Genomic DNA, 55,652 nt, shown 5'->3' with positions numbered 1-55,652 from the left:
CTTGAGCAACTCGAAACTCTCTGGCGCAAGGATGACGCGGCGCAGCTTGATCCGCGCACGGCCCCTGCGATCGCGACCTCGGCGGGGCGAATTGCAGCAGCGGCGGCAGGCGAGGCGGCGGTTTACGGGGTCAATACCGGATTTGGCAAACTCGCCTCGGTGCGCATCGCGACCGATGACACGGCGACGCTGCAACGGAACCTGATCTTGTCGCATTGCTGTGGCGTCGGGGAGCCGCTGTCGGAGTGCACCACGCGGCTGATGATGGCGCTCAAGTTGCTCAGTCTCGGGCGCGGGGCCTCGGGCGTGCGTCCCGAAATCGTAGCGTTGATCGAAAGCATGCTGGCGCAAGGCGTGACCCCCGTCGTGCCCGAGCAAGGCAGCGTTGGGGCCTCGGGCGATCTTGCGCCGCTGGCCCATATGGCGGCGGTGATGATCGGCGCGGGCGAGGCGACTTTCAACGATCAGCGCATACCCGGCGCAGACGCGCTGGCCGCTGCCGGGCTTAGCCCCGTGACACTGGGCGCGAAAGAAGGGCTCGCCCTGATCAACGGCACGCAATTCTCGACCGCTCTGGCGCTGGTCGGGTTCTTTCGCGCAATGACCTGCCTGCGCACAGCAATTGTCACCGGAGCGATGTCGACCGATGCGATCATGGGCTCGACCGCGCCCACCCATCCAGAAATCCACAGCCTGCGTGGCCATCGCGGCCAGATCGACGTGGCCGCCGCGATGCGCGAGTTGCTGGAGGGCAGTGCGATCCGCGAAAGCCACCTAGAGGGCGATGCCCGCGTGCAAGACCCTTATTGCATTCGCTGCCAGCCCCAAGTCACGGGGGCCGCGCTTGATCTGCTGCGCTTCGCGGGTCAGACCCTGATTACCGAAGCCAATGCCGTCACCGACAACCCGCTTGTGCTGTCGGATGGCACCATCGTCTCGGGCGGGAATTTCCATGCCGAGCCGGTCGCCTTTGCCGCCGATCAGATCGCGCTGGCCGTGGCCGAAATCGGCGCGATTGCGCAGCGCCGTGTTGCGCTGATGGTCGATCCTGCGCTCAGCTTTGGCCTGCCGCCGTTCTTGACGCCACAGCCGGGGCTCAATAGCGGGCTGATGATTGCCGAGGTCACCACCGCCGCATTGATGAGCGAAAACAAGCATCTCGCCGCGCCCTGCTCGGTCGACAGCACACCCACCAGCGCCAATCAGGAAGACCATGTCAGCATGGCCGCCCATGGCGCGCGGCGGCTGGGGCTGATGACGCGCAACCTCTCGGTGATCCTAGGTGTCGAGGCGATCTGCAGTGCGCAGGGAATCGAGTTCCGCGCACCGTTGAACACCTCGGCCCCGCTTGCGCGGGTGATTGAGGCGCTGCGGGTTCATGTCGCAACGATGGGGACGGATCGCTACCTCGCGCCCGATCTGGAGAGGGCGCAAGCCTTGGTCGAAGACGGGACGCTTGTCACTGCCGCCGGGCTGGAGATCGCGCCATGAGCCAAAACGCCCCTGCCCCCGTCGAGATCGAACAAGGCGACAGCCCGATCATTCTGGGCCTGCCCCATACCGGCACTTGGTTGCCGGAAAGCGTGCGCAATGACCTCAATGATCGCGGTCGCGAGCTGGCCGATACCGATTGGAATATTCACCACCTTTACGCGGGCCTGCTGCCGGGCGCGACCACCGTGCGCGCCACGTTTCATCGCTATGTGATCGACGCCAATCGCGGCCCTGAAAATGACAGCCTCTATCCCGGTCAGAACACGACGGGGCTGGTGCCGCTGACCGACTTCGACGGCACGCCGATCTGGCGCGCCGAACCCGACGCCGCCGAGATCGAGATGCGCCTCGCGCAGTTCCACGCGCCCTATCACGCCGCTCTGCGCGCCGAAATCGCGCGGGTGCGGGCGCGTCACGGCGTGGCGATCCTCTATGATTGTCACTCGATCCGCTCGCATATTCCCTTCCTGTTCGACGGCAAGCTGCCCGATTTCAATATCGGCACGGCGAATGGCACCAGTTGCGCCCCCCAGATCGAGACCACGACCGCCGCGATCTGCGCGCGCGCGCAAGGGTTCGATCATGTCGTGAACGGGCGGTTCAAAGGCGGCTGGACCACGCGCCATTACGGCCAGCCCAACGAAGGCGTGCATGCGATCCAGATGGAGCTGGCGCAATCGACCCATCTTACCGTTGAAGCCCCGCCTTGGGAGATCAACGCCGACAAGGCCGCACGCCTGCGCCCGCATCTGGGCGAAATCCTGCGCGCGCTGGAAAGCCTCGCCCCGGAGCTGCGCGCATGAGGCCGCTCGAAGGTCTGCGCATTCTTGATCTGACCCGCGTACTGTCGGGGCCGTTCGCCACCGCGTTGCTGGCCGATCTGGGGGCGAAGATCATCAAACTCGAACCGCCCCAAGGGGATGATTACCGCCATATCGGCCCGTTTCGAGACGGGGAATCGGCGCTATTTACGCTGACCAATCGCGGCAAAAGCTCGATCGTGATCGACCTTAAATCCGCAGAGGGTCAGGCGCTTGCGCGTCAACTCGCTGGCCAATGCGATGTCGTGGTCGAGAATTTCCGCCCCGGCGTGGCGGCCCGGCTGGGTCTTGGCGCAGACGCCTTGCGCGCTGACAATCCGGGCCTTGTCTATTGCGCGATCTCTGGCTTTGGCCAAGAGGGCCCGGCCGCGCAACTACCCGCCTATGATCTTGTCGCCCAAGCGATGTCGGGTTGGATGGATGCGACGGGCGAAGACGGCGGCGGGCCGCTGAAAGTTGGCGAAGCCTTGGGCGATGTCGCGGCGGGGCTTTATGCCGTGATCGCGATTCTGGCGGCTCTGGTCGGACGCGGGAAAACCGGGCAAGGGGCGGCACTGGATGTCGCGATGCTTGACTGCCTTGTGGCGATGCTGCCCACCAGCCACGCGATCCACCTTTATTCCGACAGTCCCGTGGCGCGTGTCGGCAATCGCCATCCGCTGTCCACGCCGTTCGGGGCCTTTCGCACCGCCGATGGTCACGCGATCATCGCCGTGCTGGGCGCGCGCCAGTTCGCGGCCTTGTGCCATGTGATCGGTGCGCCCGACGCTGCGGACGATCCGCGCTTTGCCAGTGACGAGTGTCGCACGCAAAACGAACCTGCGCTGCGCACGCTGATCGAGGGCTGGAGCAGGACGCAGCCGACGCAAGCCGTCGTGGCCGCGCTCGCAGAGGCCCGCGTGCCGACCGCGCCAATCCTGACCCTCGCCCAGCAACTCGCCTCCGATCACGCCGCCGCCCGCGCGCTGGTTAGCGATCTGCCCCATCACCGGCTGGGGAAATCCCCGGTCGTCGGTCAGCCCATCCGCTTTGATGGCAAGGCGCTGCTGGCAGAGACCGGCGCCCCCGCGCTTGGCGGCGCGACCCGCGACATCCTGCAAGAGGCCGGGTTAAGCGGCGCGCAAATCACGCAGCTCATCGCAGCCGGCGTTATCAAGGACCCCACGCCATGAGCGATTTCGATCATCTTCTCAGCCCCGAAGAGCGCCAGTTCCTTGATATGCTCGACCGCTTTAGCGCCGACGTGCTTGTCCCGCAGGCCGCCGCCACCGATGCGTCCGGCGCCTTCGTGCATGCCCAACTCGCCGCGCTGGCCGAGACGGGTATGATGGGGGCCAACCTGCCCGAGCGTTGGGGCGGGGCCGATATTTCCGCCCATGCGCTGTTTGAGGCGGTGGCGTGCGTCGCGGGGGGCTGCGGCTCGACCGTCTCGGCGCTGACGGCGCATTACTTGGCGACCGATAGCCTGCTGATCGGGGCCGATGATGACTTGCGCGAACGGTTTCTGCCTGCTGCTGCCGAGGGCCGGATGCTGGGCGCGTTCGGGTTGACCGAGCCCAATGCGGGCTCGGACCCCGCCGACATGCGCACCAAGGCCACGCGCGAAGGTGCGGATTGGCGCATCAAGGGCAAGAAGTGTTTCATCTCGAATGGCGGCGTGGCCGATTTCATCGTGACTTACTGCGTCACCGACCCAGAGGCAGGCCATCGCGGCATCTCGGCTTTCGTGATCGAAAAAGGCACGCCGGGCCTTGTGCCGGGGCGGGTCGAGCAGACGATGGGGCTGCGCGGCGGCCATGTCTGGGAGCTTGATATCGACGTCGTGGTGCCCGATGCAAACCGTGTCGGCGCGCAGGGCTCCGGGTTTCGCACCGCGATGAAGGTGCTCGATAACGGGCGCACCGAAGTGGCCGCAATGGCCGTGGGGATTGCCCGCGCCGCGCTAAGCGCCGCGCGCGCCTGGGCCAAGTCGCGCATCATCGGCGGCGAACCGTTGTCCAACCGTCAGGGCATCCAGTGGATGCTGGCGGATATGGCAACCGAACTGTCCGCCGCTGAACTGCTCGGCCATGAAGCCGCGCGCCAGCGCCAAGCCGGGCAGCGTTTCACCACCGCCGCCTCGAAAGCCAAGCTGTTTGCCTCCGAAGCTGCCGGGCGCATCGCCGATAACGCGCTGCAAATCCATGGCGGCTACGGCTTTACGCAGGACTTCCCGCTGGAACGTCACCTTCGCGATCTGCGCATCATGCGCATCTACGAGGGCTCCTCTGAAATTCAACGCAACATCATCGCGGGCCGCCTGCTCGCCTGACATGCTGAAAGGACCGATTTGATGACCAACCCGCGTCACAATACCCGCGACATCTACCCCGCGACCGGCACCGAGATCACCGCCAAAAGCTGGCTGACCGAAGCGCCGCTGCGCATGTTGATGAACAACCTCCACCCCGATGTGGCCGAGAACCCGCATGAGCTGGTGGTCTATGGCGGCATCGGACGCGCGGCGCGCACTTGGGAAGATTTCGACCTGATCTGTGACTCGCTGCGCAAGCTTGAATCCGACCAGACGCTGCTGGTGCAATCGGGCAAGCCAGTGGGTATTTTCCAGACCCACGCGGATGCGCCGCGTGTGCTGATCGCCAATTCCAACCTCGTGCCGCATTGGGCGACTTGGGACCATTTCAACGAGCTCGATAAGAAGGGTCTGGCGATGTATGGCCAGATGACCGCGGGCTCGTGGATTTATATCGGCGCGCAGGGCATCGTTCAGGGCACCTATGAAACCTTCGCCGAAGCCGGGCGTCAGCATTACGAGGGCGATCTGACAGGGCGCTGGATTCTGACCGGGGGGCTTGGCGGCATGGGCGGTGCGCAGCCGCTGGCCGCGGTGATGGCGGGCGCATGCTGTCTGGCTGTGGAATGCGACGAAACCCGCGCCGATTTCCGTATCCGCACGCGCTATTGCGATGAAAAAACTCATTCTCTGGACGAGGCGCTGGCGATGATCGGGCGTTGGACGGCGGCGGGCGAGGCAAAATCGGTCGCGCTGATCGGCAATGCCGCCGACATCTTCCCCGAAATCCTGCGCCGGATGCAGGCGGGCGAAGCGCTGCCCAATGGGCGCCCCGACATGGTGACCGACCAGACCTCGGCGCATGATCCCTTCCATGGCTATCTGCCCAAGGGCTGGACCGTTGCGCAATGGCGCGCCGAGCAAGAGAGCAACTCCGCCGGGGTCGCTGCCGCCGCCCGCGCCTCGATGCGCGATCATGTTGAGGCGATGGTGGGCTTTTGGAATGCGGGCGTGCCCACGCTCGATTATGGCAACAACATCCGCCAGATGGCGCAGGAAGAGGGGTTGGAAAACGCGTTTGCTTTCCCCGGTTTCGTGCCCGCCTATATCCGCCCACTGTTCTGCCGCGGCGTTGGCCCGTTCCGCTGGGCGGCGCTGTCGGGCGATCCCGAAGACATCTACAAGACCGACCAGCGGATGAAGGAAATCTTCCCCGAGAACGTGCAATTGCATCGTTGGCTTGACATGGCACGCGAGCGCATCGCCTTTCAGGGGCTGCCCGCTCGGATCATGTGGATCGGGCTTGGCGAGCGCCACAAGGCGGGTCTGGCAATCAACGAGATGGTGCGCAATGGCGAGCTGAAAGCCCCCGTCGTGATCGGGCGCGATCACCTTGCTAGCGGCTCGGTTGCCCCTCCCCACCGTGAGACCGCGGGCGTGACGTGCGGCCCGGGGGCGGTGTCGGACTGGCCCTTGCTGAACGCGCTGCTCAATACCGCTTCGGGCGCAACTTGGGTGTCGCTGCATCACGGCGGCGGCGTCGGGATGGGATTCTCGCAGCATTCGGGCATGGTGATCTGTTGCGATGGCACCGAAGATGCCGACCGTCGCCTCAAGCGGGTGCTGTGGAACGACCCGGCCACCGGCGTGATGCGCCATGCCGATGCGGGCTATGAGATCGCGCGCGATTGCGCAATCGAACATGGTCTCGATCTGCCGGGCATCCTGAAATGAAGAAACTCCGCCGCAGCGATCTGACGGCCACGCCCTGGAAGAACGGGGGCGGTCTGACTTGGGAGATCGCCGCCTTTCCCGAAGGGGCGGGCTTTGACGATATAGTGTGGCGGCTGAGCATGGCCGAGGTCGCAAGCGACGGCGCGTTCTCGGAATTTGCGGGCATTGATCGCACGTTGACGGTTCTGTCGGGGGCTGGGATGACGCTGAGCTTCGCGCAGGGCGGATCGGTGACACTTGATGCCAGCGCACCGCCCCTGTCCTTTCCGGGCGAGGCGGCCCTCAATGCGCGTCTGACCGACGGGCCGATACTGGATTTCAACATTATGACCCGGCGCGGCGCCTGCGTGCACCGGGTCGAGATGCTGGCCGCTGGCCAAGCCGTGCCCAGCGACACCATTGCCCTTGTGACACGCACGCATCCCGTCAAGATCGGAGATTTCATATTGCACCCGGACGAGGTTTTACTGCCTGATCCGCAAGACGATCTGACAGGTAACCTTCGTGCCGATGGCCCGATGATTTCCGTGAGTGTGAGGGCCCTGACATGAACTTTTCTGGTGCCCGGTCACCCGGTGCCAGTTCAACTATCCGGTGCCCATCGGGGCGCAGCGCCGGAGCCCCAAAGCCCCACCAACAGGAGAGAAGACATGATGTTTTCCACGACACTGAAATCCGCCCTTTTCGGTCTGGGCGCGCTGGCCATCACCGCGTCGGGTGCGCTGGCCGATGACCTGGCCGACATCAAGGCCGCTGGCAAGATCGTCGCTGCGACCGAGATGCATTACGCGCCTTTCGACATGCTCGAGAACGGCAATTACGTTGGCTTTGACCGGGATCTGTTTGATGAGATCGCCAAGGAAATGGGCGTCGCCCCGGTCTATGAAGACCTGCCCTGGACCTCGATTCTGCCCGGTCTTGAAGTGAAGAAATTCGACTTCGTGCTCGCCCCGGTGACGATGACGGCCGAACGCGCCGATCGCTACAGCTTTACCCTGCCGATCGCGGATGCGACCGTGACTTTCGTGCAGCGCAAGGGTGGCAAGATGACAAAGCCCGAGGATGCCAAGGGCCTGACCGTTGGCGTGCAAAAAGGCACGGCCCAGCAAAAGCAGCTTGATGCCTACAGCGCCAAGATCGGCGGCTTCACCATCAAGGAATACGGCACCAATGACGAGGCCTATGCCGATCTGATGACCGGACGGCTTGACGCGGTTGCAGGCTCTGCGCCGCTACTCAACTACCTTGCCAAGAAGCGCCCCGACGATTTCGCCGTCGTGAACCCGCCCTTCGGCACGCCGACCTATTTCGGCTATGTCGCCCGCAAGGGTGAGGGTGACACATTGGTCGCGGCGGTGAATGACGCCCTCAAGAAGATCGAGGCGGATGGCCGGATGAAGACCCTGCAAGAGAAATGGTTCGGTGCGGCAACCGCTTTGCCCCAGATGATGCCCAAACTCTAAGACAGCTTGCGCGGGCCGAAGCCATTCCGGCCCGCGCCATTTTCTCGTCCACAATCAGGGTGTGGCCATGTTCTCATTCCAGACGATCATAGACAATTTGCCAGTGTTGATCGGCTCGGCGCGCTATACGCTGCTGATCTCGGTGCTTGGCTGTCTTGAAGGGCTCATCCTTGGGGCCGTTATCTGTGCCGCAGCCCTCTCGCATAAAATATGGCTGCGCCGGGCCGCAGCACTTTATGTCAGCTTCTTTCGCGGCGTGCCGCTGCTGATCCAGCTGCTTGTAGCCTACTACCTGCTGCCGGTGATCGGGCTGAATGTGCCGGCCCTTGTCGCGGCGGTCCTGACCGTGGGATTTTGTGCCGCGGCCTATCTGTCAGAAGTGCTGCGCGGCTCGCTCAACGCAATTCCCAAAGGTCAGGCCGAAGCCGCCGCCGCGATCGGAATGGTGCCGCTGGATGTCTGGGTGCGGATTCTGCTACCACAGGCGCTCAAGATCGGCTTACCCGCCATCGTCAATGAGCTGATCTTGCTGGTGAAGGCCAGCTCGCTGGTCACCGTGGTCGGCATTGTCGAGATCACGCGGATGAGCCAATCCATCGCCGCTGCAACCTTTCGCCCCCTCGAAATCTACCTCGCGGCTGCGTTCATCTACCTCGCGATCAACCTTGTCATCGCGCAGGTCGGGCGCGTTCTTGAACGGAGGCTCGCCGTCTGATGCTGGAGACGCTGCACCGCTACGGCCCTGATTTGCTGACCGGGTTCGGATTGACCATTTTCAGTTGGCTGCTGGGCACGGCTTTCGGTTTTGTGCTGGGCTTTTTGATCGAAATCGCACGCCGGTTTGGCCCCCGCGCGCTTGGCTATCCGATCCGCGCCTATGTGGAGTTCATTCGCGGCACGCCCTTTCTAGTTCAGTTGTTCGTGCTTTATTACGGCGGGCCGCTGATCGGGCTGCGGCTGGATGCGCTGCCTGCGGGCATCCTTGGATTGACGATCTACGGCAGCGCCTATTTCACCGAGATCCTGCGCGCGGGCTTTGATGCGGTGCCACTGGGCCAGATCGAGGCCGCGCGCGCGATTGGCTTTCGCAACTCCACCATCGTTTCGCGCATAATGGTGCCGGTGATGATGGTCTCGGCCCTTCCGGCGCTGGTAAATTTCGCGATCATCCTGACCAAGGAAACCGTCATCCTGTCGATGATCACCGTCCCCGAGATCATGTTCCAGACCCAGACGATGATGAGCGAAACCTTCGCCTTCGTCACCCCGATCCTGATCCTTGCGCTGTTCTTCTGGGGCTTCGTCGAGGCGATCTCGCGGATCGGACGTCGTCTTGAACGCCGTTTCACCCATTACCTAATTGATCGGAGCTGAAAGATGACCCATCAGCCAGCGGCACCCGCAGCCGCCTATCTGCGTAACGTCAACAAATTCTACGGCCCGTTTCAGGCCCTCAAAGACGTTTCGCTCGACATCCCACCGGGCAAGGTGACCTGTCTGATCGGCCCATCCGGGTCGGGTAAATCCACGCTTTTGCGCTGTATCAATGTGCTTGAGGACTATGACAGCGGCGAGGTGCGCATCGATGATCAGTTGATCGGCTATGAGACGCCCGGTGGCAAACGTATGGCGCCGCGCCGCCTGCGCGAAATGCGCCGCGAGATCGGGATGGTGTTTCAGCAGTTCAACCTCTGGCCCCATATGACCGCGTTACAGAACGTCGCCGAAGGGCTGGAGCGCGTGCGCGGTCTGTCGCGCGCGCAAGCCGAAACACGCGCGCGCGAGGCGCTTGCCAAGGTCGGGCTGGGCGACAAGGAAGGCAACCATCCCAGCCACCTGTCGGGCGGGCAGCAACAGCGTGTGGCCATCGCACGCGCCATCGCGATGGAGCCGCGCATCATGCTGTTTGACGAGCCGACAAGCGCACTTGACCCCGAACTCGTGGGTGAGGTTCTGGGCGTGATGAAACAGCTTGCCGCCGAAGGCATGACGATGGTCGTGGTCACCCATGAGATGGGGTTTGCCGCCCATGTCGCGGACCGAGTCGTGTTCATGGAACGCGGTGAGATCGTCGCCGTTGGCTCGCCGCGTGACGTGTTCGATGCCCCCTCCGACCCGCGTCTCGCAAGCTTTCTGCAAGGCTATCGCGAACGCAATTCGCTTGATTTCTAAGAAGGGCTTCGTCGATTTCATGTGACGGGGGGCCGCATTGCAGCCCCTTTCGCGCGATAGGCACGGGCCCTACGCGATGCGCAAATAAGCAGGGCTTATTTCGGGACCAGCCGATAAAGCTGCCCGTCATCACTATCCTCAATGATCCAGACCTGCCCTTGGGCACCGACCGCCACGTCGCGCACCCGCATCCCCAGATCCCAGCGCACCAGTTGATCCGACCCATCGCCCGCCACCAGCGCAAGCCCCTGCCCCGCCAGACCGCCGATCAGCATATCGCCATCCCATGGCGGAAAATCTTGTCCCTCGTAAATCGCCAGACCCGCCGGTGCGATCACAGGCGACCACCAGAGTTTCGGCGCAGCCAGATCGGGGCGCGTATCGTGATCGGGGATTGGCAGGCCGGAATAATGCCGCCCGTTTGACACCAGCGGCCAGCCATAGTTGAGACCCGGTTTGATCTCGTTCAACTCATCGCCACCGCGCGGGCCCATCTCGTGCTCCCACAGCGTACCGTCGGGGCTGAAGGCGAGGCCGTAGGCATTGCGATGGCCCTCGGACCACGTCTGCGCGCGCACACCGCCCGCATCATACTGCGGATTGCCGGGGGCGGCTTTGCCCTCGCGGGTGAGGCGCAGAATTTTGCCGCGCGGATTTTCGGGGTCTTGCGCGGTGTCGGGCTGCATCCGGTCTCCGACGCTGAGATAGAGCATTCCATCAGGCCCAAAGGCGATGATCCCGCCGGGCTGACCGCGCCCGCCGGGGGGCTGCTGCCAAAGCGTCTTGATCCCCTCCAGCCGATCCGCGCGCAGCGTGCCGCGCGCCAGAACCAGCGCGTTTTGCAGTGAGACATAGGTGAAATAGACCGCCTGCGTTTGCGCGAAATCGGGTGCGATGGCGACATCGAGCATCCCGTTCTGGCCGCTATACTGCACCTTCGGCAGCCCTTTAAGTTCGCTCATGCCACCTTGGCCTACACGCCACATCCGGCCCGCTTTGCCGCTCACCAGCACATCGCCCCCCGGCAGCGGCGCAATCGCCCACGGGTTTTGCAGGCGCGCGACCGCTTGCAGCGCAAAGGGAGCATCGCGGCTGGCGGGTTTTTCGCCCACATTCTGCGCGAGTAGCGGCTGGCCAAGCCCAAGAGCAAGGATTACGGCGGTCAAACAAGTTCGCATATGGCACCTCCTGAGTATAAAGAGATGGGGGCGCGCAGCGCCGTGAACCACCCCAAGGCACCAAATTTCGCGCTGCTCAAACGGGTTGCGAATCCGCGCGCCTACCCCTATATCCCCCCGTGAGAGGTTGGCGCGGGCGAGCGCCTCGCCAACCCGGTCAGATCCGGAAGGAAGCAGCCGCAACGAGCCCCGCTTGGGTCGCTGTCCAGCCTCTCACCCTTTCCCTGCTTCATCATGACACTTGCGAGCCAAGGCAGCGCGCGGATAGTTTCGCGCCAAAGGGAGAGACATATGAAGCGTTTCGTTCTGGCCTTGCTGGCCCTGCTGCCGCTGCCGCTGGCGGCGCAAACCCTGCACAGCACCGAAGTAGCCCCCGGCACTTACGCCATTCAGGGCCCGTTCGGGCAGCGTGACGCCGAGAACCTTGGTAATAACGCGACGTTTGGGTTGATCGTGACCGATGCCGGCGCGGTGCTGGTGGATGCGGGGGCCTCGTTCAAAGGGGCGCAGGCGCTGGATGAGGTCATCAAAACGCTGACCGATCAGCCGGTGACATATGTCATCAATACCGGCGGGCAGGATCATCGCTGGCTGGGCAATAGCTATTGGCAGGCGCAGGGCGCGCAGGTGATCGCCTCGGATGATGCGGTGGCCGATCAGAAGGCGCGCGGCTCAATGGAATTGACGGTGCTTGACGCGCTGATGGGCAAGGCGGCGCTGGCGGGAACCACGCCCGCCTATGCCGATATCAGCTTTGGCGAACACCACAGCTTGACCCTTGGCGGGCGCGAGATCGAGATCACCCACCCCGGCCCCGCTCACACCCCGGGCGACAGCTATGTCTGGCTACCCGCGCAATCTGTGATGTTCACCGGCGATATTGTTTTTGTCGGGCGCATTCTGGGCGTGTTGGACATGTCATCGTCAAAGGGCTGGGTTGCGGCCTTTGATGACATGGCCGCCCATAACCCCAAGGTGGTCGTGCCCGGTCACGGCCCCGCCACCGAACTGGCCACCGCGCGCCATGATACCTACGATTACCTAACCAACCTGCGCACCGAGATGGCCAGCTATATCGAGGGCGGCGGCGAGATCATCGGCTCGGTCGAGGTGGATCAATCCGCGTTCAGCTATCTGCAAGATTTCGACATGCTGGCCAAACGCAACGCGCAGGCCGTGTTTTCGCAGATGGAATGGGAATGACCCGGCTGGACCTCACACGCGGTGGCGCATAGTCTAACGCCCAAACCACAGGCCGGAGCCCCGATGAGCGAAACTCAATACCAGGTCCTCGCGCGCAAATACCGCCCCGCGACCTTTGCCGATCTGATCGGTCAGGAACCGATGGTGCGCACGCTGAAAAACGCGTTTGCTGCGGATCGCATCGCGCAGGCCTTTATCATGACGGGCATTCGCGGCACCGGCAAAACCACCACCGCGCGCATCATCGCCAAGGGGCTGAACTGCATCGGCCCGGATGGCAAGGGCACCCCGACGACCGAGCCCTGCGATCAATGCGAGAATTGCATTGCCATCGCCGAGGGGCGTCATGTCGATGTGATGGAGATGGACGCCGCCTCGCGCACCGGGGTTGGCGATATTCGTGAAATCATCGAGTCGGTGCATTACCGGGCAGCCTCGGCGCGCTACAAAGTCTATATCATCGACGAAGTGCACATGCTGTCGACAAGCGCCTTCAACGCGCTTTTGAAGACGCTCGAAGAACCGCCCGCGCATGTGAAATTCATCTTTGCCACGACCGAAATTCGCAAGGTGCCCGTGACGGTTCTGTCACGCTGCCAGCGCTTTGATTTGCGCCGGATCGAGCCCGAGGTGATGATGGATCACCTGCGCAAAATCGCCGAGCTTGAAAGCGCGCAGATCGCGCAAGACGCATTGGCGTTGATTACGCGCGCGGCCGAAGGGTCGGTGCGCGATGCGATGTCGCTGCTCGATCAGGCGATTGCGCATGGCGCGGGCGAGACCACCGCCGAGCAGGTGCGCGCGATGCTGGGGCTGGCCGATCGCGGCCGGGTGCTCGATCTGTTTGACATGATCTTGCACGGTCAAGCTGCCGAGGCGCTGACCGAACTATCCGCGCAATATGCCGATGGCGCTGACCCGATGGCGATCCTGCGCGACTTGGCCGAAATCACCCATTGGGTGTCGGTGATCAAGGTCACGCCCGAAGCCGCCGAAGACCCGACCGTGCCCCCGGACGAGCGCAAGCGCGGGCAGGAAATGGCCGGCGCAATCCCGATGCGGGTGCTGACGCGGCTATGGCAGATGTTGCTGAAATCCATCGAGGAAGTCGCGGGCGCGCCCAACACGATGATGGCAACCGAGATGGCACTGATCCGCATGACGCATGTCTCCGATCTGCCCGATCCCGACACGCTGATCCGCAAGATCCAGCAAGGCCCCGGGGCGAACACCCAAGCCGCCGGGCGCGGGGCTGCGCCCTCGACCAGCCCGGTGCATGGCGCAACCCTGCGGGCCCGGCGCGCGGGCGGTGGGGCAGTAGCTGTGGCGCAGGCAAGCCCGGCTGAGGCCCCCGACGCGCTGGCGCGCTTTGCCAGCTTTGACGATGTGGTCGATTTGATCGCGCGGATGCGCGACATGACGCTGCTGCTCGAAGTCGAAAGCAACCTGCGCCTCGTGCAGTACCGCCCCGGCCGGATCGAGTTTCAACCGACCGAGCGCGCCTCACGCGATCTCGCCGCGACCTTGGCCGCACGGCTTCAAGGTTGGACGGGCGAACGCTGGGGCGTCTCGGTGGTGTCTGAGGGGGGGGCGGATACCATCGCCGAGGTGAAAACCGCGCAGATGGATCAGGCCAAGGCCGAGGCGATGCATAACCCGCTGGTCGCCGCGATCTTTGAGGTTTTCCCGCAGGCCAAATTTGACGAGATCACCGATGCCGCAGCCCTCAACGCCGAAATCGCCACCGAGGCCCTGCCCGAGGTTGATGACGAATGGGACCCGTTCGAAGATAGCTAAGCCCGGCGAGACCTTGTTCACAGCCCTGCCCATGCGTATCTGAGACAAAACGATCTAACAGGAGACAGCGATGTTCAAGGGACTGGGCGCGATGGGCGATATGGCCAAAATGATGAAGGCCGCCAAGGAAATGCAGGAAAAGATGGCGCAGCTGCAATCCGAGCTGAATTCCATCGTCGTTATCGGCGAGGCCGGTGCCGGTCTGGTGCAGGCACGCGCCACCGCCAAGGGCGAGCTGACGGGGCTGTCGATCGATCCCTCGATCCTGCAAGCTTCGGAAAAGGAAGTCGTCGAAGACCTGATCCTTGCGGCGATCAAAGACACCCAAGCCAAGGCCAAAGAGCGCGAGAGCGAAGAGCAACGCCGCCTGCTGCGCGAGATGGGCCTGCCCGAAAATATGGAACTTCCCGGTTGATCGGACGGCGCACCCCATGACCCAAGGGCGCGACGACATCGAGGGGCTGATCGCGCTGATGGCGCGGCTGCCCGGCCTTGGGCCGCGCTCGGCACGCCGCGCGGTGCTGCACCTGATCTCCAAGCGCGCGCAACTGATGGCCCCGCTGGCCGAAGTGATGGCCGATGTCGCACGCAACGCCCGCGAATGTGCGCGCTGCGGCAATATTTCGGGCCAACCGGTCTGCGCGATCTGCGAGGACGAGCGCCGCGCCATCGGCGAACTTTGCGTGATCGAGGATGTTGCTGATCTCTGGGCAATGGAGCGCGGCCACGCCTTCAAGGGACGCTACCATGTGCTGGGCGGCACCCTGTCTGCGCTCGATGCCATCGGCCCCGAAGAGCTACGCATCCCCGACCTGATCGCGCGCATTCAATTCGAGGGAATCCGCGAAGTCATCCTTGCACTCAACGCCACTGTCGAGGGTCAAACCACCGCCCATTACATCGCCGAGGCGCTCGAACCGATGGGGGTGGCCGTCACCAGCCTCGCGCAAGGCGTGCCCATCGGGGGCGAGCTGGACTACCTTGACGATGGCACGATTCAGGCCGCATTGCGCGCCCGCAAAGCGTTCTGATCGCCCCCTTTCATCTAGCCCTAAATACTCCCGCCGGAGGCCCCGCCTGCCAAGCGCGAGCGCGCCCGTGTGATGCTCCGCCCCATTGAACCTGCGCGCGGGCCTCGCTATCAGGGAGGCATCCCGAAACGAGATGCGAGACCGCCACCGATGATCCGCCTCTATCATGTTGCGCTATCCCCCTATTGCCGCAAGGTTCGCCTGACGCTGGCTGAAAAGAAGCTTGAGGTCGAACTGGTCGAAGAACGCTATTGGGAGCAGCAGGCCGATTTCCTGCGCCGCAACCCGGCGGGCAAAGTGCCGGTGCTCAAGATGGACGGCATGGTGATGGCCGAAAGTCAGGCGATCTGCGAATATATCGACGAGCGCTACCCCGAGGCCCCTTTAATGCCGCGCGATGCGACCGGGCGCTACGAGGTGCGCCGTCTGTGCGCGTGGTTTGACGATAAATTCAACGCCGAAGTGACCAGCAAGGTGATGGGCGAACGGGTCTGGAAAAAGGTCCGCAAAGAGGGCTATCCCGACAGTAAGGCTGTGAAATCTGGCCTCTCGGCGATCAAATTTCACCTCGATTACATGGGCTGGCTGCTCGATCAGCGCCGCTGGCTCGCGGGCGATGTGATGACGCTGGCCGATTTCGCCGCCGCCGCGCATCTGAGCTGTCTCGATTACATCTCGGATGTGGACTGGAACCGATCCGAGGCGGTGAAGGATTGGTACGCGAAGATCAAATCGCGCCCGGCCTTCCGCTCGCTTCTGGCCGATCAACTGTCGGGCATGCCGCCCGCGCCGCAATATGGCGAGCTGGATTTCTAAGACGCTCAGGCTGGGGGCGCTGCCCCCAGACCCCCGGGATATTTTCATCAAGAGGAAGAGGCCGTGGAGGATTTGAAATCACGGCTGGTGGCCAAAGCGCTTGAGGAAGGGTTTTCCAAGGCGCGCGTGACGCGGCCCGATGCGATCCCGCAGGCGGCGGCGCGGCTTGAGGCGTTTGTCGGCGCAGGGATGCACGGCCAGATGGGCTGGATGGAGGAACGGCGCGCGTGGCGGGGCGATCCGGCGGCGCTGTGGCCGCAGGCGCGCTCGGTTCTGATGTTGGCCGAGAGCTATACGCCTGACTATGACCCGCTGGCGCTGTTAAAGCGGCGCGATCAGGGCGTAATTTCCGCCTATGCGCAGGGGCGCGATTATCATGATCTGGTGAAGAAGCGGCTGAAACGGGTCGGGCGCTGGTTGCTCGAACAAGCGCCCGAGGGGGAGATCAAGGTGTTCGTCGATACCGCGCCGGTGATGGAGAAACCGCTGGCGCAGGCGGCGGGATTGGGTTGGCAGGGCAAGCACACCAATCTGTTGGCGCGCGATCTGGGCAACTGGTTTTTCCTCGGCGCGATTTTCACCACACTGGCGTTGGCACCTGATGCGCCCGAGATCGAGCATTGCGGCAATTGCACCGCCTGTCTGGATATCTGCCCGACGCAAGCCTTTCCCGCGCCCTTCCAGCTCGATGCGCGGCGCTGCATTTCCTATCTCACGATTGAACATAGCGGGCCGATTGATCTGGAATTGCGCGCCAAGATGGGCAACCGGATTTATGGCTGCGACGATTGTCTTGCCGCCTGCCCGTGGAACAAGTTCGCGGCCACCGCGCGTGAGGCGCGCTATCATGGCGGGGTCGGCGCGCCTCCCTTGGCCGAATTGGCGGCGCTGGATGACGCCGCCTTTCGCGCGCGGTTTTCCGGCTCGCCGATCAAGCGAATCGGGCGCGATCGGTTCTTACGCAATGTGCTATATGCGATTGGAAATTCTCACGATCGCACCTTGGCTGGTGCCGCGCGCGCGCATCTCAGTGACACCAATCCCACTGTGGCCGAGGCCGCGTCTTGGGCGCTGTCCCAGCTTGGGGACTAAATTGCGCGCGGGCTCTGGCATTGGCGGGCGCATCTGATAAGGCAGCAGATATGAGCAGCCCCGCCATTTCCACACCGTCACCGTTCTTGGGCATCACCTTGAAACTGGGAACAGTGATCGCGTTTGTCATCATGCAGGCGATCATCAAGGCGGTCTCAGACACGATCCCGCCCGGTGAAGCGGTGTTTTTCCGCTCGGCCTTCGGGATGGTGCCGCTGCTTGTCTGGCTGGCGTGGCGGCATGAATTGCGCGGTGGTCTGCGCGTGAGAAAACCGATCAATCATGTGATGCGCGGGGTGATTGGCACCACGGCAATGGCGCTGAGTTTCGCCTCTCTCGCCTATCTGCCGCTGCCCGAAGCCACGGCTTTGGGCTATGCCGCGCCCTTGTTGACAGTGGTGTTTGCCGCGCTGTTCTTGCGCGAAACGGTGCGGCTGTTTCGGTTTTCTGCCGTGGGTTTGGGGCTTGCGGGGGTGTTGGTCGTGCTGTGGCCGCGGCTGGGCGGATCGGGTCCGGCCCAAGGGGTCGAGGCATTTGGCGCAGCACTTGCGCTAGCGGGGGCCACCTGTGCCGCGCTGGCACAAATCCAGATTCGCCGGATGGTGGGAACCGAACGCACCTCGGCCATCGTGTTTTGGTTCTCGATCACCGCCACCCTGTTATCGCTTGCCTCGATCCCGTTTGGCTGGGTGTTGCCGACCCCGCGCGAGGCGATCTTGTTGATCGTGGCGGGGCTGATCGGCGGCACGGGGCAGATCATGCTGACCTCGGCCTACCGCTTTGCCGATGCGTCGCTGATTGCGCCGTTCGATTACGCCTCGATGTTGTTTGCGCTGGCGATTGGCTATGCGATTTTCAACGAGGTACCGACTGCGTGGACCCTAAGCGGCGCCGGACTGGTGATCAGCGCGGGCATTTTGATTATCTGGCGCGAGCGGCAATTGGGGCTGGAGCGGCGGCGCGCGCGCAAGGCGGGCACGCCGCAAGCCTGAGGGCGCAGATGTGAGCGTCTTGATCTAACGCATGCCGACTCGGTCAAAGTCTGTTATAATGAGGCTTCCAGCAATGATTAGAGGAGCCAAAGCGATGTCGCGTCACGTTATTGACCACGCAAAACCGGCCTCGGAGAGCGCCCGTTTACAGCGTTTTCTCACTTTGCAGCGCAAGGAAGGCGTCCATCCCGCCGTGCAAGATTTGTCCAAGCGCTCGCATGGGGAATCGGGTGCGCGCGTTACGCAATTTCTGCGCATCGAGCGGCACGAAGAGGTCTAGGCCGATCTATGATTTGAATATCAAAAGGGCGCACCTAATGGCGCGCCCTTTGTCATTTCAGGTGCACAGACATCAGCTGCGCACGAGTTTCTCGTAGGTTTCGGAAATGTCGCGCGTCAACGCGCCCACCTCAAAGTGGAAGTCCCCGATCTGACCCACGGGCGTCACCTCGGCGGCGGTGCCGGTGAGCCAGCACTGCTCGAACCCGGCCAGTTCGGACGGCTCGATGCGGCGCTCATGCACGGTGATGCCCTTATCCTTGAGCAGGCCGATCACGGTCTGCCGGGTGATCCCGTTGAGGAAGCAATCGGCCAGTGGCGTGTGAACCTCGCCATCCTTGACGAAGAAGATATTGGCCCCCGTCGCCTCGGCCACATAGCCGCGATAATCCATGAACAGCGCGTCCGAGCAGCCCTTATCCTCGGCGATATGCTTGGACATGGTGCAGATCATGTAAAGACCCGCCGCCTTGGCTTCGACCGGGATGGTGCGCGGATCGGGGCGACGCCATTTCGCGATGTCCAGCTTGGCGCCCTTGGTTTTGGCATCTCCGTAATAGTTGCCCCATTCCCAACCAGCCACGGCCATCCGCACCGGGTTGCGTCGCGCCGAGACACCCATGTCATCGCCCGCGCCCCGCCATGCCACGACACGCACATAGGCATCGGTCCAGCCATTGGCCTTGAGCATCGCGTATTTCGCCTCTTCGATCTCATCGACCGAATAGGGGATCGTCATGTCCAGCAGTTGACCCGACTTGAGCAGACGCTCGGAATGCAGACGCGATTTGAAGATCGTGCCGTTGTAACAGCGCTCGCCTTCGAATACCGAGGACGCGTAATGCAGCGCGTGGGTCAGAATATGGACATTGGCGTCACGCCACTCCACCATCTTCCCGTCCATCCAGATCTTGCCGTCGCGATCATCATAGGCCCCGGCCATTTCACCCTCCTTGGCGTTACACCGATTTACGAATGTTGCGCAAGTTAGGTCCGATATGGGCATTTTCTTGCGCAGAAACTGTCGTTCGCTAGCAGTTGAGTCTTGGATAGTCAACAAGACTGACTTAAAGTCACGAAAAAGAGTAGAGGGATAGATGGCCGATAGTGGAAGCCCTGGGGGCGAGACGCTCCTGTTTCTCACCGACGAGCAGTTGCGGCGCGGGACCGAGGCGATGTTTTTTGCCTATCGCGCCTTTACCGCCGATCCTGATCGTCTGCTCGAAGAGCATGGCTATGGCCGCGCCCATCACCGCGCGCTGCATTTCATCAATCGACAATCGGGGCTGACAGTGACCACTCTGCTGGCGGTGCTGGGCGTGACCAAGCAGTCGCTGAACCGGGTGTTGCGCACGTTGATCGAGGATGGTCTGGTGGAAAGCCGGGTGGGGCGGCGCGACAAGCGCGAGCGCCAGTTATATTTAACCGAGGCTGGTCACACATTGGAACGGGCCCTCTCTGAGGCACAGCGCGGCCGGATGCGCAGCGCCTATCGCATGGCAGGGCCGCAGGCAGTGGCGGGGTTTCGACAGGTTCTTGAGGCGATGATGGGGTCTGATCTGCAGCGCCTCTACCAACAGATGAAGGAAGAGTGATGCCCTATCAGGCCGACCCGCATCTGTTGATCATCGACGATGATGAACGCATCCGATTATTGCTGAAGAGCTTTTTGCAGCGCAACGGATTTCTGGTGACGGCAGCGCGCGATGCGGCCCATGCGCGGCGGCTGTTGGCGGGGCTCGATTTCAACCTGATCGTGATGGATGTGATGATGCCGGGCGAAGATGGGCTGAGCCTGACGCGCGATTTGCGCAAGTCGATTTCGACGCCGATCTTGCTGCTGACAGCGCGGGGCGACACGCGCGAGCGCATCGAGGGCCTTGAGGCGGGGGCCGATGACTATCTCGCCAAGCCGTTTGAGCCCAAGGAACTGCTGTTGCGCATCAATGCGATCCTGCGCCGGGTTCCCCAAGAGGCGGAAACCGGGCCGAAATTCCTGTCGCTCGGGGCGCTGAAATACGACCACGACCGGGGCGAGCTGTGGGATGGCGAGGCCCCGGTGCGCCTGACCGCGACCGAAGTGCAACTGATGAAGATCTTCGCCACCCATGCGGGCGAGGTAATCTCGCGTAGCGCCCTGATCGAAGAGCTGGGCCGCGACCGCACCGCGCATGACGAGGGTGGCGGCGACCGCGCGGTGGATGTCCAAATCACCCGCCTGCGCCGCAAGATCGAACGCGACCCGCGCGAGCCACGCTATCTGCAAACAGTGCGCGGACTTGGCTACATGCTGGCACCGGATTGAGTTATCCACAGATCACGCGCACTCACGCAGGCTCACGATTATTGATTCGCTCTGAACACGCTAAGGGTTTGATCTGTGGCCCAAGCTTGGGTGCGTGGGCGGGCACGCCGATCACTTTTTCCCGTCCAGACTGGATTAACCCTGCGTGAAAGGCTGCTTAGCCGCAATTCGCACCCCCTCGGGGTGAATGCGTTCTGGACTGACGATTCCGTGATTGATATGAGAGCAAGCATGTTTGGGCACACAACACTGTGTGCCCCGGCACGTCACTATCGGTCCGACACCGCGGGCCCCGGAAGGAGAGACAACGTGTCCAACCCAGAAAATCACGCAGGCACCCGGAGGGATTTCCTCTATTACGCGACCGCCGGCACTGGCGCAGTCGTCACTGGCGCCGCCGTCTGGCCGCTGGTCAATCAGATGAACGCCTCGGCGGACGTCAAAGCGATGTCGTCGATCTATGTCGACGTCTCGGGTGTCGAGACGGGCACGCAGCTGACAGTGAAATGGCGCGGCAAGCCGGTCTTCGTGCGCCGCCGCAGCCAGGAAGAGATCGACATGGCGCGCGCCGTGCCGCTGGACGAGCTGGTCGACATTTCGGCTGAGAACGCCAACAAGCCGGGCGCAGAGGCGACCGATGAAAACCGCACGCTGGACGAGGCGGGCGAATGGTTGGTGATGATCGGCGTTTGCACCCATCTCGGCTGCGTTCCGATCGGTAACATGTCGGGCGATTTCGGCGGCTGGTTCTGCCCCTGTCACGGGTCGCATTACGACTCGGCCGGGCGCATCCGCAAAGGCCCCGCACCGCGCAACCTTGATATCCCGGTGGCTCAGTTCACCGATGACACCACGATCCTGTTGGGCTGAGGAGACCTAAAATGTCGGGCATTCCCCACGACCATTACGAGCCCAAGACGGGCATCGAAAAATGGGTGCATTCGCGCCTTCCCATTGTCGGGTTGATTTATGACACGATCATGATCCCCACGCCGAAAAACCTGAACTGGTGGTGGATCTGGGGCATCGTCCTGGCATTCTGCCTTGTGCTGCAGATCATCACCGGCATCGTTCTGGCGATGCATTACACGCCCCATGTCGATCTGGCCTTCGCCAGCGTCGAGCATATTATGCGCGACGTGAATGGCGGCTACATGCTGCGCTACATTCACGCCAACGGCGCCTCGCTGTTCTTCTTTGCCGTTTATATCCACATCTTCCGTGGTCTCTATTACGGGTCCTACAAAGCCCCGCGTGAGATCACATGGATCGTCGGCATGATCATCTACCTGTGCATGATGGGCACCGCGTTCATGGGCTATGTGCTGCCTTGGGGGCAGATGTCGTTCTGGGGCGCGACCGTGATCACCGGCCTGTTTGGCGCCATTCCCGGTATCGGGCCAAGCATTCAGGCTTGGCTGCTGGGCGGACCGGCGGTTGATAACGCGACGCTCAACCGTTTCTTCTCGTTGCACTACCTGCTGCCCTTCGTGATCGCGGCGCTGGTGATCGTGCATATCTGGGCCTTCCACACCACGGGCAACAACAACCCGACCGGCGTGGATGTGCGCAAAACCTCGAAGGCCGAGGCCGAGAAAGACACCCTGCCCTTCTGGCCCTATTTCGTCATCAAAGACCTTTTCGCCTTGGCGGTGATCTTGATGATCTTTGCGGCGGTCGTGGGCTTTATGCCGAACTTCCTTGGCCACCCTGACAACTACACCGAGGCCAACCCGTTGGTCACGCCGGTCCATATCGTGCCGGAATGGTATTTCCTGCCGTTCTACGCGATCTTGCGCGCGTTCACCTCGGATGTGTGGGCGGTGATGTTCGTGCATTGGATCACCTTCGGGATCGTGGACGCCAAGTTCTTTGGGGTGCTGGCGATGTTTGGCGCGATCATCGTGATGGCGCTGGCACCGTGGCTGGACACCTCAAAGATGCGCTCGGGCAGCTATCGTCCGATGTTCAAATGGTGGTTCTGGCTGCTGGCAATCGACTTCGTCGTGCTGATGTGGGTGGGCGCGATGCCGACCGACGGGATCTACCCCTATATCTCGCTGATCGGGGCGACCTATTGGTTCGTGTATTTCCTGATCATCCTGCCGCTGTTGGGCCTGATCGAAAAGCCGACCGCAATGCCCGCGACGATTGAAGACGATTTCAATCATCACTACGGCATCAAACAAACTCCGGCTGAGTGAGTCAGGAAGAGGGACGCAACATGAAAAACTTTCTGATCTCTGCAATCTCAGCCCTATCGATCGGCGCGGCGGGTCTTGTCGCCGCTCCGGCGCTGGCTGCCGAGGGTGGCAGCCATGTCGAAAACGTAGCCTTCTCGTTTGAGGGCCCGTTTGGGACCTATGACCAGCAGCAGCTACGCCGCGGGTTTCAGGTTTACCGTGAGGTCTGCTCGGCCTGTCACGGGCTGAAATACGTCGCCTACCGCACGTTGGCGGATGCCGATGGCTTGGGCATGAACCCCGCTTGGGTGCGCGCCTATGCCGCCGAGCATACTGTAATCGACAAAGAAACCGGCGAGGAGCGCCCCGCCAAGGAAACCGACCATTTCCCGACCGTGACGGGCGAGGGCATGGGCCCGGATCTGTCGATGATGGCCAAGGCCCGCGCGGGCTTTCACGGCCCCTACGGTCTGGGCATCAACCAATTCCTCAAAGGCATGGGCGGGCCGGAATACATCTATTCCGTGCTGACGGGCTATAACGGCGAAGAAAAGGAAGAGGCCGGGTCGTATTTCTATGGCAACCACACCTTCGCAGGTGGCTGGATCGCGATGCCTCCGCCGCTGTCCGATGAGTTGATCGAATACGAAGACGGCACCCCCGCAACGGTGCATCAGATGGCCGAAGACGCCTCTGCCTTCCTGATGTGGTCGGCAGAACCCAAGCTGATGGCGCGCAAGCGCTGGGGCTTTGTGGCGGTGCTGTTGCTTCTCGTGCTGAGCTCGCTGCTTTATCTGACCAACAAAAAGCTGTGGGCGCCGCATAAGGGCAAACATGTCGATCTTTGATCGCAGCTAAACCAAAGCCAGAACGCCCCCTCCATCCCGAGGGGGCGTTTTCCATTTGACCATTGCGCAGGCCCAAGCAACGGTTGTCAGAGTGCTGGCGCGCGCTACCTCGCACCGCATACCCACGAGGAGAAACAATGCCCATTCTGTCCGAATTCCCCCACGCCACTCCCGCCCATCGCGCGCCCCGTCTGTGTGTGTTGATCGACGCCGATAATGTGCCCGCCTCTTATGCCGAGGCGATCTTTGAAGAGATCGCATCGCTGGGCGAGGCCTCGGTGCGCCGGATCTATGGCGATTGGTCGGCGCAGCGGTTGGCGGGTTGGGCCAAGCGCGTGGCCGAATTGGGTCTGGTCGCCGATCAGCAGTTCTCCAATACCAAGGGCAAGAATGCCTCTGACATCGGGCTTGTGATTGCGGCGATGGATTTCCTGCATTCCGACCTGTTCGACGGGTTCGTGCTGGTCTCGTCGGATAGCGATTTCACCCGGCTTGCAGCGCGCATCCGCGAACAGGGGCTTGATGTCTATGGCATCGGTGAGCAGAAAACCCCCGAAGCCTTTCGCAAGGCCTGCAAACGGTTCATCTATGTCGAGAACCTTGGAACGGCCGAGACCAGCGCCCCCGCCAAACCCACAGGCAAAGGCACCGGGCGCGACACCGAAAAAGACGCCTCCCCAAAAGCGACCAGTGGCGGCAAGCAGCCCCCGACCGCCGCGATTCCGGTGATCGTGAATGCGATGAAGGCGATTGGGCTGGAAGAGGAATGGTATTCGCTGGGCCAGCTTGGCCAGTTCATCACCCAAGCCAACCCCGATTTTGACACCCGCACCTATGGCAGCGCCAAACTGTCGGATTTGCTGCTGAAATCAGGGCGTTTCCAGTTGCAGCGCGGTGAGGGAAATCAATGGATGGTGCGCGATCTCGCCTAAGCGGGATCAGTCCGACTTCGTGCCATAGCGCGCCATGAACATCGCCACCGCGCCCCGGATGACCCGGTCCTTGTCGCTTGCCGCAGGGCAGCACCCAACGCCAAAGACCAACTTGGCATGCAGGTCTGCCTTGCACATCTCGGCAAACAGATGTGCGGCCAGATCAAGGTCGTCGATTGCCAACTCGCCCCGCGCGACCGCCTGTTTCAGATAGTCCAGCAAGGTGCGATGCACCAATTCGGGGCCCGACGCGTAAAAGGCGCGGCCCAATTCGGGAAAGCGCTCTCCCTCGGCGACGCAAAGCCGGTAAATGCCTTGGCCCAGCTCCGAGGCCATAAAGTCGATGATCTGGCGCCCCGCAATCGACAGCACCACCTCGGGGGGTTGGTCAAAATTGATCTGCGCCAGCGCCTGATCGGCCTGTCGCTGGCATTCGGTCTTGGTAACTTCGAGAAACATCAGCCGCTTGTCGGGGAAGTAGCTGTAAAGCGTGGCTTTGGACACGCCCGCTTCCTTTGCGATGTCATCGACCGAGGCCCCTTCGAACCCGTCACGCAAAAACACTTCGCGCGCGCCGTTCAGCACCTGATCGAACTTGCGCCCGCGATGAATTTCTGTTGCCTGCGCCATCAACTCTCCCCAGTCCCGGACACGTCCGGTGTGTGGGTCCAGCATAGCCGCTCTGGTTCAGCCCCTGCAAGGCGGCGCAACGTCACGTCATGTCATGTCAGCTATCAACGTGCTGTCATATGCAGCTGTCTGCGCAGGGCTCTCGCGTGCGGCGCAGCGTTCAAGCCAAGCTTTGATGACTCCATCATCGGGCACGAAATCTGGCAACCAGAGATAGGGCGAGGCCACCAGCAGATCGGCCGCCGAGTAGCGATCGCCCAGCAAATAATCGCCGCGATCAAGCGCCCGGCGCAGTTCGGCGGTGATCTCATCGCGGCCGCGGAAGGTACTGGCGAACCCGTCAGTGGCGAGGCCCAGAATCGTGGCGACCATCACCGGCTCCATCACGCCCTGATAATAGGCCATCCAGCTTAGGAAAGCGCCCCGCCCCGGCGCGCCCGGTTGCGGGGCGAACCCGGCCTGGGGTGTCTTTTCGCACAGATAGGTAAAGATCGCGCCGCGTTCGCGGATATGTTCGTCGCCATCGACCAGATAGGGCACCTTGCCTTCGGGATGGGCGTTGGCCGGGTCGGCGTGCCCCGAGCCATCGCCACGCCGCACAGTCACGACGCGAATCTCAACCGCATCGAAAAGCCCCAGCTCGTGCAAGAGCGCAATCGTCGAACTCGAACGGGTGCGCGGGGAATGATAGAGAATCATGACAGTCTCCTGACTTTTCTTGGCAGGATGACTATGCCACGCTCCTCCTGTCAAAAACCGACAGGAGCCGCCATGCCCCGCGCTGATCGCTTGTTTCGCCTGCTTGATGCGCTGCGCCGCCTGCCTGCGCCTGTGACCGCCGCACAGCTGGCGGCAGAAACAGAGGTGTCCGAGCGCACGCTTTACCGCGACATCGAGGCGTTGCGTGCAGGTGGCGCGCTGATCGACGGGGCGGCAGGCTATGGCTACACGCTGACCGAAGACCCCGCGCTGCCGCCGCAAAACCTGTCGCGGCTGGAGCTGGAGGCGCTGGTTCTGGGGCTGGCCGAGCTGCGCCATCTGGGCGACACAGATCTGGCGCGGGCGGGCGAAATGGCGCTGGCCAAGATCACCGCGACCCTGCCGGAAAGCCGCGCCCATCAAGCTGCCCATGCGGTGCTGGCCTCGTATCGGATGCACAAGCGCCCCGCCCCGCCGGTCGATCTGTCGCTGATCCGTCAAGCCGCTTGGGACGAGCGGATGATGCGGCTGCATTATTGCGACCGTGACGGGGTTGAAAGTGATCGGGTGATCTGGCCGCTCGGGTTGGTCTATCTGGATCGCGAGCAGATGCTGCTGGCCTGGTGCAGCCTGCGCGCGGATTACCGGATGTTCGTGATCGCCAGAATGCGTGCCATCGAGGTGCTCAGTGACAGTTTCCGCCCCCGCCGCGTACCGATGCTGCGCGACTATACGGCGGCGATACACAAACGCGCCCACCCAAAGGCGGACGCGTAAGGTGATTTGCTGGGCTGAGGCTTACAGCTCGGCGCTTTCGTAGGCCTCGATGATCTTGGCAACCATCGGGTGGCGCACAACGTCTTTCGAGGTGAAGTAGTTGAACGAGACGCCCTCGACACCGTCCAGAATACGTTCCGCATCCGCCAAACCCGACGGCATGCCGCGCGGCAGGTCGACCTGTGACCGATCCCCCGTGATCACCATGCGAGAGCCCTGCCCCAGACGGGTAAGGAACATCTTCATCTGCATCGTGGTCGCGTTCTGCGCCTCATCCAGCACCACAAACGCGTTGGACAAGGTGCGCCCGCGCATGAAGGCAAGCGGCGCGATCTCGATGCGCTTTTCCTCGGTCAGCTTGGCAAGCTGTTTGGCGGGCAGAAAGTCATTCAGCGCGTCATAAAGCGGCTGCATGTAGGGATCGACCTTGTCCTTCATATCACCGGGCAGAAAGCCCAGACGCTCGCCCGCCTCGACAGCGGGACGCGACAGGATGATCTTGTCGACATGACCACCAATCAACATGGTCACGCCCACGGCCACCGCGAGATAGGTTTTGCCGGTGCCCGCAGGTCCGATGCCAAAGGCCAGCTCGTGTTCGAACAGATGTTTGACATAGGCCTTCTGCGCCTCGGTGCGCGGCTCGACCTGTTTCTTGCGGGTGCGAATCTCGTATTTCCCGGCGGCGAACATCTCAAGCTGTTCGTCCATCGAGGTGCCCGCGCCCCCCAGATCGACCATGCGCAGGGCGGCGTCGACCTCTTCGGCGTCGATTGGCTTGCCTTGCTCAAGGCGCTGGTAGAGATGGTGCAAAACGGCGGCGGCCTGAAGCTGTGCTTCGGCGCTGCCAACGACGGCCAGTTGGTTGCCGCGTCGCAGGATATGCACCTGCAGTTTATGCTCTATTTGGGCGAGGTTGCGGTCGAATTCGCCGCACAAATCAATCAAAAGCCGGTTGTCGGGGAACTCAAGAAGCGTTTCATGAACGTCCTGAGAGCGAGGCGGGGGTGTGATTGCGCTAAAGCCCAAAAAGAGAGTCTCCCTAAGCTGATGTTGTAGATATATGGTGCCTGTCGATGGGGCTTCACGCAAGCACTGGTTTTGCGAAGGCCCCCGCGGCGGGCGAGATTTCATAAAACGGTAACGAAAAAAACCGCGCAAAGTTCCGCACAAGCCGTTTGCCTAAATTTTGGGCAAAATCTATCTCGCCTAGAGAGAGTCGCCAATCGGCGAGCCTGATTTGAACGGGCCAACCGCAGTATTGCGTGGACCGGCACCCGAACAGATCGGCTTGCCGTAATCGTCCACACGCGCAGTCAGATAGCCCTCGACACCATCATCAATGATCCAGTGATCGCAGCCGTCGGGGTCAATCCAGACACCGGCCTTGAGCTGGCTGAGATGCTTGGCGTCGATACCGCCGTCGATGGATTTGCCGGGTCCGATCTGGCGGGCCCCTTCGCCGCCCTCACATGCTGCCAACGACACTGCGGCCGCACCGATCGAAAGAAGTCTCGTCACTCCCATGTCCCTGCCCTCACTTCACGCAGATGATTTCGACGCGACGGTTTTCCGCCATGCCTGCTGCCGTCTTGTTGGTCGCGCGCGGCATCCGCTCGCCATACCAGTTCACTGCCAGCACAGGCGCACCAACCGATTGCGCGACTTTCGCCACGGCTTCGGCGCGTCGCTTGGACAGGCGCATGTTGTATTCATCCGAGGCGCGGCCATCGGTGTGCCCGGTGATGATGAACTGGCGGGCCTGCGCGGTGCGAAAGAAGTTTTGCAGATACTGCCGACAATTTGATTTGAGATAACGGAAATCTTGGGATCGGGCCCCGATTCCCTCTATATATTGTGGCTCAATAGACAAAGACGCCCCTAAAGTGGTGGCGAGATGCCGACATGGAAACATGTCCGCCCAAATTTCACCGCAATTTGAAGCCATCCTGACATAGGAAATGAACGTACATCCTTTGCGGCCCCCGAGTCGGATCAGCAGTCCCGATCGGGCGATTTTACGCGGGAATTGTCGACGGCAGGGAAACCAAGCCGTCGATTCCTTAATATTGTTCGATATCCCCCCATAAACATAGAGAATCCTTCTTAAATCTCCCGAATCAGGCGTATAGAACGTAGTTATGTCCGTGCGGCTTTCTGCTGATTGCGCAACCGGACCAAGCCCTTCGCTGCCGATCAGGAGACCAAAATCTGATGAAACCTATTGCTATCGCCATAATTCTTGCAGGCACCCTTGGAGCCGGCGCCGCTTCGGCCGGAACTGCCTGCTATACCGGGCCGACCGGGCGCATCCATGCCGCGAACAAGACGAGCTGCGGCCCCGTCATCAAGCAGGCAATCCATATCGATTGTTATCGCGGCCCATGGCGTGCAACGATCTGGGATCACCCGCAGGGCAGCTTTGTCGATGACCTCGTGAAATATGGCTACGACTACGGCGATGCCAACGGGCTGGCGACCGAGATCTGCAAAAAAGAGAGCCTCGTGGGCGATCCCGACGGGCTGCGTGCCGAGTTGCTGCGCGCAATCGCTGCCGATCCGCCCGGACCGAAATAAGACAAGACCCTTGGTGGGGCGGGCTTAGATAAGCTCGCCCGCCAGTGAATTGGGCGCGGCCTCGGTGATGCGCACGCGCGCCAGAACGCCGGGCGCCAGACCCTCGCCGCGCACATGGACGGCTTGCAGATAGTCGGATTTGCCGACCCACTGCCCCTCCATCCGGCCCTTCTTTTCAAACAATACGCTTACCTCGCGCCCCACCATCGAGCGCTGACAAGCCCGTTGCTGATCCCCCAGAAGTGCCTGCAATTCCTGCAAGCGCGCATTGGCGACCTCCTCGGGGATCGCACCGTCTCGGCCCATCGCGGGCGTGCCCGGACGCGGCGAGTATTTGAACGAATAGGCCATGCCGTAATTGACCTCACGGATCAGCGCCATCGTGGCTTCAAAATCCTGATCGGTTTCGCCGGGGAAGCCGACGATGAAATCCCCTGAGAGCACCAGATCGGGGCGCGCGGCGCGGATGCGCTCGATCAGGCGGATATATTGCTCGGCAGTGTGTTTGCGGTTCATCGCCTTGAGGATACGATCGCTGCCCGATTGCACTGGCAGGTGCAGATAGGGCATCAGCTTGGGCTCATCGCCATGCGCCGCGATCAGGTCGTCTTCCATGTCATTGGGGTGCGAGGTGGTGTAGCGGATGCGCTCCAGCCCGTCAATTTTCGCCAATGCACGCGTCAGCCGCGCCAGCCCCCAATCGCCGCCCGTCCCTTGCCCGTGATAGGCATTGACGTTTTGGCCCAGCAAGGTGATTTCGCGCACGCCCTTTTCGACCAGATCGCGGGCTTCGCTCAGGATTTTGTCGGCCGGGCGCGAGACCTCGGAGCCACGGGTGTAGGGCACGACGCAGAAGGCGCAGAACTTGTCGCAGCCCTCTTGCACCGTCAGGAACGCGGTTGGGCGGGCCTGACGTGGGCGCGCGGGCAGATGGTCGAACTTGTCCTCAAGCGGGAACTCGGTCTCGACGGGGCGCGCGCCATTATCGGTGCGCGCAACCAGCTCGGGCAGCTTGTGATAGCTTTGGCTGCCCACGACCAGATTGACCAGATCGGAGCGGCGCAAAATCTCGTCGCCCTCGGCCTGGGCCACACAGCCCGCAACGCCGATTTTCAGATCGGGCTTGGCCTCTTTGAAGGGGCGCAGACGGCCCAGATCGGAATACATCTTTTCGGCGGCTTTTTCGCGAATGTGGCACGTGTTGAGCAACACCATATCGGCCGCCCCGACATCATCGGTCAGCTCATAACCCTGCGCGACCATCGTCTCGGCCATGCGCTCGCTGTCATAGACATTCATCTGACAGCCATAGGTCTTGATATGCAGCTTCTTGGTCGTCTCAGCCATGACATCCTCGCGCGCTTATTCAAGCCGCGCTGATAACGCGAAGCACCCCTTTGGCGCAAGGGCGCAGGGGCTGCGCAAGACTTGCAATCGTGCGCGGCTTGACCGATCTTGAGGGCGAACCGCCCGCAGATGGCAGGAAACAGGCATGAAACACAATTCTCTGGCGGGTTTTCTAAGCACGCAGCGTTCAGCCTTGGCGAAGGGGCCGGTCGGGATCATTCTGGCGGAGGATGGTGTCGAACTTGAAAGCACGCTGCGCCACCATATCGGCTTGGGGTTTCCGGTGCTTTTGGTACTGGGATCGGCGGCGCTGGATTTGCCCGATGATCTGGCAGGCGATGCAAAGGTGAAGATCCACCGCATCGACTTTGATCTCCATCGCCCCGAGGCGCTGACCAGCGCGATCAATCCGATCCTAGAGGCGATGGCGACAGGGGTTTGGGGGTATTACTGCTTTAATGGCGAGTATCTGTTCTACCCGTTTTGCGAGACCCGCTCGATCACAGAGATTTTGAATTTCCACGGCGAAGAGCGGCGATCGGCCATGCTGAGCTATGTCATCGACCTGTATGCCCAAGACCTGCAGCTGCACAGAAATGGCGTCGACAAAGACGGGGCGCTGTTTGATCGCTCGGGCTATTACGCCTTGGCGCGCCCCGATCCCGACAATCACAATCATCCCAAGGAACGCCAGTTGGATTTCTTCGGCGGGCTGCGGTGGCGCTTTGAGGAACATATCCCGAAAGCGCGCCGCAGGATTGATCGCATCGCCCTGTTTCGCGCCAAGCCGGGGCTGAAGCTGCGTGCCAATCACACGTTCAACGACGAGGAATACAACACCTATTCCTGCCCGTGGCATCACAATCTGACCTGCGCAATCGCTTCGTTCCGCGTTGCCAAGGCGCTGAAATTCAACCCCGGTTCGACCTATGATATCGACCGGTTCGCATGGTCGAACTCGACGCGGTTTGATTGGTCCAGCCAGCAATTGATGGATTTGGGACTGATGGAACCCGGTCAGTGGTTTTGATGCCGCGATAATTTCTGGCACAGCCCCGAGCGGTTTCGGGACGGGGTCGCGCCATACCCTAGTAAAAGAATCAGCTTTACAATCCAGACTCTTTTGGTCAGGTTAATGGGACCAGCCAGTCGATCCCCGACAAGCCCGCCAAAATCAAGGAGTCCGGAAGATGAAACGCGCATCTTTCCCCGGCCCCCGTTTCGGGGCCCAATCCAATAGCGAACCGCCTCTGAGCCTGCGCGACATCGTCGATGCGCTTTGCGCGGGGTTCAGCCCAGATACCAGCACCTTGGAAAATGTGTTGGACCGGATTGAGGGGACGCGTCGGTGAGCATCAAGGAAGCCTTCGACACCGCCCTGCCCGTGCATGATGCCACGCGACTGACGGGTCATGACGGACTGGCCCATATCGTCTTGAACGATCAGGTCTATACGCTGCGCATCACCAAGGCCGGCAAACTGATTTTGACGAAGTGACCACGATCGCAGCAAGGCAGGAGAGATGGAGCGGGCGGCGGGAATCGAACCCGCGTCTCTAGCTTGGAAGGCTAGGGTCTTACCATTACACAACGCCCGCGCTGCGCCCCTTTTAGCGCCCTGCGCGCGCACCTTCAAGTCGGATCGGCAAGGGGCGCGCGCAAATCCTCACCCTCGGCGCGATTAGAATTGACCTTTGGGTCCACGCGCCAAGCCTGCAACACGCCTTGCGCGCACGGATGCATCAAAAGCGCCGCGCCGCGCCCGTCCTCTCCCAGCCACTTCGACCAGTCTTCAGGCTCGAGAATCAGTGGCTCGCGGTGATGGATCGGTTCCAGCGTCGGCCCCGCGGCGACCGTCACCATCGCAACGCTGCGCAGGCGTTGCCCGTCATGTTCCCAATCTTGCCACAGCCCGCCAAACACCATCGGCTGCCCATCGCGGCGCGAGATATAATAGGGTAGCTTTGCCCCGGCCGCGCGATGCCATTCGTAAAACCCATCAGCAGGGATCAAACAGCGCCGGGTGCGGATCGCGGCGCGAAAGGCGGGTTTTTCGGCCACGGTTTCGGCGCGCGCATTGATCAAAAGCGGCCCTGCCGTCGGGCTGTCATACCAGTGGGGCAAAAACCCCCAGCGCATGGTTTCCAAATGGCGCGCCCCATCCTGCGCCGTGCAGACCGCCAGCGGCTGAGTCGGGCAGATGTTCAGCCGCGCGCCGCTTGGCAGATCATTGCCCGGCGTGGCCGAGAACAGTTGCGCCATCGCGTCAACCGGCAGCGTATTTGCGATGCGTCCACACATTCCTCCAGATTAGGGCGATCGCGCGCAGGCTCAAGCCCTGCTTGACCAGAGCGCCCCTTTGGGCCAAGAGAATGGCCATGTTGATATACAAGATCTTCCGTCGCCCCGAATGGGATGCGTTTGCCGAAGCGGGCCACACTTTGGGCGCGCCGATCGACCTGAACGATGGCTATATCCATTTCTCGACCGCCGCGCAGGTGGTGGAAACTGCGGCCAAGCATTTTGCCGAGATTTCCGATCTTGTGATCGTCGCCTTCAACCCTGATGCGATGGGCCCCGAATTGAAATGGGAGCCCTCGCGCGGCGATCAGCTCTTTCCCCATCTGTATCGCCCGCTGCAACTGAACGAAGTGATCTGGGATCACGCGCTGCCTCTAGGGGCGGCTGGGCATATTTTCCCCGAAGGATTGGTATGAGTGGAGTGATCGAACGTGCCGGTCTTGCCGTTCTGCATCGGCTGGACCCTGAGACCGCGCATGATCTGACGATCAAGGCGCTGCGCAGCGGTTTGCTGCCGCTGCCCGGCCCGGTCACCTCGGCGCGGCTGAAAACGGACTTGGCAGGGATCGGTCTGCTCAATCCGGTGGGTCTTGCGGCCGGGTTTGACAAGAATGCGCAGGCGGTTTCGCCGCTGATGCGGGCGGGGTTCGGCTTTCTCGAAGTGGGCGCCGCGACACCGCGCGCGCAAGAGGGCAACCCGCGCCCGCGCCTATGGCGGCTGAGTGCGGATCGCGCCGCGATCAATCGCTTTGGCTTCAACAATCAGGGGATGGAGGCGATCACCGCGCGCCTTGCCAAGCGCCCCGAGGGGATTCCCGTCGGGCTGAACTTGGGGGCCAATAAAGACGCCTCGGATCGCGCCGCCGATTTCGCCACCGTTCTGGCCCATGCCGGGCCGCATATTGATTTCGCGACCGTCAATGTCTCGTCGCCCAATACCGAACGGCTACGGGATTTGCAGGGCAAGGCGGCGCTGTCTGGGCTGCTTGCCGGGGTGATTGAAACCCGCGACGGGCTGGCGCGGCGCATCCCGGTTTTCCTGAAAATCGCGCCCGATCTGAACGCGGATGAGTTGGCTGAGATTGCCGAAGTGGCGCTGAGTTCGGGCATTGACGGGGTGATCGCGACCAATACCACGCTGGCGCGCTATGGCCTGCAAGACCCAACAGCGCCCGCGCAGGGCGGGCTGTCGGGCGCGCCCTTGTTTGAACGCTCGACCCGCATTTTGGCGCAGATGTCCCAGCTGACCGAGGGGCGCTTGCCGCTGATCGGCGTGGGCGGGATCAGCTCGGCGCAGGACGCCTATGACAAGATTTGCGCCGGCGCGAGTGCCGTGCAGCTTTACACCGCGATGGTGTTTTCCGGCCTCTCGCTGGCCGCAGATATCGCGCGCGGGCTGGATGAATTGCTGGAACGCGACGGGTTTGCCAGCGTGGCGGATGCCGTGGGCAGCGGGCGTGACAAATGGCTGTAACGCTTTGGCATAATCCAAGGTGTTCGAAATCGCGTCAGACTTTGGCGCTGCTAGAGGCACGCGGCGTGGCTGTGACGGTGCGCGATTATCAAAAATCGCCCCCCAGCCTGGCCGAGCTACAAGACGTGCTGCGCAAGCTGGGCCAACCGGCGGGCGCGCTGATGCGCTGGAAAGACAGCGATCTGGCCAAGGATTCCAGCGAGGGCGATATCCTTGCCGCGCTTGCCGCCAACCCGAAACTGATCGAGCGCCCGGTGGCAATCACCCAAAGCGCGGCGCGGATCGGGCGACCGCCCGAAGCTGTGCTGGAGATCGTGTAAGCGGCGGTTGCGCGTTCAGCCGTTGAGATCCTTGAGCAGGCGACCATGTTTGCGCAGCTCTTCCACCAGCGCGCCGAAGGTCCTCAAACCGCGCCCATGTAGCGCGGGCAGAAGTTTCAGAAATGCATCCGCCGTGGCGATCGTGTCACCGATGGCCGTGTGGCGCGCCTCCTCGGGGATAGTGATGCCAAGGCGGTGAGTCAGCGCATCCAGCGTATGGGTGTCGGACTGGCCAAAGACGACGGCCGAGAGCAGCACGGTGTCGAGCACCGGGTTGTCAAAACGTGCGCCGATCACCTCTTCTTTGCGGTGCAAAAACTCCATATCGAAAGGCGCGTTATGGGCGACCAACACAGCGCCTTGCGCGAAGGTGTGGAACCTGCGCCCCACTTCGGCGATATCGGGCGCGCCTTGCACCATCGCGTTTGAGATCCCGTGCACCGAAGTCGAAACCGCCGGGATCGAGCGGCCTGGATCAACCAGCGTGTCAAACACCTCGCCCTCGACACGGCGCCCATTGACGATGCGCACCGCGGCGATCTGCACGATCTCATCGCCTTCGCTGGGCAAAAGCCCCGTCGTTTCGGTGTCAAAGACCACGAAGGTCAGCTCCGAAAGCGGGCTGTTGGCAATCTCGGCCACGCGCTCGCGATCGAGGAGCTCAAAGTCATAGACCACCGCGCGCGGCACCGGTTTGGGGCGCGTGGTGACAAGGCGGGCCTCGCGCAGGGGCAGGCACAGGCGGGCGCGCCCCTCCGACATCTCCTCGGGCCAGATTTCAGCGGCATGAATGGCCAGCACGCGCCGCCCCGTCACATCCTCAAGCCCAACATCAAGCGCCATATCCAGCCAGCTTTCGAGATCAGAGATCGGGACCGGCGCGCCGACCCATTCCAAGGCGATCAAGGCGCCCGCCCCTTCTTGGGTGATCTCAAGGCGCAGATCTTGGCGCGGCGGCAATTGGCGCACGAGCATGGCCAAAAGCGCCACCATCTCAAAGCCCTCGCAGCGCAGCATCAGCGCCGAGGTGACAGGCAAGATCGTGCCGCCCTCGGCCTCGACGCGCGCCGCAACGGCTTGGCCCAGATCAGAGGCGCGGATCATCGCAAGCGGCCACCAATCGGCGCGATTGGACTCGTGGCGCTCAAAGAATTCATGAATCGCCCCCGACAGATCGGCAGCCTCGGATTGCGCAGCCGCGCGCACCGGATCGCGCGCGGCCCCCGTTGGCCCATCCTCGGCGGTGAGCACCCCGATCAGCGATTGCAGCGCAGCGGCGGGGCGGCGAATGCGGTCAAACAGCTCATCCATCAATTGCTCGCGCGCGGCGTGGCTGGCCATATCGCCCGACACATCGCGCAGCGTCAGCACATAGCCGGGCCGCTTGGCCAAGTGGTGATCCATACCCTCAGAGAGCAGCCGCATCCGCGCCGCCAAGACCTTACCATCATCGACCGTCGCACAGAGCAAATCCGAGGCCGCATCTGGGTCTTGCGTGGCCATCAGCCGTTCATAGGCATGCGCGATTGGGGCGGCGTGGAGATATTCAAACACCCGTCGATCCAGCCCCGGCGCATGGGCCGAGCCCAGCAGATCAACCGCCTGCCCGTTGTAAAAGGCAAGCTGGTGATCGGCGGTGCACAGCAACACCCCGACCGGCACATCTGACAGCAAGGCCTCAAGGCGTTCTTTCTCGCTGGCAAGCCGGGTGGTTTCACGCTGCACCGCCTCGCTCAGTGCATTTCGCGTCTCTGCGAGATGGCGCGTCACCGAGGCCGCCGCGGGCGCGAGATCGCCCAGATAGCGCGCGATCTTGTCGTCGAAATCGACACTGACATCGGCCGAACTGCGCGCACGCATCAAACCCGAGAGCCGCTCGATAGGTTTGGCGACATTTTCGTCAAACAGGAACCAGACCCACGCAATCAACCCCAGAATGGCAAAGCCCGCGACCGCCCCACCAATCACCATCGCGTTCAGCAAGTGTGGGTCGGCAATGCGGGTATAGCCAAACCAAAGCCCCGCGATCAGCGCCCCCAGATTGCCCAGCGCCAGCGCCCCGAAGAACAGGAAAACCCGTGTCCGAAGGCTGAGCTGGGTGAGGTCCATCAGGTGGTCTCCCCGTCCAGAATACGGTGCAGCTCGGCGCGCAATTCGCTGAGTTCAAAGGGTTTGGCGATAAAGCCATCCGCGCCCAGTGCCAGCCCCTTGCGCCGCTCCATCGCGGAGCCGCGCGCGGTCATCATCAGGATGCGCACATCCTCTAAGCCTTTGTCAGCGCGCACCTTCTGGCAGATTTCATAGCCCGACACCTCAGGCAGCATCACATCAAGCAGCACCAGATCGGGGCGCGACTCGCGGATCAGTTCCAAAGCCCCCCGCCCGGTGGCGATGCGCTCATGCGCATAGCCCTCGCGGCTCATGAGATAGTCGAGCGCGATGGCGATATTGTCCTCATCCTCTACGATCAGGACGCGCTGTTGTCTCTCCCCATCGGCCATGTCCTCATCCTTTCGAGCAGACCGCCCTTAGCCCCGGATCCTGTGCCGGAAGTTTCAACCATTGCGCGCCCGACAATGTGCCATCGGGCGCAAGCTTGGCACCCCCCAGCAGATCGGCGCGACTGTTGGTGGCACAATCATAGACTGTGGGCACCGTCTGTATCCGGCGCCAGCGCCCGATCAGCAGCATATCCGTTTGCGCCAGTTGCGGCGCGCTCGCGATAGGGTGGGTGACCTTGTCGCTATCCAGCGCCATGAACCGCACAACCATCGGGAACAGATAGCTCCAGGGCCGCCACGGCACGCTTTCATCAACCTCTTGCAAGACGACCACCGACTTGGGCATTCCGGCGCGCATATGCGAATACCAAGTGTATTCGATCCAGATTGAGTACACGATGATCGTCGCACCCGCCGCCGCTGGCATCACCCATTTCGCCAAGGGCACGCCGCGGTATTTCTTGCTGAGATGGCTGATCAAGAACACGATCAGCCCGACAAAAAGTGCCGCCGCGATAGTCGATATGAAATCGTTGAGCATAGATCCTCCCTAGCCGACCGCGCCTAATCCATGCCCGGCAGCCGATTGCATTGTACGCACCACAACGAAGGCGTCGCGCAAATGCGAGCGTTCGAAATCCGACAGGTCGGACGGTGCGAGATAATTGTCGGGCTTGCGCCCGGAACGTACCAGATGCGCCTGATTTTCCAGCCGCATCGAGGCGATCAGATCATAGGCCTCGATCAGGTCGCGCGCGCCCGAATGCGACAGCACGCCTGCCGCCTCGGCCTCTGCCAGCCGGGCGCGGGTGTTCACAACGCTCAGGCGGGCTTGCAGCGCATAGATGCGCGCCAGATCGGTGACCGGCACCACGCCGTTGTGTTTCATGTCGATATGGTTGCGATACTCGCCTGAGCGGATCGTGGCAAAGCCGCGCAGCAGCCCCAAGGGCGGCGCATGTTTCAGGCTGTTGGCGATCATATGGGCCACGAAGATCGAGTTCTTCGAGGCGCGCGTCAGCGTCTCGGCCTGCAGCTCGGTGAACAGGCTTGCGCCATTGCCCCCGATCGCGCGCAGATCAAACATCACCGAGGCCAGCATTTGCGCCTCGGGGTTGGCCTTGGAAATCCAGCCGTCGAAATAGCTCCGCCAGACCCGGACCGGCTGACACCAGCGCGGGTTCGTCGCCATCATGTCACCGGGGCAATAGACATAGCCGCAGGCATCCAGCCCGTCCGAGACGATCTTGGCGAGCGCGCGGAAATACACCATGTCGGCCTCGGTCACAGCGTCATCAAGGAAGAGGCAATTGTCCTGATCGCTCACCCCGGTCTGTTCCTGCCGTCCCTGACTGCCACAGGCCAGCCACAGATAGGGCACGGGCGGCGCGCCAAGCTCTGCCTCGGCCAATGCCAGCAAGCGGCGCGTTACCGCATCGGCGATATCGGTGATCAGGCGCGTCACCACCTCATGGGCGTTATGCCCGCCCACCAGTTGCACCAAAAGCTGCGGGATTTGTGCCGTCACCAAGGCCATTTCGGCGACGTTGCTTGCCGCTGCCACATCGCGGATCAGCACCGCAGACGAGACCGCCTGAAACCGCGTCAGATCGGTCTGGGTGACCATACCCACAAAGCGCCCGTGATCGGTGATCGGCAGATGGCCAACGCGGTGTTCCAGCATGATATGCAGCAGATCCGTACCCAGCCCCTCGGGCGTCAGCGTCACCGGATCGGGCGTCATCACGGCGCTGACGGGCGTGTCGGGCGCGCGCCCCTCGGCCAGCACTTTGTTGGACAGATCGCGCACCGTGATGATCCCTTTCAGCGCCCCCTCTGGCCCGGTCACACCAAGCGAGGAAACATGCTGGTCGCGCATCATCTGCGCCGCCTTGGTCACGGTTGTTTCGGGCGCGCAGGCAATCGGGTCGCGCGCCAACAGATCGGCGACCTTGAGCGTGGCGATGGAATGGGTGCGGGTCTCTCCGCCGCGCGAACGGTTAAAAAAGCGCGCGAAGGCCGGGGTATCTTCTGACAGGGCGCGAAAGTCTTGTGCGGGCAACATTAGCAGCACGGTTTGCGCACTGGCCTTGGCCGTGGTCGCAGCCAGCCCGTCGCGCATCAGCCCCCGCTCACCAAAGCTGTTGCGCGGCCCCAGAATGGAGACCAGCGCACCGTTCTGATCGGTCACTTCGACTGCGCCGCGTTTGATCAGATACAGGCCCTCAAGCGGCGCGTGATAGGAATAGATCACATCGCCTTCGGCGTATTCCATGCGGCGGAAAGAACTGGCGACACGCTCCAGCTCATTGCGCGGCAGGTTGTCATAAGGGTGAACGCCTTCGAGAAATGCGAGGATCGGGGTCAGATCGACGTTCATGATCTTGGTCCTTTTGGGGGAAGAGGCGCCCCGTTGCAGGGCGCCCCTCGGTCGTTCGCAAGTCTTGGGCAAAGCTTACACCCTGCCCAAGCCAAAGTCTCAGTGGTCCGTCGCCGCACCGGCCCCTTTGGGGATACGGATCGATTCCACCAGTTCCTGGATATCTTGCGGGGTCTCTTTGGTCATGCCCGACACGATGAACGCAGTCGCGAAGTTGAGAACCGCACCGATCACACCGAACGAGGTCGATTTGATCGACAAGATCATCGGGTTTGCATCCGAGAAGCTTGCGGTATCGGCCACGAAGAACCAGCCCTTGTGCAGGAAGATGTAGACCAGCGTGGTCGTCAGACCCACCAGCATCCCTGCCACGGCACCCGAGTTGTTGATCTTCTTGGAGAAGATCCCCATCATCAAAGCCGGGAAGATCGAGCTGGCCGCCAGACCGAAGGCCAAGGCCACCGTCTGCGCTGCAAAGCCCGGAGGGTTGAGACCCAGATAGGTCGCGACCGCAATCGCCACACCCATCGAGATCCGCGCCGCCAGTAGCTCACCTTTTTCCGAGATGCCGGGGTTGATCTGCGATTTGATCAAGTCGTGGCTGACAGCCGAAGAAATTGCCATCAGCAAGCCCGCAGCCGTGGACAGAGCAGCCGCCAGACCACCTGCTGCCACCAGCGCGATCACCCAGCCCGGAAGGTTGGCGATTTCGGGGTTGGCAAGCGTGATGATGTCACGGTTCACGTCCAGCTCGTTGGTGTCGGGATTGGCATTATACTCGATCATGCCATCGCCGTTCTTGTCCTCGATTTTCAACAGACCGGTTTTTTCCCAGTTCCGAACCCAAAGGTCCTGCGGAGCGGTTTGGATCTGGCTCAACTCTACCGCCGGCTGGCTGACGCCATTGGGGTAGAAGGTGTTGATCAGGTTCAGACGCGCCATCGCCCCCACAGCCGGAGCGGTGAGATAGAGCAGCGAGATGAACACCAGCGCCCACCCAGCAGAGCTGCGCGCATCAGCGACAGTCGGCACGGTGAAGAAGCGCACGATGACGTGGGGCAGACCGGCGGTGCCGATCATCAGCGTCATGGTGAACAGGAACATGTTGAGGGTGGTATCGTGCATCCCGGTATAGGATTTGAAGCCCAGCGCCTCGACCGTGTCGTTGAGGGTCGAGAGGATCGGCATCCCGGTGTTCACGTCATTGGAGAACAGGCCCAATGCCGGGATCGGATTGCCCGTCAGTTGCAGCGAGATGAAGATCGCCGGGATCGTGTAGGCGATGATCAGCACGACATATTGCGCCACCTGCGTATAGGTGATGCCTTTCATGCCGCCCAGAACCGCATACAAGAACACGATGGCCGCACCGATAAAGAGGCCGGTGGTGTTATCGACCTCCAAGAAGCGCGAGAACGCCACGCCCACACCCGTCATCTGACCGATAACATAGGTGATCGAGGCGATGATCAGGCAGATCACGGCCACGGTACGCGCTGTTTGGCTGTAGAAACGGTCGCCGATGAATTCCGGCACGGTGAATTTGCCGAATTTGCGCAGGTAAGGCGCGAGCAGCATCGCAAGCAGCACATAGCCACCAGTCCAGCCCATCAGGTAGGTCGATGCGTCATAGCCACTAAACGCGATGATACCGGCCATCGAGATGAACGACGCCGCCGACATCCAGTCAGCGCCGGTTGCCATCCCGTTAAGCACCGGATGCACGCCGCGACCTGCTGCGTAAAATTCCGCAGTCGAGCCCGCTCGGGCCCAAATTGCGATGCCGATGTAAAGCACGAAGGTCGCGCCAACCACCAGCAGGTTCAGAGTAAACTGATCCATATCCCTCTAGTCCTCCCTAGATGTTCTTATTCTTCGACGCCGTGTTCGCGGTCCAGTTTGTTCATCCGCCACGCATAGGTGAAGATGAGAACCAGAAACACGAGCACTGCACCTTGCTGAGCGAACCAGAAGCCCAGATCAGTGCCGCCGATCTTGATGCCCGCAAGCATCGGACGCAGCAAAATGCCAAACCCGAAGGAAACGACAAACCAGATCACCAGAAACAGCTGGATGGTCCGGATATTCGCCTTCCAATAGGCGTTGGACGAGGATTTGTCCGCCATGAGCGTAACTCCCTTTCGTTTTCTCCAGACGGGCCCCTCATGGGCCCGCCCCTCCCGTAGTCAGGTCGAGACGCGCGCAACGATCGACCCCAAATCCGCAGCGATCTTGTCAATGGAGCCCATCGCGTCGATCTCTTGCAGAACACCGAGCGCCCGGTAATGAGCGATCAGCGGCGCCGTTTGCGCGTGATAGGCTTCTAGCCTGGCACGCGCCGTCTCGGCGTTGTCGTCGGCCCGGCGTTTGAATTCCGTGCCGCCGCATTTGTCACAAACGCCCGCAACTGCGGGCTGTTTGAATTCGTCATGATAGCCTTCGCCGCATTTGGCGCAGGTATAGCGGCCCGCAACGCGCGTGATCATCGCCTCGTCATCAACTTCAAGGCTGATCGCGGCGTTCACATTTTGGCCGGTGTAGTGCAGCAGCTTATCGAGATCCGCCGCCTGCCCCGCCGTGCGCGGAAACCCGTCAAGGATGATCCCACGCGCCACATCGGGCTGGGCAAGACGGTCGCGCAGGATGGCCAGCACGATCTCATCGCTGACCAGACCGCCCTCTTCCATCACCGCCTTGGCAGCCTTGCCTGCGGGCGTGCCCTCGGCGACCGCTGCGCGCAGCAAGTCACCGGTGGACAACTGCACCAAGCCGAACTTTTCCTCGAGCATGCGGGCCTGCGTGCCCTTGCCTGCCCCCGGAGGGCCAAGCAGGATCAGAACGGCGCTTTTTGCGTCAGTCATCGCCTCTCCTCCCTTGGCCATCACTTGACGCCGCGGTTTTCGATCAACTCCTCGACCACCGACGGATCGGCCAGTGTCGAAATGTCCCCCAACGAGCCGAAATCATTCTCGGCGATCTTGCGCAGAATGCGGCGCATGATCTTGCCCGAGCGGGTTTTCGGCAGGCCCGGAGCCCATTGGATGATGTCGGGTTTGGCAATCGGACCGATCTCGGTGCGGACCCATTTTTCAAGCTCTTTGCGCAGTTCTTCGGTGGGTTCGACATCGTTCATCAAGGTGACATAGGCGTAGATGCCCTGACCTTTCAGCTCGTGGGGATAGCCAACGACGGCGGCCTCGGCGACAGCCTGGTGCGCGACCAGCGCGGATTCGACTTCGGCCGTGCCCATCCGGTGACCCGAGACGTTGATCACGTCATCAACGCGCCCGGTGATCCAGTAATAGCCATCCTTGTCGCGACGACAGCCATCACCGGTAAAGTAATAGCCGCGATATTGGCTGAAATAGGCTTCTTGGAAGCGCTCGTGATCGCCCCAAAGGGTGCGCATCTGGCCCGGCCAGCTATCAGAGATACACAGCACGCCCTCGGCCTCGGTTTCATCCTGACGCTGCGCGGTTTGCGCATCCAGAATAACCGGTTTGACGCCAAAGAAGGGGCGCGTTGCCGAGCCCGGTTTGGTCGCAATCGCGCCGGGAAGCGGGGTCAGCATGTGGCCGCCCGTTTCCGTCTGCCAGAACGTATCGACGATCGGGCATCTGCCCTTGCCGATATGCTGATCATACCAAGCCCATGCCTCGGGGTTGATCGGTTCACCGACCGAGCCCAGCACCTTGATCGAGGACAGATCGTATTTCTCGACCCATTCCTTGCCCTGCCCCATCAGCGAGCGGATCGCGGTGGGGGCGGTATAGAACTGGCTGACCTTGTGCTTTTCGCACACGGCCCAGAAGCGGCCCGCATCGGGATAGGTCGGCACGCCTTCAAACATGATCGTGGTCGCGCCATTGGCCAGCGGACCATAGACGATATAGCTGTGGCCGGTGACCCAGCCGACATCGGCGGTGCACCAGAACACGTCGCCATCGTGATAGTCGAACGTGTATTGATGCGTCATCGAGGCATAGACGAGATAGCCGCCCGTCGTGTGCACCACGCCCTTGGGCTTGCCCGTCGAGCCAGAGGTATAGAGGATGAACAGCGGGTCTTCGGCGCTCATCGGGCGCGGCGGACATTCGGGCGAGACGTTATCCATCAGCGCCTTCACATCGACATCGCGGCCCTGAATCCAGCTCGTCTGATCGCCGGTATGCTTGACCACAAGGCAGCGCACCTTGTCCGAGCAATGCAGCAATGCGGCATCGGCATTCGCCTTGAGCTGCGTGCGACGCCCGCCACGCGGGGCACTGTCAGCGGTGATCACCAGCTTGGCGCCGCAATCGTTGATCCGGTTGGCCAGCGCATCGGGCGAGAAGCCAGCGAACACGATGGAATGGATCGCGCCGATGCGCGCACAGGCCAGCATCGCATAAGCGGCCTCGGGGATCATCGGCAGATAGATCACCACACGGTCGCCACGCATCACGCCTTGGCTTAGCAGGACGTTGGCAAAGCGATTCACCTTTTCGGACAGCTCGCTATAGGTGATATGCAGCGCCGGGGTTTCGGGATCATCGGGCTCAAAGATGATAGCGGTCTGAGAGCCGCGCGTGGCCAAATGGCGATCAACGCAGTTCACCGAAGCATTGAGCACGCCATCCTCGAACCATTTGATCGAGACATTGCCGTAGGTGAAATCGGTGTTCTTCACCTTGGTGAACGGGGTGATCCAATCCAGGCGCTGCGCCTCGCGGGCCCAGAACTTGTCAGGCGTATCGATCGATTCCTGATACATCGCGCGATATTTCGCAGCATCCGCATGTGCGTTCTCAAAGCCCGGCGGAATTTCTTTTAGGTCCGGGATTTGATGCGCTTGTTCCTGAGCAGCCATTGGCTTCCTCCCACAATTTCATGTCGCGGCGCGGCGCCGCCTCCTGCCCGCGACGCCGCCGCAGGCACTTTACCCCCGCTAAGTGTAACCCATACGTTAAGTTTCATGTAACCCCCTTTATGTATTAGATTTTTCTGTAAATTATTTGACAGCGTTTGCGCTAACTTTGTAAAGTTAGCAAATTATGTCAAAAAATAGGCAAGCCGTTTCAATCGCTTGGCTGTTGAGAGCTTAGAAAATCTGTGGGGTTTGCAAATTGACCGGGAGGTCAAGGTTTTAGCGGCGCGCGAAATCGGCCCGGTTAGATGACGCGCGCGTGATTCGAGCTCAGAGCGGGGCGGGGAGGATATCCACACCCGCCTGCGCCAGCCCATAGGCGTTCAGCGCCTGCACGATATCGGGGCGGGCATTCACGATCACCAGCGCCCCACCCCGGCGCTGCAACTGCTTCGCAAGCGTTGCAATCATTTGCACGCCCGTGGAGTCGATGAAACTTACCTCGGCCACGTCGATCTCGACCACGCGCGGGCGCTGTGCGATCCGCGTCAAGATCGTGCCCAAACGCGCGACAGAACCGAAAAACACCATCCCGTGCAGCCGGTAGCGCAGCACGTCGGGGTCTTGCGCCTCGGGGTTATCGGCCGCCGGTGCGCTGCCTTCACGCAGCTGCGCCAGCTCGGCCATATGGCGAATGAACACCAGCCCGCCCAGTGCAAAGCCCAGCACGATTCCCTCGGCCAGATCGCGGAAGGTCACGACAAGGAACGTCACCCACAACACCAGCGCATCGCCGCGCGAGGCCCGCGTCAGCGCTGCAAATTCATGCCGCTCGATCATGTTCCACGCCACGATCCCCAGCAGCCCCGCCAAGGCGGCCAGCGGAATGCTTCCCGCCAAGGGCGCGGCCACCATCATCGTCGCCAGCAAGATCACCGAATGCGCAATCCCCGCGATGGGCGAGCGCGCGCCAGCCCGCACATTGGTTGCGGTGCGCGCAATCGTGCCGGTCACGCAGATGCCGCCAAACAGCGCCGATCCGATATTGGCGATGCCCTGTGCCACCAACTCCATATCCGAGCGATGCTGCCCGCCGCTCATCCCGTCAGCCACCATCGCCGATAGCAGCGATTCAATCGCGCCCAACAGCGTGAAAGACAGTGCCCAAGGCAGTGCCGTGCTGACCTTGTCCCAGCTCAGATCGGGGAGTGCGGGGGCGGGGAGAAAACGGGGCAATTCGCCGAATTTGCTGGCGATGGTTTCCACCGGCAGGCCCGCCAGCGCGGTGATCAACGTGACCAAAGCCACCGCGATCAACAGCGAGGGCAAGCGCGGCGCAAACCGCTTGAGCCCGACAATCAGCGCAATCGTTGCAAGCGCCACAGCAATCGCCATCGGGCTGGCAGTGCCTCGCGCACCCCAAAGTGCCGCGATTTTTGGCAAGATCGGTCCTGGCTCACCGCCCGGCAGGGACAGGCCCAACATGTCTTTGAACTGGCTGGCAAGGATGATCACCCCGATCCCGGTGGTGAACCCGACGGTCACCGGATAGGGCATGAACCGAATGTAGCCCCCCAGCCGCAACACGCCCAGCAGGGCAAGCATCACACCCGATAACAGCGTCGCCAGCACCAAGCCAGACACGCCCGTTTGCATCACGCACGCCGCGACCAGCACGATGAACGCCCCTGCCGGCCCGCCAATCTGAAACCGTGATCCGCCAAAAGCCGAGACCAGCGCGCCACCCACGATCGCGGTGACAAGCCCCCGTTCGGGCCCCACCCCCGAGGCAATCGCAATCGCCATCGACAACGGAAGCGCCACGATGGCCACCGTCAGCCCCGCGACCAGATCGGCACGCAGATCGCGCAGCCCATAGCCTTCGGCCAACGCGGTTAATAATTTGGGACGCAAAGGAACATGCGGCATGCCAGAGACACCCGCCTTCCCGGCCTGGGTTGTTTCACTCATGATGGGACGCTAACTATGATTATGTGGCGCCAACAAACGCCTCGCATTCGGGCTTGTCAAGCGCACCACCGAGAGAAAATGCCCCAATCCCCGATCCGCCCCACCGATGACGACGCGTGCACTCTGGCGCGAAACCTGATCGCGGCGGCGACATTCGGGGCGCTGGCGGTAAATGACGCCAATAGCGGCTTTCCCGCTGTGAGCCGCGTTGCGATTGGAACAACACCCGGAGGAGAGATCGCGACACTGGTCTCGGGGCTTGCGGCGCATACGGGCGCGCTGCTGGCTGATCCGCGTGCCGGGCTGCTGCTGGGCGAGCCGGGGGAGAAGGGCGACCCGCTGACCCATCCGCGTCTGTCGCTGCGCATCTTGGCCGATCAGATCGGGCGCAATGAAGTGCGTTTTGCGGCGCTGCACGCGCATTGGCTGGCGACCCATCCGAAATCGAAACTTTATATCGACCTGCCCGATTTCACCTTCTTCGTCCTGCGCCCGCAATCGGGTGCACTGAATGGCGGCTTTGGGCGCGCCTGGCAGCTCAGCGCGCATGATTTGGCACCCACCAGCTGAACGAAAGGCGCGCGAGGGTTCCCCCCCGCGCGCCACCGCCTCACCCCAATCGCCGCACCGAAGCCCGGCTTGCAATCAGATCGGAGTGTCCATCCGCAGCACGATCTGCATTCGCCCTTTGGTCGCCTCAGGCCAGTTGATCGTCGCAAGCGTCTTGCTTGCCCCCTGTTCGACCGCCACATAGGGCATCGCTTCGATCCGCGTCCCCGAGGCGTTGCGCACCATCCCCTCGGCCACGAGCCCCTGACAATTGCGCGCCCAGCCGCCAAAGGGCAGATAGTCGCTTGGATCGACCGTCCAGACCGATTGCGCACTGGATTGGTTGACCTCAAGGACCACCGGATTTTGCGTTATGCTATTGATAGCGTTAAACATATTGCCTTCAAAGGTGATATTGCGCATCCGCGAGCGATCCAGATCGGCAAATGTCGTATCGATCCGCTCGATCCGGTCGACATTGCCATTGAGCGATTTGAACACATTGTTCGCCACGCTCAAACCCTGCACGAAATGCCCCGCCCCATAGGGCTTGATGGACAGCCAGGTAAACCACGGCGCGACATTGATGCACACACAGGTATTGCCCGTCAGCGTCAGCCCGCCAAAGCTGTATTCATTGGCGAAACCGGGATCGGCGTCGTGTTCATTGGTCCACTCGATCACCGAGTTGTCGATGTAATTGCCCGTCACCGCTGCCTGCACATTGGTCTGGGTGAACACCAACCCGGCGACCCGCACACCCGCAGTTTCTTCATCGCCCTGAAACCAGTGATTGCCGACAATCAGATGACCTGAGCCATTCAGAACGAAGGTCGTCCCGAACCGCACGAAACGCGAATCCCGGATCTTGCTGTCATTGGCATTGACGTTGAGCACGACCGATTTGCGATCTTGCGCCGGCGTCAGCATTTCGTCTGACAGGAACTGGCAACCATCGACCAGCAAATCCTGACAGCCCCGCCCAATCGAAGTGATCCCGCGATCCTTGGGCCGCACCACATATGAATCGCGGATCTGCGTCATCTGCCCATCCGGCGCCAGCATCAGACAGCTTGCCGCGCCATTGCATAGGAATTCGACATTGGCGATGTTGAACCGGTCCAACTTATCCATACCCGAGAAATCCAGCACATATTGATAGCGCGTGAAGGTGTAATTGCGCGTGCCCGACCCGCCATAAAGCGGCTGCGAGAGATACAACGTCCCCGCGCCGATATTGACCGATTTCACATAGACCTCGCGGCCCACACCGCTGCCCGTGATATGCGCGCCCACCGGGATATTGGCGATATTGGCGACATTGGTCAGCTGCATGGATTGCGCGCTGGAATAGGTCGCCTGCGAGGTCACAACCTGATCATTCCAAACGGGCCCCTCAATCACGTTGAACTGACCGTTCTGCAGAATCCGCCGGTTCGAAAAGCTCGACAGGTCCGGGGCAATCTCATCAATCCGGATCGGTGCGGAAATCTCGACGCGCCGCCCCTTCAGGTCCAGCACATTGTGATCGGTATAGCCAAACAGCGCCTGCAACGCCTTCTTGAACCCAGCCTCTTCGTCGCCAAAAGCCTCGGCATAGGTCGGGAAATCAAATGAAGACAGCAGCGCCAACTTGGCGGCGACCGGCATCACCAAAGTGCCCACGAACTTGATCGGCGCCTTGATCGAAATCGTGGAGCCAAGGAAATAGCTGCCCTCCGGCACCACGATCTCACGGCCCGCTGCGGCCTGATCCGCGGCCACGAAAGCGGCCGAGTCATCGGTCGTCCCGTCACCAACCGCGCCGTAATCGCGCACATCGACCCAATCCATCATGTCGCGCAGGAAGGCGTCAGTCACATCCTCGATCTGGATGTCATCAATGCGCACGACACCGCCATTGGCCCCGGTCATATCCAGCCCGAAATAGCCGTCATGGGGCTGCATTCCCCAGACCATATCGACACCCGCCCGGTTGCCAGTGCCAACAATCGCAGAGACCTCGACAATCTCGCCATAGCTGAGCAGCGCAACGCTAGGTCCAACCTCGTTCAGCCCGCTGATATGCGCACCGCTTGCACTGACCGCATAACCCGCAATCCGCACCGAAGGCAGGTTGCCACTCATCGCTTTCACCCGCGCCGAGATTTTCAGGTAGGTCCCCGGCAGGATCGGCGTTTTGACCATTGCGCGCAGCTTTTGCGTGCTCTGTGTTTTGAGCAGCTCCAGACAGCCGGAAAAATCCGCATCCGCTGGCACAAAGGCCGCATTCGCTGCATCCTCATAGGTGGTTGAGCCCGGCGTGCCGTTCTCGCTCGACCATTGATCCAGCCCTTCATCGAAAGCGGGCGGGGTCAACACCAGCCCATCGGTAATCGCCACGTTCATCAGCAATCCTCTTGTTCCTGTTCCCGCCCACCCGGCACGGCGCATCGGCCCAAAGGCCCAGGCGCGTGGATCGCTCCACTCTGGCTGCCATGGCCTGGGGATACTCGTGCTGGGGATCGACCGAAGCGCGCGCCTCGGCCCAACAAGAGCTAGAGGAGAAGGTTAAAGAAGTGCTGAGAGCACCGTGCGCCGTCCCTTGGGAGCCGCACAAACGCAAACCGCCCGCGCGATCTGCACGGGCGGTTCTGATCGTGGTCTCGCTGTGCGTTAAGCGACCAGTTCACCTGCCAAGGCCCGGTCGATCAGCGCGATCGTTTCATCAACACCGTATAGTGCGATGAACCCGCCAAAACGCGGGCCTTGCGAGGCACCCAATAGCACCTCGTAAAGCGCCTTGAACCAATCGCGCAGTGGCTCAAACCCATGCTCCTTGCCCACTGCGAAAACGATCGTTTGCAACGCATCTGCGGGGTCTTCAAACTGCACATGCAGATCTGTTTTCGGCAGTGCAGCCAATTGATTGCGCAGATCTTCGATTGCCGCGCGCTCAAGATCGCTGGGTAGGCGGAACTGGCGCTCGGGGGCGACAAAATCGGTAAAGTAGCGCACTGCGAAGCCCGCCGCCTGATCCAGATCGGGATGGGTTTCGGGCGTGGCATCGGGCGCATAACGCTTGATGAACCCCCACAGCCCCTCCTTGTCGCTCGACCCGGCAACGCTTGCGAGGTTCAGCAGCATCGAGAACGGCACAACCATGTGGCTTTCAGGCGGTTGGCCACCATGAATGTGCCAGACCGGATTATTGGCTTGCTTTTCAGCATCCTGATCGGGAAAGGCGCGCAGCTGCTGGTGGTATTCATCCACCGCTTTCGGGATCACATCGAAATGCATCCGCTTGGCGGTCTTTGGCTTGAGATACATGAAATAGCTCAGGGATTCGGTCGAGGCATAGGTCAGCCATTCATCAATCGACAGCCCGTTGCCTTTCGATTTGGAAATCTTCTCACCATTGGAATCCAGGAACAGCTCATAGGTGAAATGCTCGGGCGCACGTCCCCCCAGAACCCGGCAAATCCCGTCATAGATCGGCGTGTTCGTCGAGTGATCCTTGCCGTACATCTCGAAATCGACATCGAGCGCCGCCCAACGCATGCCGAAATCGGGCTTCCATTGCAGCTTCACATTGCCACCCGTGACCGGCAGCGTCCATTCGCGCCCGTCCTCGTCGTCAAAGGTCACCGTGCCGTTCTTGGCGTTGACCTCTTTCATCGGCACATACAAAACGCGCCCCGTTTCGGGATGGATCGGCAGGAAACACGAATAGGTCTGCTGACGCTCTTCGCGCAAACTTTTCAACATGATGGCCATGATGTCATCATAGCGCTCCGCCGAACGGATCAGCATGTCGTCGAACTTGCCGGATTTGTAATACTCGGTCGCGCTCGCGAATTCATACTCGAACCCGAACGTATCGAGGAACCGGCGCAACATCGCGTTGTTATGATCGCCAAAGCTCGGGTATTCCCCGAACGGGTCGGGCACCGAAGTCAGCGGCTCTTGCTCGTGCTTGCGCAGCATGTCCTGATTGGGCACGTTCGTCGGCACTTTGCGCATCCCGTCCATATCGTCGGAAAAGCACAGCAATTTCGTAGGGATATCCGAGATCACCTCGAAGGCGCGCCGGATCATCGTGGTGCGCGCAACCTCGCCAAACGTGCCAATATGGGGCAGCCCCGAGGGCCCGTAACCCGTCTCAAACAGCACGTATCCCTTCTCGGGATCCTTCTTCTCGTAGCGTTTAAGCAGCCGACGCGCCTCCTCAAAGGGCCAGGCCTTGGAAGTCATCGCAGCGTCACGCAAGCTCGTCATAGCACACCTCATCGCGGCGCGCCCATCGCGCCCACTCGCGCCCCACCTATTGCGGCGCGCGCTCACAGTCAATAATTTGCACCCTGAACCCCTAGCAGGAGCCTCCCCTTGCCCGATATTTTGTCCTCGCTCTCGTCCCAAGACGCCCTGATCGCGGTAATGGTCGCCATTTCCGCCGCAGATGAGCATGTGCCCACCTCCGAACTCATCGCAATCAACCGCATCATCGACCACATGCCGATCTTTGCCAGCTACGACATCGACCGCGCCGCGCGCGTGTCGAAATCGGTCTATGCGTTATTTGAAGAAGAAGACGGGCTGGAGGCGCTGTTTGGCCTGATCCGCGCGGCCTTGCCCGAACGTCTGTATGAAACCGCCTATGCGCTGGCTTGCGATGTGGCCGCCGCCGATGGCACGATCCGCCAGACCGAGCTGCGCATGCTCGAGGAAATCCGCAGTGAATTGGCCATCGACCGACTGCATGCGGTGGCTATCGAACGCGGGGCGCGGGCGCGACATATGACTCTTTGAGGCAGCGTTAACCGCGTCGAAACCGGGCTATGCTAGAAACCTCTGCAACACTTGTTTTCAGAGGTTTCTATGCGCCTTCTCCGCTTGTTTTTCACTTGCCTGTTTGCGCTCGGCCTTTCCCTGCCCGTCGTCGCGCAACAGCGCAGCGCAGATGAGATCGACAAGCTACGCATGGATATCGCGGGGCGCCAACGGCTGCTGAGCCAGCGAATGACCGCAGCGGCCTGCTTCCTCACCCTCGGCATCGACCGCGAAAGACAGATCCAAATTCTCACGCAATCGCTCGATCTGTTTCGTGTCTCTCTGGACCATCTGGAAACGGGCGCCCCGTCGATGGGATTGCCCCCGATCGATGGGGTGTTCGCACGCATCGCGCTGCATGAAAGCCGGATGATCTGGGGTCCCTATCGCAATCTGGCGACCCAGATCCGGGACCAGCGTAGCGCTGACAAAACAGACGCGCAGACCCTGCTTGGCCGACTTGTCCGGCTCGAACCGATCTTGCTTGCCACCTCGCAATCGGTGGTGGGCGCGCTTGAACGCGCAAGAGCGCCTCAATCAGGTGCACATCTTGTGGAAATCAAACTTGCCGGGCGGCAACGCATGCTGTCGCAGGCCATCATCAAGGACATCTGCCTACTCGCCGCGACTCATGGCGCAAATGGCAGCGCCGAGGCACATATCAGCCAAATTCGGACGAAAACCGACTTGTTTGAGAAAACCGGATATGCCCTGCGCAGAGGAATTGCCGCAGACACGCCCGATCCGCCCGCGCCCGACACGTTCGAGGCTTTGGTGCAGGCACATTACGCCTGGAGCGATCTGATTTATCTGCTGGAGCCCGCAGCCGCGGACACCTCGCTGTCAAACACAGCACTTTTCGACGTTGCGCATCTCTACGAAGACCTGCTGCCCCGCCTTGAAGAGGTCGTGTGGGCCTATGTGAATGGCTGATCAAGCACCGTAAACCGCCGCCCAGCGCTGCAAAAGTTGACTTTGCAATATCTTGGAGCGTCTGACCCAGTCGCGCTGACCGGGCGGGCGCTCTTGCCCCAGAGTGCGCCGACGTTGCGCCAGATCGGCGGTGAAAATCGCAAAGACCAACTCTGTCCCGTCTGGCGCCGTCATATAGCCCGCCAAAGTCGAAACGAAATCCAGCGTACCGGTCTTGGCATCCACCGCAAACGGCTGCGTTTTCATCGGTTTGCCGCTCGCATCGCGCAGCTTGAAAGGCTTCATCAAAACCCGCAGCCCCATTGGCGCGCCCAACACCCGCAGCGCCGTGACCATATCACCGGGCGCAATTTTCGCGTCGGCCCGCAGCCCCGAATGATCCGTGAACCGCGCCGAGCGGGTGCCCGTGCGCGCGCTCAACCAATTTGCCATCGCCTTGCCCGACGCCGCAAGCGAGCCTCCCGCACCCTGTCGCGCACTCGCTGTCAAACCCACGGCCTCGGCCGTCAGATTGGTTGAATATTTCATCATTGCGCGCAGCAGTGGCGACAGCGCGTCGCTCGCCTGCGTCACCAACACATCCCCGCCGGGCATACGCGAAATACTTTGCGCTTGGGGCAGCGGCACCCCTTGGGCACGCGCAAGCGTCTGAAACACATCTCCCGTATAAGCAGCCGGGTCACGCACGGGCAACCAGCGACTGCCGCCCCGCCCAAGCGCCTTCGAGGCAACGGTCCATTGCTCAATCCCGCCGCGGTCGGAATAGGTAAACAGCGGCTTGGCCCGATCAACGATCGCTGCCTTGGCCGTGTAGGCGGGCGGCTGGGCGGTCTTGCCGCGCGCATCCATGCTCAGCGCCCAACCATTGCCCGCGCGTTTCCACTGAAAATGCACCCGGTTGTAGTTCAGCATCAGCCCCGAAAGCGCCGGATTATACCCCGCATAAATCGGCTGATCATCGGCAATCTCGCGCGTGTACGGCAAGGCTCCCGACCACGTCAAATACCGCCCTGTCACACCGCGCACGCCCTTCGCAGCCAGTTGCTGGGCCATCGCGGCCAGATCATCGGTGCTCAGAGTCGGATCACCGCCCCCTGCCAAGATCAAATCGCCCTGAATGATCCCACCCACAATCGGACCGGTTGCAATCACATGCGTGCCAAATCGAAACTGCGACCCAAGGGTCTCTAGCGCATAAAGCGAGGTGATCGTCTTGAGCGCCGATGCGGGCGGCATGGCCTTGTTCGCACCACGGCTTTCAAGCACCTGCCCCGTGCGCAGATCCGCCAGAACAAACGCCACATCGCCGCTCAGCCCCGCGCCCCGGATCAGGGCTGCACTGGACGCCATCGCGGTTTGTGCGCGCAGACCCGATGGCAGCGCCATCACCGCCGTTCCCGCGAAAAGGCCTCTGATTACTCTTCGCCGTGACAGCTTAATCATGTTTTGATTCCCATGCGCGCACCTGCGAAACCCTAGCGCAGGGCCAAGCGCAGCTTCAAGCGGGCATGGCGCTTATCTGCGCGGCCAAATGCCCTGCGCCCGGATCGCGCTGGAGGACAGCGGCGACATCGGTATGTTCACAAAAGACCACGCCGGGGTCTGCATATCGCCAAGCGCATGGGCGGCGCGGGCGGGCAGTTCGAACTGCGCATAAATGCGCGCCGCACGCGCGGTGCGTCCACGCATCCGCCAACCCGGGCGCGCCAGAATTCCCACCGGAACCCGATCCATGATGTCGCGCCAATGATCCCATTGATCAAACTGCACCAAATTATCCGCGCCCATCAGCCAGACAAAGCGCACACCCGGATAGATAGCTTGCAGATGCGCCAGCGTGTCGGCGGTAAAGCGCGTGCCAAGACGCGCCTCAATATCAGTAATCACGACGCGCGGGTCCTGTATGACCTGCGCGGCCTGAGCGATGCGTTGCGCCATCGGCGCTGGCCCGGCGCGCTTAAGCGGATTGCCGGGGCTGATCATCCACCACACCTGATCCAGGCTAAAGCGTCGCAACGCCTCGCGGGTGATCAGCGCATGGCCGCTATGGGCGGGGTCAAACGACCCGCCCAGAATGCCAATGCGCATCCCCGGCCGTGCGATGGGAAACCCTTGTCTCATAGGCTGCCCTTAGCCGAACAAGACGGGCAAACGAAAGAGAAATCTGCGTTTCGCGCTGCGGGAGCGATCCGCTTGGCGCCTAAGTTTCGACCCCGTCTAACTCCCGATACATCAAACAACACCCTCGCCCAGCCTCTTTGGCGGCATAGGTCGCAGTATCTGCGTCGACAAGCATACGCTCCATCTCGGGCGGAGAATAATCGAGCGACATAACCACACCAAGCGAACCTGAAATCAGACACTCGCGCCCTTCGTGCCATTTCGGCTCTTGCAGACGATCTATGATCCGTGCCGCCAAGTGTTTGACCTGTTCTGGCGTCATCACGCCGCGCAAAAGCAGCAAAAATTCATCGCCACCCATCCGGCCAGCCAAATCGCCTGCGCGCATCTCCTCGTGCAATATCCGCGCAACCGCGAGCAACACGTAGTCGCCCGCAGCATGGCCCAGCGTGTCATTGACCGATTTGAAATAGTCGAGATCAATCTGGATTAACGTGAACGGCGCGCCGCCTTGTGCCGCCCCGGCAATCGCTTGCGCCAAAGCGGCCTCCATCGCGCGTCGGTTGGCCAGACGTGTGAGCGGATCGGTCAAGGCCTGCGTTTCCGCCTGTTTGCGCGCTGCATCGAGACGCTCTGTAAGCGCGCGCAACTCTTGCATCACCAGCGATTTCGCCTCTTGCAGATAGAGCAATTCCATCGCCAGATCGGCGGGCGAAAAATCGCGCTCGGTCAGGGCAAATGTCGCAACAGCTTCCTGCAGATGAAATCCGAAACTGAGGTTGAT

The 55,652-nt window shown here is 61.7% G+C and carries 57 protein-coding genes, 1 tRNA gene, 1 other RNA gene and 1 pseudogene (1 of these 60 running past the window's edge); 36 read left to right on the top strand and 24 right to left on the bottom strand.

Annotated elements, in window-relative coordinates:
- From hutH to QZ571_RS08830, 10 genes are all read left to right on the top strand, one after another.
- A protein-coding gene (hutH, locus tag QZ571_RS08875) for a histidine ammonia-lyase (protein ID WP_295533596.1) crosses the window boundary here: on the top strand, positions 1 to 1,491 show its 3' portion. 30 nt of this gene lie to the left of the window's left edge; 1,491 of the gene's 1,521 nt are visible here — the last part of the coding sequence; its start codon lies beyond the left edge, outside the window; its stop codon occupies positions 1,489 to 1,491.
- Positions 1,488 to 2,297 (top strand): N-formylglutamate deformylase, encoded by an 810-nt coding sequence (gene hutG / locus QZ571_RS08870; RefSeq protein WP_295533594.1) that lies wholly within the window; start codon positions 1,488 to 1,490, stop codon positions 2,295 to 2,297. Before hutH ends, hutG begins: the two co-directional genes overlap by 4 nt.
- A complete protein-coding gene (locus tag QZ571_RS08865; protein WP_295533592.1) occupies positions 2,294 to 3,487 on the top strand; it encodes a CoA transferase in 1,194 nt (397 codons plus the stop codon). The genes hutG and QZ571_RS08865 overlap by 4 nt, the downstream gene beginning before the upstream one ends.
- Positions 3,484 to 4,626, top strand: a complete 1,143-nt coding sequence (locus tag QZ571_RS08860; RefSeq protein ID WP_295533590.1) for an acyl-CoA dehydrogenase family protein — start codon at positions 3,484 to 3,486, stop codon at positions 4,624 to 4,626. Before QZ571_RS08865 ends, QZ571_RS08860 begins: the two co-directional genes overlap by 4 nt.
- A 21-nt stretch (positions 4,627 to 4,647) precedes the next feature.
- A complete protein-coding gene (gene hutU, locus QZ571_RS08855) occupies positions 4,648 to 6,342 on the top strand; it encodes a urocanate hydratase (RefSeq protein WP_295533588.1) in 1,695 nt (564 codons plus the stop codon).
- A complete protein-coding gene (locus tag QZ571_RS08850) occupies positions 6,339 to 6,893 on the top strand; it encodes a HutD family protein (RefSeq protein ID WP_295533586.1) in 555 nt (184 codons plus the stop codon). The genes hutU and QZ571_RS08850 overlap by 4 nt, the downstream gene beginning before the upstream one ends.
- 99 nt (positions 6,894 to 6,992) lie before the next feature.
- The gene (locus QZ571_RS08845; RefSeq protein WP_295533584.1) at positions 6,993 to 7,805 is read left to right on the top strand and encodes a transporter substrate-binding domain-containing protein; all 813 of its coding nucleotides are present in this window, start codon (positions 6,993 to 6,995) and stop codon (positions 7,803 to 7,805) included.
- 67 nt (positions 7,806 to 7,872) lie between these two features.
- Positions 7,873 to 8,520 (top strand): amino acid ABC transporter permease, encoded by a 648-nt coding sequence (locus QZ571_RS08840; protein WP_295533582.1) that lies wholly within the window; start codon positions 7,873 to 7,875, stop codon positions 8,518 to 8,520.
- Positions 8,520 to 9,179, top strand: coding sequence for an amino acid ABC transporter permease (locus QZ571_RS08835; protein ID WP_295533580.1), 660 nt, complete (start codon positions 8,520 to 8,522; stop codon positions 9,177 to 9,179). Before QZ571_RS08840 ends, QZ571_RS08835 begins: the two co-directional genes overlap by 1 nt.
- Positions 9,180 to 9,182: 3 nt before the next feature.
- The gene (locus QZ571_RS08830) at positions 9,183 to 9,977 is read left to right on the top strand and encodes an amino acid ABC transporter ATP-binding protein (RefSeq protein WP_295533578.1); all 795 of its coding nucleotides are present in this window, start codon (positions 9,183 to 9,185) and stop codon (positions 9,975 to 9,977) included.
- A gap of 95 nt (positions 9,978 to 10,072) precedes the next feature.
- Here QZ571_RS08830 and QZ571_RS08825 read toward each other — a convergent pair whose 3' ends face one another.
- The gene (locus QZ571_RS08825; protein ID WP_295533576.1) at positions 10,073 to 11,155 is read right to left on the bottom strand and encodes a PQQ-dependent sugar dehydrogenase; all 1,083 of its coding nucleotides are present in this window, start codon (positions 11,153 to 11,155) and stop codon (positions 10,073 to 10,075) included.
- 121 nt (positions 11,156 to 11,276) lie between these two features.
- Here QZ571_RS08825 and ffs point away from each other — a divergent pair.
- The 9 genes from ffs (at position 11,277) to QZ571_RS08780 (ending at position 18,366) form a co-directional block, all read left to right on the top strand.
- An RNA gene (ffs, locus tag QZ571_RS08820) (signal recognition particle sRNA small type) lies at positions 11,277 to 11,373 on the top strand.
- 73 nt (positions 11,374 to 11,446) lie between these two features.
- Complete coding sequence (locus QZ571_RS08815) at positions 11,447 to 12,358, top strand: MBL fold metallo-hydrolase (RefSeq protein WP_295533574.1); 912 nt, start codon at positions 11,447 to 11,449, stop codon at positions 12,356 to 12,358.
- A 21-nt stretch (positions 12,359 to 12,379) separates the two neighbouring features.
- On the top strand, positions 12,380 to 14,155 hold the full coding sequence (locus tag QZ571_RS08810) for a DNA polymerase III subunit gamma/tau (RefSeq protein ID WP_295533572.1): 1,776 nt from the start codon (positions 12,380 to 12,382) through the stop codon (positions 14,153 to 14,155).
- 70 nt (positions 14,156 to 14,225) lie between these two features.
- Positions 14,226 to 14,570 (top strand): YbaB/EbfC family nucleoid-associated protein, encoded by a 345-nt coding sequence (locus QZ571_RS08805; RefSeq protein ID WP_295533570.1) that lies wholly within the window; start codon positions 14,226 to 14,228, stop codon positions 14,568 to 14,570.
- A 16-nt stretch (positions 14,571 to 14,586) separates the two neighbouring features.
- Positions 14,587 to 15,186 carry a recombination mediator RecR gene (gene recR / locus QZ571_RS08800; RefSeq protein WP_295533567.1) on the top strand — a complete coding sequence of 200 codons (600 nt, stop codon included), beginning with the start codon at positions 14,587 to 14,589 and terminating at the stop codon, positions 15,184 to 15,186.
- 150 nt (positions 15,187 to 15,336) lie between these two features.
- Complete coding sequence (locus tag QZ571_RS08795; protein WP_295533566.1) at positions 15,337 to 16,002, top strand: glutathione S-transferase family protein; 666 nt, start codon at positions 15,337 to 15,339, stop codon at positions 16,000 to 16,002.
- 63 nt (positions 16,003 to 16,065) lie between these two features.
- Positions 16,066 to 17,094: a tRNA epoxyqueuosine(34) reductase QueG gene (gene queG, locus QZ571_RS08790; protein WP_295533564.1), complete on the top strand. Its 1,029-nt coding sequence runs from the start codon at positions 16,066 to 16,068 to the stop codon at positions 17,092 to 17,094.
- Positions 17,095 to 17,144: 50 nt separating this feature from the next.
- Positions 17,145 to 18,086: a DMT family transporter gene (locus tag QZ571_RS08785; protein ID WP_295533562.1), complete on the top strand. Its 942-nt coding sequence runs from the start codon at positions 17,145 to 17,147 to the stop codon at positions 18,084 to 18,086.
- A gap of 94 nt (positions 18,087 to 18,180) precedes the next feature.
- A complete protein-coding gene (locus tag QZ571_RS08780; protein ID WP_295533560.1) occupies positions 18,181 to 18,366 on the top strand; it encodes a hypothetical protein in 186 nt (61 codons plus the stop codon).
- 72 nt (positions 18,367 to 18,438) lie between these two features.
- Here the strand turns inward: QZ571_RS08780 and QZ571_RS08775 are convergent, their stop codons facing one another.
- Positions 18,439 to 19,308 (bottom strand): branched-chain amino acid aminotransferase, encoded by an 870-nt coding sequence (locus QZ571_RS08775; RefSeq protein WP_295533559.1) that lies wholly within the window; start codon positions 19,306 to 19,308, stop codon positions 18,439 to 18,441.
- 154 nt (positions 19,309 to 19,462) lie between these two features.
- On the opposite strand from QZ571_RS08775, the gene QZ571_RS08770 reads away from it, so the two are divergent.
- From QZ571_RS08770 to QZ571_RS08745, 6 genes are all read left to right on the top strand, one after another.
- Positions 19,463 to 19,960, top strand: a complete 498-nt coding sequence (locus QZ571_RS08770) for a MarR family transcriptional regulator (protein WP_295533557.1) — start codon at positions 19,463 to 19,465, stop codon at positions 19,958 to 19,960.
- Positions 19,960 to 20,670 (top strand): response regulator transcription factor, encoded by a 711-nt coding sequence (locus QZ571_RS08765; RefSeq protein WP_295533555.1) that lies wholly within the window; start codon positions 19,960 to 19,962, stop codon positions 20,668 to 20,670. Before QZ571_RS08770 ends, QZ571_RS08765 begins: the two co-directional genes overlap by 1 nt.
- A gap of 309 nt (positions 20,671 to 20,979) precedes the next feature.
- Positions 20,980 to 21,540: a ubiquinol-cytochrome c reductase iron-sulfur subunit gene (gene petA / locus QZ571_RS08760; protein WP_295533553.1), complete on the top strand. Its 561-nt coding sequence runs from the start codon at positions 20,980 to 20,982 to the stop codon at positions 21,538 to 21,540.
- A gap of 11 nt (positions 21,541 to 21,551) precedes the next feature.
- A complete protein-coding gene (gene petB / locus QZ571_RS08755) occupies positions 21,552 to 22,874 on the top strand; it encodes a cytochrome b (RefSeq protein WP_295533552.1) in 1,323 nt (440 codons plus the stop codon).
- A gap of 20 nt (positions 22,875 to 22,894) precedes the next feature.
- Positions 22,895 to 23,701: a cytochrome c1 gene (locus QZ571_RS08750; RefSeq protein WP_295533550.1), complete on the top strand. Its 807-nt coding sequence runs from the start codon at positions 22,895 to 22,897 to the stop codon at positions 23,699 to 23,701.
- A 137-nt stretch (positions 23,702 to 23,838) separates the two neighbouring features.
- Positions 23,839 to 24,633 (top strand): NYN domain-containing protein, encoded by a 795-nt coding sequence (locus QZ571_RS08745; protein WP_295533548.1) that lies wholly within the window; start codon positions 23,839 to 23,841, stop codon positions 24,631 to 24,633.
- Positions 24,634 to 24,639: 6 nt separating this feature from the next.
- Here the strand turns inward: QZ571_RS08745 and QZ571_RS08740 are convergent, their stop codons facing one another.
- Positions 24,640 to 25,263: a TetR/AcrR family transcriptional regulator gene (locus tag QZ571_RS08740; RefSeq protein ID WP_295533546.1), complete on the bottom strand. Its 624-nt coding sequence runs from the start codon at positions 25,261 to 25,263 to the stop codon at positions 24,640 to 24,642.
- An 87-nt stretch (positions 25,264 to 25,350) separates the two neighbouring features.
- A complete protein-coding gene (locus QZ571_RS08735; protein ID WP_295533544.1) occupies positions 25,351 to 25,962 on the bottom strand; it encodes a glutathione S-transferase family protein in 612 nt (203 codons plus the stop codon).
- A gap of 72 nt (positions 25,963 to 26,034) precedes the next feature.
- Between QZ571_RS08735 and QZ571_RS08730 the strand changes: the two genes are divergently transcribed.
- Entirely contained in the window at positions 26,035 to 26,739 is a 705-nt protein-coding gene (locus tag QZ571_RS08730) for a YafY family protein (protein ID WP_295533542.1), read from the top strand.
- 21 nt (positions 26,740 to 26,760) lie between these two features.
- On the opposite strand, the gene QZ571_RS08725 is transcribed toward QZ571_RS08730, so the two are convergent.
- The 3 genes and pseudogenes from QZ571_RS08725 to QZ571_RS08715 all read right to left on the bottom strand — a co-directional run.
- Complete coding sequence (locus tag QZ571_RS08725; RefSeq protein ID WP_295533541.1) at positions 26,761 to 27,768, bottom strand: PhoH family protein; 1,008 nt, start codon at positions 27,766 to 27,768, stop codon at positions 26,761 to 26,763.
- 180 nt (positions 27,769 to 27,948) lie between these two features.
- Positions 27,949 to 28,266 (bottom strand): hypothetical protein, encoded by a 318-nt coding sequence (locus QZ571_RS08720; protein WP_295533539.1) that lies wholly within the window; start codon positions 28,264 to 28,266, stop codon positions 27,949 to 27,951.
- Positions 28,267 to 28,276: 10 nt separating this feature from the next.
- A pseudogene (locus QZ571_RS08715) lies at positions 28,277 to 28,537 on the bottom strand (OmpA family protein); the annotation flags it as partial.
- A gap of 416 nt (positions 28,538 to 28,953) precedes the next feature.
- Here QZ571_RS08715 and QZ571_RS08710 point away from each other — a divergent pair.
- On the top strand, positions 28,954 to 29,316 hold the full coding sequence (locus QZ571_RS08710; protein WP_295533537.1) for a hypothetical protein: 363 nt from the start codon (positions 28,954 to 28,956) through the stop codon (positions 29,314 to 29,316).
- Between the two features lie 24 nt (positions 29,317 to 29,340).
- Here QZ571_RS08710 and miaB read toward each other — a convergent pair whose 3' ends face one another.
- Complete coding sequence (gene miaB, locus QZ571_RS08705) at positions 29,341 to 30,663, bottom strand: tRNA (N6-isopentenyl adenosine(37)-C2)-methylthiotransferase MiaB (RefSeq protein WP_295533535.1); 1,323 nt, start codon at positions 30,661 to 30,663, stop codon at positions 29,341 to 29,343.
- 145 nt (positions 30,664 to 30,808) lie between these two features.
- On the opposite strand from miaB, the gene QZ571_RS08700 reads away from it, so the two are divergent.
- The 3 genes from QZ571_RS08700 (at position 30,809) to hemP (ending at position 32,161) form a co-directional block, all read left to right on the top strand.
- Positions 30,809 to 31,693, top strand: a complete 885-nt coding sequence (locus QZ571_RS08700) for a hypothetical protein (RefSeq protein WP_295533533.1) — start codon at positions 30,809 to 30,811, stop codon at positions 31,691 to 31,693.
- A 160-nt stretch (positions 31,694 to 31,853) separates the two neighbouring features.
- On the top strand, positions 31,854 to 32,015 hold the full coding sequence (locus QZ571_RS08695; RefSeq protein WP_295533531.1) for a hypothetical protein: 162 nt from the start codon (positions 31,854 to 31,856) through the stop codon (positions 32,013 to 32,015).
- A gap of 32 nt (positions 32,016 to 32,047) precedes the next feature.
- Positions 32,048 to 32,161 carry a hemin uptake protein HemP gene (hemP, locus tag QZ571_RS08690; protein WP_295533643.1) on the top strand — a complete coding sequence of 38 codons (114 nt, stop codon included), beginning with the start codon at positions 32,048 to 32,050 and terminating at the stop codon, positions 32,159 to 32,161.
- Between the two features lie 26 nt (positions 32,162 to 32,187).
- Here hemP and QZ571_RS08685 read toward each other — a convergent pair.
- Both QZ571_RS08685 and QZ571_RS08680 read right to left on the bottom strand, forming a co-directional pair.
- Positions 32,188 to 32,261 (bottom strand) — tRNA-Gly (locus QZ571_RS08685).
- A gap of 34 nt (positions 32,262 to 32,295) precedes the next feature.
- Positions 32,296 to 32,964, bottom strand: coding sequence for an SOS response-associated peptidase (locus QZ571_RS08680; RefSeq protein ID WP_295533529.1), 669 nt, complete (start codon positions 32,962 to 32,964; stop codon positions 32,296 to 32,298).
- Between the two features lie 77 nt (positions 32,965 to 33,041).
- On the opposite strand from QZ571_RS08680, the gene QZ571_RS08675 reads away from it, so the two are divergent.
- Genes QZ571_RS08675 through arsC form a run of 3 tightly spaced genes read left to right on the top strand, consistent with a single transcriptional unit; the run spans position 33,042 to position 34,758 of the window.
- Positions 33,042 to 33,380, top strand: coding sequence for a DUF952 domain-containing protein (locus tag QZ571_RS08675; protein WP_295533527.1), 339 nt, complete (start codon positions 33,042 to 33,044; stop codon positions 33,378 to 33,380).
- Positions 33,377 to 34,438, top strand: coding sequence for a quinone-dependent dihydroorotate dehydrogenase (locus tag QZ571_RS08670; RefSeq protein WP_295533525.1), 1,062 nt, complete (start codon positions 33,377 to 33,379; stop codon positions 34,436 to 34,438). Before QZ571_RS08675 ends, QZ571_RS08670 begins: the two co-directional genes overlap by 4 nt.
- Positions 34,429 to 34,758: an arsenate reductase (glutaredoxin) gene (arsC, locus tag QZ571_RS08665; RefSeq protein ID WP_295533524.1), complete on the top strand. Its 330-nt coding sequence runs from the start codon at positions 34,429 to 34,431 to the stop codon at positions 34,756 to 34,758. Before QZ571_RS08670 ends, arsC begins: the two co-directional genes overlap by 10 nt.
- Positions 34,759 to 34,773: 15 nt before the next feature.
- Here the strand turns inward: arsC and QZ571_RS08660 are convergent, their stop codons facing one another.
- The 9 genes from QZ571_RS08660 to QZ571_RS08620 form a co-directional block, all read right to left on the bottom strand.
- Positions 34,774 to 36,867, bottom strand: coding sequence for an exonuclease domain-containing protein (locus QZ571_RS08660; protein WP_295533522.1), 2,094 nt, complete (start codon positions 36,865 to 36,867; stop codon positions 34,774 to 34,776).
- On the bottom strand, positions 36,867 to 37,259 hold the full coding sequence (locus QZ571_RS08655; RefSeq protein ID WP_295533520.1) for a response regulator: 393 nt from the start codon (positions 37,257 to 37,259) through the stop codon (positions 36,867 to 36,869). Before QZ571_RS08655 ends, QZ571_RS08660 begins: the two co-directional genes overlap by 1 nt.
- A gap of 4 nt (positions 37,260 to 37,263) precedes the next feature.
- Positions 37,264 to 37,800: a hypothetical protein gene (locus QZ571_RS08650; protein ID WP_295533518.1), complete on the bottom strand. Its 537-nt coding sequence runs from the start codon at positions 37,798 to 37,800 to the stop codon at positions 37,264 to 37,266.
- Between the two features lie 9 nt (positions 37,801 to 37,809).
- Positions 37,810 to 39,639 (bottom strand): DUF294 nucleotidyltransferase-like domain-containing protein, encoded by a 1,830-nt coding sequence (locus QZ571_RS08645; RefSeq protein ID WP_295533515.1) that lies wholly within the window; start codon positions 39,637 to 39,639, stop codon positions 37,810 to 37,812.
- Between the two features lie 99 nt (positions 39,640 to 39,738).
- Positions 39,739 to 41,481: a sodium:solute symporter family protein gene (locus tag QZ571_RS08640; RefSeq protein WP_295533513.1), complete on the bottom strand. Its 1,743-nt coding sequence runs from the start codon at positions 41,479 to 41,481 to the stop codon at positions 39,739 to 39,741.
- Between the two features lie 26 nt (positions 41,482 to 41,507).
- Positions 41,508 to 41,765: a DUF4212 domain-containing protein gene (locus QZ571_RS08635; protein WP_295533511.1), complete on the bottom strand. Its 258-nt coding sequence runs from the start codon at positions 41,763 to 41,765 to the stop codon at positions 41,508 to 41,510.
- A 60-nt stretch (positions 41,766 to 41,825) separates the two neighbouring features.
- On the bottom strand, positions 41,826 to 42,500 hold the full coding sequence (locus QZ571_RS08630; RefSeq protein WP_295533509.1) for an adenylate kinase: 675 nt from the start codon (positions 42,498 to 42,500) through the stop codon (positions 41,826 to 41,828).
- 20 nt (positions 42,501 to 42,520) lie between these two features.
- Positions 42,521 to 44,488: an acetate--CoA ligase gene (acs, locus tag QZ571_RS08625; RefSeq protein WP_295533507.1), complete on the bottom strand. Its 1,968-nt coding sequence runs from the start codon at positions 44,486 to 44,488 to the stop codon at positions 42,521 to 42,523.
- Positions 44,489 to 44,815: 327 nt separating this feature from the next.
- The gene (locus tag QZ571_RS08620) at positions 44,816 to 46,414 is read right to left on the bottom strand and encodes a SulP family inorganic anion transporter (RefSeq protein ID WP_295533641.1); all 1,599 of its coding nucleotides are present in this window, start codon (positions 46,412 to 46,414) and stop codon (positions 44,816 to 44,818) included.
- Positions 46,415 to 46,534: 120 nt separating this feature from the next.
- On the opposite strand from QZ571_RS08620, the gene QZ571_RS08615 reads away from it, so the two are divergent.
- A complete protein-coding gene (locus QZ571_RS08615) occupies positions 46,535 to 47,026 on the top strand; it encodes a HugZ family protein (RefSeq protein WP_295533505.1) in 492 nt (163 codons plus the stop codon).
- A gap of 75 nt (positions 47,027 to 47,101) precedes the next feature.
- Here QZ571_RS08615 and QZ571_RS08610 read toward each other — a convergent pair whose 3' ends face one another.
- Positions 47,102 to 49,393: a glycosyl hydrolase family 28-related protein gene (locus tag QZ571_RS08610; RefSeq protein ID WP_295533503.1), complete on the bottom strand. Its 2,292-nt coding sequence runs from the start codon at positions 49,391 to 49,393 to the stop codon at positions 47,102 to 47,104.
- A gap of 267 nt (positions 49,394 to 49,660) precedes the next feature.
- Entirely contained in the window at positions 49,661 to 51,262 is a 1,602-nt protein-coding gene (locus tag QZ571_RS08605) for a lysine--tRNA ligase (RefSeq protein WP_295533501.1), read from the bottom strand.
- 108 nt (positions 51,263 to 51,370) lie between these two features.
- Between QZ571_RS08605 and QZ571_RS08600 the strand changes: the two genes are divergently transcribed.
- Complete coding sequence (locus QZ571_RS08600) at positions 51,371 to 51,793, top strand: tellurite resistance TerB family protein (protein ID WP_295533499.1); 423 nt, start codon at positions 51,371 to 51,373, stop codon at positions 51,791 to 51,793.
- Between the two features lie 69 nt (positions 51,794 to 51,862).
- A complete protein-coding gene (locus tag QZ571_RS08595; RefSeq protein ID WP_295533497.1) occupies positions 51,863 to 52,747 on the top strand; it encodes a type IV pili methyl-accepting chemotaxis transducer N-terminal domain-containing protein in 885 nt (294 codons plus the stop codon).
- Here QZ571_RS08595 and dacB read toward each other — a convergent pair whose 3' ends face one another.
- The 3 genes from dacB to QZ571_RS08580 form a co-directional block, all read right to left on the bottom strand.
- Positions 52,748 to 54,133: a D-alanyl-D-alanine carboxypeptidase/D-alanyl-D-alanine-endopeptidase gene (gene dacB / locus QZ571_RS08590; protein WP_295533495.1), complete on the bottom strand. Its 1,386-nt coding sequence runs from the start codon at positions 54,131 to 54,133 to the stop codon at positions 52,748 to 52,750.
- A 129-nt stretch (positions 54,134 to 54,262) separates the two neighbouring features.
- Positions 54,263 to 54,868, bottom strand: coding sequence for a nicotinate-nucleotide adenylyltransferase (locus QZ571_RS08585; RefSeq protein WP_295533493.1), 606 nt, complete (start codon positions 54,866 to 54,868; stop codon positions 54,263 to 54,265).
- 79 nt (positions 54,869 to 54,947) lie between these two features.
- A partial coding sequence (locus tag QZ571_RS08580) for a GGDEF domain-containing protein (protein WP_295533491.1) occupies positions 54,948 to 55,652 on the bottom strand: 705 nt, incomplete at its 5' end.

The sequence above is a fragment of the uncultured Thioclava sp. genome, from assembly GCF_913064665.1.
Taxonomy (GTDB): domain Bacteria; phylum Pseudomonadota; class Alphaproteobacteria; order Rhodobacterales; family Rhodobacteraceae; genus Thioclava; species Thioclava arctica.
Note: the sequence above shows the minus strand (reverse complement) of the source record. Positions and strands in the feature narration are given on the sequence as shown.

Excerpts from the sequence above, each read along its gene's own strand:
- hutG (WP_295533594.1), top strand. The coding sequence starts at position 1,488 with ATGAGCCAAAACGCCCCTGCCCCCGTCGAGATCGAACAAGGCGACAGC.
- QZ571_RS08865 (WP_295533592.1), top strand. The coding sequence starts at position 2,294 with ATGAGGCCGCTCGAAGGTCTGCGCATTCTTGATCTGACCCGCGTACTG.
- QZ571_RS08860 (WP_295533590.1), top strand. The coding sequence starts at position 3,484 with ATGAGCGATTTCGATCATCTTCTCAGCCCCGAAGAGCGCCAGTTCCTT.
- hutU (WP_295533588.1), top strand. The coding sequence starts at position 4,648 with ATGACCAACCCGCGTCACAATACCCGCGACATCTACCCCGCGACCGGC.
- QZ571_RS08850 (WP_295533586.1), top strand. The coding sequence starts at position 6,339 with ATGAAGAAACTCCGCCGCAGCGATCTGACGGCCACGCCCTGGAAGAAC.
- QZ571_RS08845 (WP_295533584.1), top strand. The coding sequence starts at position 6,993 with ATGATGTTTTCCACGACACTGAAATCCGCCCTTTTCGGTCTGGGCGCG.
- QZ571_RS08840 (WP_295533582.1), top strand. The coding sequence starts at position 7,873 with ATGTTCTCATTCCAGACGATCATAGACAATTTGCCAGTGTTGATCGGC.
- QZ571_RS08835 (WP_295533580.1), top strand. The coding sequence starts at position 8,520 with ATGCTGGAGACGCTGCACCGCTACGGCCCTGATTTGCTGACCGGGTTC.
- QZ571_RS08830 (WP_295533578.1), top strand. The coding sequence starts at position 9,183 with ATGACCCATCAGCCAGCGGCACCCGCAGCCGCCTATCTGCGTAACGTC.
- QZ571_RS08825 (WP_295533576.1), bottom strand. The coding sequence starts at position 11,155 with ATGCGAACTTGTTTGACCGCCGTAATCCTTGCTCTTGGGCTTGGCCAG.
- QZ571_RS08815 (WP_295533574.1), top strand. The coding sequence starts at position 11,447 with ATGAAGCGTTTCGTTCTGGCCTTGCTGGCCCTGCTGCCGCTGCCGCTG.
- QZ571_RS08805 (WP_295533570.1), top strand. The coding sequence starts at position 14,226 with ATGTTCAAGGGACTGGGCGCGATGGGCGATATGGCCAAAATGATGAAG.
- recR (WP_295533567.1), top strand. The coding sequence starts at position 14,587 with ATGACCCAAGGGCGCGACGACATCGAGGGGCTGATCGCGCTGATGGCG.
- QZ571_RS08795 (WP_295533566.1), top strand. The coding sequence starts at position 15,337 with ATGATCCGCCTCTATCATGTTGCGCTATCCCCCTATTGCCGCAAGGTT.
- QZ571_RS08785 (WP_295533562.1), top strand. The coding sequence starts at position 17,145 with ATGAGCAGCCCCGCCATTTCCACACCGTCACCGTTCTTGGGCATCACC.
- QZ571_RS08780 (WP_295533560.1), top strand. The coding sequence starts at position 18,181 with ATGTCGCGTCACGTTATTGACCACGCAAAACCGGCCTCGGAGAGCGCC.
- QZ571_RS08775 (WP_295533559.1), bottom strand. The coding sequence starts at position 19,308 with ATGGCCGGGGCCTATGATGATCGCGACGGCAAGATCTGGATGGACGGG.
- QZ571_RS08770 (WP_295533557.1), top strand. The coding sequence starts at position 19,463 with ATGGCCGATAGTGGAAGCCCTGGGGGCGAGACGCTCCTGTTTCTCACC.
- QZ571_RS08765 (WP_295533555.1), top strand. The coding sequence starts at position 19,960 with ATGCCCTATCAGGCCGACCCGCATCTGTTGATCATCGACGATGATGAA.
- petB (WP_295533552.1), top strand. The coding sequence starts at position 21,552 with ATGTCGGGCATTCCCCACGACCATTACGAGCCCAAGACGGGCATCGAA.
- QZ571_RS08750 (WP_295533550.1), top strand. The coding sequence starts at position 22,895 with ATGAAAAACTTTCTGATCTCTGCAATCTCAGCCCTATCGATCGGCGCG.
- QZ571_RS08745 (WP_295533548.1), top strand. The coding sequence starts at position 23,839 with ATGCCCATTCTGTCCGAATTCCCCCACGCCACTCCCGCCCATCGCGCG.
- QZ571_RS08740 (WP_295533546.1), bottom strand. The coding sequence starts at position 25,263 with ATGGCGCAGGCAACAGAAATTCATCGCGGGCGCAAGTTCGATCAGGTG.
- QZ571_RS08735 (WP_295533544.1), bottom strand. The coding sequence starts at position 25,962 with ATGATTCTCTATCATTCCCCGCGCACCCGTTCGAGTTCGACGATTGCG.
- QZ571_RS08730 (WP_295533542.1), top strand. The coding sequence starts at position 26,035 with ATGCCCCGCGCTGATCGCTTGTTTCGCCTGCTTGATGCGCTGCGCCGC.
- QZ571_RS08720 (WP_295533539.1), bottom strand. The coding sequence starts at position 28,266 with ATGGGAGTGACGAGACTTCTTTCGATCGGTGCGGCCGCAGTGTCGTTG.
- QZ571_RS08710 (WP_295533537.1), top strand. The coding sequence starts at position 28,954 with ATGAAACCTATTGCTATCGCCATAATTCTTGCAGGCACCCTTGGAGCC.
- miaB (WP_295533535.1), bottom strand. The coding sequence starts at position 30,663 with ATGGCTGAGACGACCAAGAAGCTGCATATCAAGACCTATGGCTGTCAG.
- QZ571_RS08700 (WP_295533533.1), top strand. The coding sequence starts at position 30,809 with ATGAAACACAATTCTCTGGCGGGTTTTCTAAGCACGCAGCGTTCAGCC.
- QZ571_RS08695 (WP_295533531.1), top strand. The coding sequence starts at position 31,854 with ATGAAACGCGCATCTTTCCCCGGCCCCCGTTTCGGGGCCCAATCCAAT.
- QZ571_RS08680 (WP_295533529.1), bottom strand. The coding sequence starts at position 32,964 with ATGTGTGGACGCATCGCAAATACGCTGCCGGTTGACGCGATGGCGCAA.
- QZ571_RS08675 (WP_295533527.1), top strand. The coding sequence starts at position 33,042 with ATGTTGATATACAAGATCTTCCGTCGCCCCGAATGGGATGCGTTTGCC.
- QZ571_RS08670 (WP_295533525.1), top strand. The coding sequence starts at position 33,377 with ATGAGTGGAGTGATCGAACGTGCCGGTCTTGCCGTTCTGCATCGGCTG.
- arsC (WP_295533524.1), top strand. The coding sequence starts at position 34,429 with ATGGCTGTAACGCTTTGGCATAATCCAAGGTGTTCGAAATCGCGTCAG.
- QZ571_RS08660 (WP_295533522.1), bottom strand. The coding sequence starts at position 36,867 with ATGGACCTCACCCAGCTCAGCCTTCGGACACGGGTTTTCCTGTTCTTC.
- QZ571_RS08655 (WP_295533520.1), bottom strand. The coding sequence starts at position 37,259 with ATGGCCGATGGGGAGAGACAACAGCGCGTCCTGATCGTAGAGGATGAG.
- QZ571_RS08650 (WP_295533518.1), bottom strand. The coding sequence starts at position 37,800 with ATGCTCAACGATTTCATATCGACTATCGCGGCGGCACTTTTTGTCGGG.
- QZ571_RS08645 (WP_295533515.1), bottom strand. The coding sequence starts at position 39,639 with ATGAACGTCGATCTGACCCCGATCCTCGCATTTCTCGAAGGCGTTCAC.
- QZ571_RS08640 (WP_295533513.1), bottom strand. The coding sequence starts at position 41,481 with ATGGATCAGTTTACTCTGAACCTGCTGGTGGTTGGCGCGACCTTCGTG.
- QZ571_RS08635 (WP_295533511.1), bottom strand. The coding sequence starts at position 41,765 with ATGGCGGACAAATCCTCGTCCAACGCCTATTGGAAGGCGAATATCCGG.
- QZ571_RS08630 (WP_295533509.1), bottom strand. The coding sequence starts at position 42,500 with ATGACTGACGCAAAAAGCGCCGTTCTGATCCTGCTTGGCCCTCCGGGG.
- acs (WP_295533507.1), bottom strand. The coding sequence starts at position 44,488 with ATGGCTGCTCAGGAACAAGCGCATCAAATCCCGGACCTAAAAGAAATT.
- QZ571_RS08620 (WP_295533641.1), bottom strand. The coding sequence starts at position 46,414 with ATGCCGCATGTTCCTTTGCGTCCCAAATTATTAACCGCGTTGGCCGAA.
- QZ571_RS08615 (WP_295533505.1), top strand. The coding sequence starts at position 46,535 with ATGCCCCAATCCCCGATCCGCCCCACCGATGACGACGCGTGCACTCTG.
- QZ571_RS08610 (WP_295533503.1), bottom strand. The coding sequence starts at position 49,393 with ATGAACGTGGCGATTACCGATGGGCTGGTGTTGACCCCGCCCGCTTTC.
- QZ571_RS08605 (WP_295533501.1), bottom strand. The coding sequence starts at position 51,262 with ATGACGAGCTTGCGTGACGCTGCGATGACTTCCAAGGCCTGGCCCTTT.
- QZ571_RS08595 (WP_295533497.1), top strand. The coding sequence starts at position 51,863 with ATGCGCCTTCTCCGCTTGTTTTTCACTTGCCTGTTTGCGCTCGGCCTT.
- dacB (WP_295533495.1), bottom strand. The coding sequence starts at position 54,133 with ATGGCGCTGCCATCGGGTCTGCGCGCACAAACCGCGATGGCGTCCAGT.
- QZ571_RS08585 (WP_295533493.1), bottom strand. The coding sequence starts at position 54,868 with ATGAGACAAGGGTTTCCCATCGCACGGCCGGGGATGCGCATTGGCATT.